Below are 57,671 nucleotides of genomic sequence, written 5' to 3'. Positions count from 1 at the left end.
GTTATTCTGACGCTTTGGTAATGGGCTAATGTTTTCAGGCCGTAAAAAGGCTAAAACGAAGTTGATTACTGAAAGCAGGATGTTTTAGAAATAGAAAATCAAAAATTAATTCAAAAATTTATGATAAGAAAAATTTTAAGTCTGGAACATGCTCAGAAAATCAGTAAAACGGAGCAAAAAACCATAAAAGGAGGTATTCCTGAATGTTGGATTAATGCAATAGAGGCAGGATGTGTTTTAATACCGGCCGGTGGAGTTTGTCCGATGGATACTTTACCAGGAATTTGCCAGACAAGCCGTTTATGTTGCTAAAAATGAAATTTATTAAGTAAACAATATAAAGCCTTATCAAAAATTTAGTCATGTTTTTTTTTGAATTTGTAGGCGCTCGATCGTGGAACATTGAGCAAATATCCCAATATTGATGATTGGTGTTGGGATTCTCAGGAAATTGGCCGCTGCGTTGATTTTATTTGGTTAGGTTAACCAGTGGCAGATCCTAGAGAAATTAAAATTATCGAATAATTGAAATACTTTGAGCAGTAAGAAAAACATTTCTAGCTGCTTTTTTTTTTAAAATTATCTTATCTGAAATACGATTTAAAAGAAAAGACAGAAGCTTCAAATGTCTTAAAAGGATTGAAGCATTAACAAAACCCAAAAAAGCCACATTATGTTAAAGAAAATTTTTGAATTACATGGAGCTACTGAATTAAGTAAAGAAGAGCAACTAGGACTTAAAGGTGGTAACGCACCGGTTTGCGAACCAAACACTACTGCTAAAAGATGTCCGAGAACAGCAACTTCGCCAGCTTATTGGATTTGCGTGACAGATCCTAACGAACCATGTGAATAAGCATTTTAGATAAAGTGAACTTGTTAAAATAAAGATGTCTTTTTGACATTGTTTTAAATTTTGGCAAATTTTTAAAAATCTAAGAAAAAGTAAATACAATTACATTGTTCAAAATGAATTAACCTATTAAAAATCAAACAAAAATCAATTATGAAAAAATTAAAAAGTTTAGCCGGGATTGAAATTTTAAGTATTAATGAAAGAAAAAATATAATTGGAGGAGGAGATCCAGGTATTGTAGTTTGTTATTGTCCAGGATCGCAGATTCCTTTAGCAATTATACATACTAGTGAAGGCCAAAATTGCGCTGATATTATTGATCAAAAATGCCCAGCAGACTCTTAGATTTTATACTAAATAATACTAGAAAGCTTTGCTATTTATTTAGCAAAGCTTTTTTGTTTTTATAATTTAAATCAATAAATAAATCTATTTTGTAAAAGAGTTTTAAGAAAATAAAAACTTTAATTATTTCGAAGCAAATCAATATAATTTAGTCGTTGCTTTTTATTTTTTTTTAAGAATTTTTGTATAATATTGCTATAAACAAACTCAAATACTAGAATTGAAAAAATTCCCCAATTATAAACAGGCCGACGTTAAAGATTGCGGTCCTACATGTTTAAAAATAATAGCTAAACATTACGGAAAAACAATCAATATTCAGGAGTTGCGCGACAGCAGCGAAACAACTCGTGAAGGAAGCAATTTGCTTTTTTTGAGTGATGCCGCCGAGAAAATTGGTTTTCGAACATTGGGCGTAAAATTAAGTGCTGAAAAATTAGATGAAGCGCCGTTGCCTGCTATTTTGCATTGGAATAAAAACCACTATGTTGTACTATATAAAATAAAAAAAGGAATTTATTATATTTCAGATCCTGCTTTTGGCGTGATTGAATACAACAAAGAGGATTTCTTAAAATTCTGGATCGGCAACAATGCTGATGATTCTACCAGTGAAGGAATTGCCTTATTGATGGAAGCAACTCCAAAATTCTTTCAATCTGAATTTGATAAAGAAGACAATAAAGGCTTAGGTTTTAGTTTGCTGTCGCAATATGTTTTGCGTTATAAATCGTATTTGATACAGTTGAGCATCGGATTGCTGGCAAGCAGTATGATAATGGCAATTGTGCCTTTTTTGACACAAAGTATTGTTGATGTCGGGATACAAAATCAAAATCTTCATTTTATTTACCTGATTCTTTTTGCGCAATTGTTTCTTTTTGCCGGAAGAACAGGTCTGGAACTCATTAGAAGCTGGATATTGTTGCATCTTTCCACTAGAATCAATATTTCGCTAATTTCAGATTTTTTCATCAAGTTGATGAATCTTCCAATTTCATTTTTTGACGTAAGAATGACGGGAGATATCATGCAACGCATTAATGATCATCGCCGAATCGAAAAAATTCTTACTACATCTTCTCTGAGTGTTTTATTTTCGGTTATAAATATGTTTGTTTTAGGTGCAGTTTTGGCGTATTTCAATTGGCAGATTTTTTTAGTCTTTTTTGCTGGAAGTATTCTTTATTTTGGCTGGATTACACTTTTCTTGAAAAGAAGAGAAATTTTAGATTACAAACGTTTTGCAGAAGTTTCTCAGGAACAAAGCAAAGTAATGGAACTTATTAATGGGATGCAGGAAATCAAACTTCACAATGCCGAGAAGCAAAAACGCTGGGGTTGGGAGTATGTGCAGGCAAGATTATTTAGGGTTTCGATAAAAGGATTGATTTTAGAGCAAACGCAAACTATTGGTTCATCGGTAATTAATGAATTGAAAAATATTTTTATCATCTTTCTTTCGGCTAAATTGGTGATCGACGGCTCAATAACATTAGGAATGATGCTAGCAATCAGTTCAATTGTTGGTAGTTTGAATGGACCAATTACACAGCTTATTGAATTTGTGAGAGAACTTCAGGATGCTAAAATATCTTTAGCAAGATTGTCTGAAATTCATGAAAAAGAAGATGAAACCCAACAGGAACATCATCAATCAAACGATGTTCCGTATGATGGTGATATTAACATCAAGGATCTCAATTATCGCTATTTAGGATCAGATGTTCCTGTTTTGAAAGATTTGAACCTGACAATTCCGGCCAATAAAGTAACGGCGATTGTGGGAACCAGTGGTAGTGGAAAGACAACTTTAATGAAGCTTCTTTTGAAATTTTATGAACCTGAAAAAGGAGAAATTACAATTGGTAATGCTCAATTGAGGAATATTTCTCAAAAAGCGTGGCGCTCAAATATAGGAGCAGTCATGCAAGAAGGCTTTATTTTTAGTGATACAATTGCCAATAATATTGCTATCGGTGTTGATAAAATTGATAAACAACGCTTGCTTTATGCTGCAGATGTAGCTAATATTAAAGAATATGTGAGCGAACTTCCTCTTGGATACAACACAAAAATTGGTGCAGAAGGGACAGGAATGAGCACGGGACAAAAACAGCGTTTGCTCATTGCGAGGGCGGTTTATAAAAATCCAGAAATACTGTTTTTCGATGAAGCAACTTCAGCTCTGGATGCTAATAATGAAAAAGAGATTATGGAAAAATTAGATATTTTCTTTAAAAATAAAACCGTTATTGTCATCGCACACCGATTAAGTACAGTGATGAACGCAGATCAGATTGTAGTTTTAGATAAAGGAAAAATCATTGAAATAGGAAATCACTCTGCGCTTGTCGAGCAAAAAGGAAATTATTTTGAATTAGTTAAAAACCAACTGCAATTAGGGAATTAAATTATGGCAGAAGATTATAATGCAATAGAATTAAGGAGCGAGGAAGTTCAGGACATTCTCACTAAAGTACCACACTGGATGATCAGATGGGGGACGGTTCTCATTTTTGCAATCATACTGATGTTGTTTTTTGTTTCCTGGTTTGTAAAATACCCAGATGTAGTAAATACCGAAATCATAATTACGACTAATATTCCGCCAGAGAAAATTGTTTCGAAGTCATCTGGTCGTATTGAAGCTATTTTGGTCAAAAATAAGGCCTTAGTTGCTAAAAACACAACTCTTGCCATTATTGAGAACACGGCAAATTACAAAGATGTTTTTTTACTAAAAGGCATTGTCGATAATTATAATATTAATGATTCAAATAAGGAATTTCCATTTGCTTTATTGAAAAATGTTCAGCTTGGCGAAATTGAAAGCGCTTTTGGTGTTTTTCAAAAGGATTACGAAGCAGAGAAGCTGAATGAAAACCTTAAGCCTTTTGAAGTCGAAAACAGAGCACAGGTTTCTGAAAAAATCCAAATCAAGGAAAGACTTGAGATTCTTCAACAGCAAAAAATAATTAATGAAAGCGAATTGCAGCTTCAAAAGAATGAAATAGCCCGTTTTGAAACCTTATTCAATAAAGGAATCATTTCGGCGCAGGAAATGGAAGCAAAAAAATTAGGTTACTTACAAGCCCAGAAAAGTTACAAGGGACTTTTATCTTCGATTTCGCAGTTGAAATCGGCTTTGATTGATAATACAAAATTGAGTCAGACGTCTCAGATAAGCGGAACTAAGGAAGAAGTGAACTTAGGACGTAATGTGGCACAATCTTTTTATCAGCTAAAAAAAGTCATCAAAGATTGGGAGCTGGCTTATACACTGAAATCATCTATAAGCGGTGTGGTTACTTTTTTGCAGGTTTGGAATGAAAGCCAAACAATTAATGTGGGCGATAATGTGTTTTCGATTATTCCTGATGCAAAAAATGGTTTTATCGGAAAAGTAAAAGCACCAGCCTTGAATTCGGGAAAAATAAAAGTTGGACAGCGCGTAAATATTCGTCTGGCAAATTATCCTGATCGCGAATTTGGAGTTTTAAAAGGAGAAATTAAAAATATTTCGCTTGTGCCGGACAAAGATGGAAATTTACTGCTTGATGTTGCTTTGCCAAACGGACTCGAAACTTCATATAAAAAGCAGATTATATTTCAGCAAGAAATGAAAGGAGGAGCTGAAATCGTAACAGAAGATTTAAGATTAATCGAAAGAATATTATATCAGTTCAAAAATATATTTGAGCAGGTTTAAAATTTTAAATAAAAATCTTTAGTCAACTCAATATATTCAGGTGTATAAACATGTCTGTCGATTTCGATAACTAATTCATCGATTTCAATTTCAGAAATTTCATTTCGGCTAAAAGCCAATAAACTGCGTTTGATTTCTGATTTTGGAGTTCCTTTTACGCGAGTAATTTTTATTGGAAACAATTCTGATTCTTTAGCTAGAGCGATAAATTTTTCTTCTTCTTTAAAAGGAATAATGATTGCTAAAATTCCATTTTCTGAAAGTAATAAATCAGCAGCTTCAACAATTTCTTCAAAAGGCATTGCGTCTTGAAATCTTGCTAAATCACGTTGTTCATTTTCTGTCTTATAATCTTCAGCATAAAATGGCGGATTGGAAACAATCAGGTCATATTCGTCTTCCGGTTCTTCAATAAATTCATCTAAACCAGCATGAAAACAAAATAAGCGATCACCCCAAGGAGAATTTTCGAAATTTTCAACGGCTTGTTCGTAAGCGTCTTCATCAATTTCAAGAGCATCAATTTGTTCAGCATTGCATCTTTGTGCAAGCATCAAAGCAATAATTCCAGTTCCTGAACCAATATCTAAAACACTAAACGGATTATGATGAATTGGAGACCAAGAACCTAATAAAACGCCATCAGTGCCAACTTTCATTGCACAACGATCTTGGTTAATAGAGAATTGTTTGAACTGAAACATTTGATTTATAATTTATAAAGAAAGATTTTAATAAGAAAGTTCATTTTTCGATTAAACAATTAACCGATTAAACAAATAAACTTTTTATAGGTACATTTCCACAAGACCTTCAGGAAGGTTCATGATTACTTTTTTGTTTTCTCGGTCAATTTTCACCAAGAAATGGTCAATCATTGGAACTAAAATTTCTACGTCACCGTTTAAAACTTCAAAAAGTGGTTGCGCAGATGAGTCATTTATAGAAGTTATTTTTCCAAAAACACCTAGGCGTTGGTCTTCGATTTCAAAACCAATAACTTCGTGGAAATAAAATTTGTTACCTGTAAGTTTTGGTAACATTGTTAAAGGAAGATAAACGGAGTTGCCAACTAAGGCGTCTGCATCTTCTTCAGAATTTACATCTTCAAAACGAACTCTTAAAAAGTCGCCTTTGTGTAAAGAGCTTGTTTCAATAAAAAAAGGAACCAAGTGTTTGTTGTGTTCAACAAACACTGATTCCAGATTTTCGTATAACTCAGGTTCGTCTGTGTCTAAATAGATCAGAACTTCACCTTTGAAACTAAATTTTTTAGCGATTTTACCTAAATAAAAACATTCTTCTTTACGCATTATCGCTAAGTAAAATTATGCTTCAGTTGTTTCGTTATTCTCTTCAGCAGCCGGAGCTTCTTCAGTTGCAGCTTCAACTTCAGCAACTTCTTCAGTAGCCTCAGCAGCAGATGCAGCAGCGATAGCATCAGCTTCAGCCTGAGCTGCAGCAGCTAAACGCTTAGCGTTAACTTCTTTTTCTGCTTTTAAAGCTTTTGCTTTAGCATCAGCTTGCGCTTTTGATAAACCATCTTTTTTAGCATCAACTTTTCCTGCTTTAGCCTCTAACCAAGCTGCTAATTTAGCATCTGCTTGCTCTTGAGTTAAAGCTCCTTTGCGGATACCTCCATCAAGGTGGTGTTTCAATAAAGCACCTTTGTAAGAAAGGATAGCTCTTGCAGTATCAGTTGGTTGAGCACCATTGTGTAACCATTTAACTGCGCTGTCAAGGTTTAACTCAACAGTTGCTGGGTTAGTGTTTGGATTGTAAGTACCGATTTTCTCTAAGTATTTACCATCTCTTTTTGAGCGTGCATCTGCAGCTACAACCCAGTAAAAAGGTTTTCCTTTTTTACCGTGTCTTTGTAATCTAATTTTTACTGACATAATCTTATGATTAAATTTTGAGGTACTCGACCTCTGTTAATTAAGGGCGCAAAGATATAATTTTTTTATGAATTAAACGTTTTAAAAGGCATTAATTCTTTTTAAGAAGAAATTCAGTCCTTTTTTTATTGTTTTTGAGTTGAAATTTTAGATATTTATTTCAAATGCAATACTTTTGCATCAAATCCACGAAATATGAAAAAATACTTTTATTTTTTATTGCTTCTTTTTGTTGTTACTTCTTGTACTGAAGATATAAAATTTAATAATCCCGCATTTCAAGGCTTAAAAGACAATGTTTTTTGGAGAGCTGTCGCTCATAAAGCTTATTTTTCTACAAATGGTAATTTAATTATTGAAGGTTCCTTAGGTTATGAAAAAGTTACATTACAAGTGCCTTCTAATTTAGAAAAAACGTATATTTTAGGTGTAAATGATGTTTCAAAAGCATCTTATGCAAATACTTTTCCAGAACGTGTAAGTGATTTTTCGACTGGAACAAAAAAAGGAAGCGGCCAAATTGTAATTACGGATTATGATGCTGAAAATAATACTGTTTCGGGTACATTTAAATTTACTGCCATAAATTCGAACACTACGGATGTTGATAATCCGAAAGTTAATTTTACAGAAGGTGTTTTTTATAAAGTTCCAATTGGCCCAAGTGTATTATTTTAAGTTTTCTGTTTAAAGTTTATTTGCTTTTGTTGTTATAGGTTTTGAAATCTAAATAAAAACATAAATAAACTAATATATAGTAGATTACAGAAAAATAAGACTACATTTGCTACATATTATAAATAAGTACATATGAACATTTTTGTTGGAAGCCTTCCATTCAGTATTGAGGAAGCAGATTTAAGAGAGTCTTTCGAGGCTTATGGAGCAGTAGATTCAGTTAAAATTATCACTGATAAATTTACTGGAAGAAGCAAAGGTTTTGGTTTCGTAGAGATGCCAAACGATGCGGAAGCTCAAAAAGCAATTGATGAATTGAACGGTGCTACTGTTCAAGGTCGTTCAATTGTTGTTAATAAATCTGAACCGAAACCTGAAGGTGAAAGAAGAAGCTTCAATAACAACCGTGGAGGTGATTCTCGCGGAGGTTACGGAAACAACCGTGGTGGAAATGACCGTGGTGGTAACAGAGGAGGATATTAATATTTTTTTCTAAATATATAAAAGGGATCAATGAAAATTGATCCCTTTTTTTTATGCGGTAATTTTTCTGTAGAGGCGCACAGCAGTGCGTCTAACATACTGAGAAGACGCACTGCTGTGCGCCTCTACGATTTCTTTTATTATTACAAATTAGCAACTAACCAGTCACCAACTTCGCTAGTTTTATACGCTTTTGCTCCTTTTGAAGCTAAATCTTCTGTAACAACACCTTCTGATAAAGATTTGTTTACAACAGCTCTGATAGCATCAGCTTCAGCTTTTAATCCGAAAGCATCTTCGAACATCATGGCTGCAGATAAAATTGTTGCCAATGGATTTGCAATATTTAATCCCGTTGCTTGTGGGTAAGATCCGTGGATTGGTTCGTATAATGATGTATGCTCTCCAACAGAAGCAGAAGGCATTAATCCCATTGAACCTGAAATTACAGAAGCTTCGTCAGTTAAAATATCTCCAAATAAATTCTCTGTAATTAATACATCATAAGAGTTTGGCCATTGAACTAAACGCATGGCAACAGCATCAACAAATTCGTAAGAAACCGTAACTTCTGGATAATCTTTTTCCATAGCCTGAACTGTTTCTCTCCATAAACGTGAAGTTTCCAAAACGTTGGCTTTATCAACGCAACATAATTTTTTAGAACGAGTCATAGCTAATTCAAAACCTTTTTTAGCTAAACGTTGTACTTCTGCACGCGTGTAAACACAATTGTCAAAAGCAGTTTCTCCACCGTCTTTTCTTCCTTTTTCTCCAAAGTAAATTCCGCCTGTTAGTTCTCTTAAGAAAACCAAATCAGTTCCTTCAATTCTTTCTCTTTTTAGTGGAGAATTGTCAATTAAAGAAGGGAAAGTAAATGTTGGGCGAACATTAGCAAACAATCCTAATTTTTTACGCATCAACAATAAACCTTGTTCTGGACGAACTGGCGCACTTGGATCGTTATCATATTTTGGATGTCCGATTGCTCCAAATAAAACCGCATCGGCTTTCATACAAATTTCGTGTGTTTCATCTGGATAAGGAACTCCAACTGCGTCGATTGCACAAGCTCCAGTCAAAGCAGGAGTCCATGTGATTTCGTGATTGAATTTTTTTGCAATAGCATCAGATACTTTTACAGCTTCATTTATTACTTCTGGTCCGATTCCGTCTCCGGCTAAAAGGGCTATGTTTAATTTCATTTTTATTTTTTAAAAAGGTTCTAAGATTCTAAGTTGCTAAGGTTCTAAGTTTTTCTTCTTAGTGGCTTAATTTTATTTTTTTTAAGATTCTGAGTTGCTTCGATTTTAAGTTCAAAGAAAAAAATCTTAGTAACTTAGAATCTTAGCATCTTAGAACCTTAGGCTATTACATTCAACATTTTTTGCGTTGCGATAATCGCTGCAACGGTTTGATCTGAGTCTAATCCGCGGGTTTTGAATTCTTTTCCGTTGTTGACCCATGTAATGATGGTTTCGCACAACGCATCAGAACTACTTCCTGGCGGGATTCTAACTGCGTAATCAATTAATTTTGGAAGTGTAAGCTTTTTGCTTTTGTAAATCTTGGTTAAGGCATTCATAAAAGCATCAAATTGACCATCTCCTTGTGCATTTTCTTCGATGATTTCATCTCCAAATTTTAAACACAAAGTCGTAGACGGACGCATTCCTTTTGAGTGTACTAATATATAGGACTCAATTTTTATTTTTTCTTCGTAAGTATGGCTGTCCAAAACATCAGAAATAATGTATGGAAGGTCTTCCTTTGTAACGGTTTCTTTTTTGTCGCCCAATTCAATAATTCTTTGGGTAACCAATTTCAAGTCTTCGTTGTTTAATTTTAAACCTAATTCCTGAAGATTTTTTTCGATATTGGCTTTTCCCGAAGTTTTTCCAAGGGCATATTTTCTTTTTCTTCCAAAACGTTCCGGAAGTAAATCATTAAAATATAAGTTGTTTTTGTTATCTCCGTCAGCATGAATTCCGGCGGTTTGTGTAAAAACATTATCGCCGACAATTGGTTTATTGGCTGGAATTCTATATCCGGTAAAAGTCTCTACTAATTTACTAACTGTATATAAAGAAGTTTCTTTTATATTGATGCTAACTTCTGGCAAATAATCATTTATAACGGCAACAGTACTTTCAAGTGGTGCATTTCCTGCTCGTTCTCCCATTCCGTTTACCGTCACGTGAAGTCCGTTGATACCGGCTTTTATAGCTTCCATAACATTAGCAACACTTAAATCGTAATCGTTATGTGCGTGGAAATCAAAATGAATGTTTGGATATTTTGCTCTGATTTTAGAAATAAATTCAAAAGCCAATGACGGAATCAAAACGCCTAAAGTATCTGGAAGTAAAATTCTTTTGATTGGCTGCGTTGACAAGAAATCTAGAAATTGAAACACATATTCAGGAGAATTTCGCATTCCGTTACTCCAATCTTCTAAGTAAACATTGGTTTCAATATTGTTTTCTTTTGCTAAAGCGATTATTTGAGCGATTTCAGAAAAATGCTGTTCAGGAGTTTTTTTTAATTGATGCGTTAAGTGATTCATTGAACCTTTAGTCAACAAATTTTGAACTTTTGCACCAGCTTTTTTCATCCAGTCGATTGAAACTCCTCCATCAACAAAAGATAAAACTTCAATTCGGTTAATGTAGCCTCTTTCTTCGGCCCAAGAAGTAATGCCTTTTACGGCCTGAAATTCTCCTTCGCTTACGCGTGCAGAAGCAATTTCGATTCTATCAATATTTAATTCCTCCAACAATAATTGCGCAATGGTTAGTTTTTCTGCAGCAGAAAAAGATACTCCTGAGGTTTGTTCACCATCACGGAGCGTCGTATCCATTATTTCAATTTTTCTTTTTTCCATTATTATATTGTTTGCTTTTTATAATAAGCATGTGTAATCTTAATGTCTTATATTTTTGTTATCAGAATTAAACCTGTTGACCAGCACATTTTTGTCAACTGAATGTCTTTTCTGTTTTCTAATTCCTAAACAAGTTTTTCAACATTTTTATCATGATTTGCCGGCCAGTTTTTTTGTGGCAACATATCATCAATTAAATAAATTCCGCCTGGATTTAATAGTTGTAATGTTTCTTCTAAAACAGCATATTTGCCAGGCCAGGCATCGGCAAAAATTAAATCGAATTTTTTGCCTTTGTAATTTAAAATCCATTTTTCTGCATCTTCACAAACCAATGAAATGTTTGGTTTTTGAAAATACTTTTTTGCAATGTTTTGATATTCTGAAGAATTGTCAATCGAAATTAAATTCGAATTTTCACTCATTCCTTCACTCATCCATGTAAGTGATAATCCGGTTCCGGTTCCTAATTCAAGAAAATGACCGTCTTTTTTTGTTGCTGATAATGTTCTAAGAAAGCTTCCTGTCTGTAAATCGGACGGCATTGAAAACGCAATTTTCTCAGAATCACTTTTGATTTCCGAATAAAATTTTGGTAAAACAATGCTGTTGTCATTCATCTTAGAGATTTTTATCAGAATTAAATTAAAAGCAGTTACGAAGTCCAACTATAAGGTTGAAACTTGCGTAACTGCGTTAGAGTTGGTTGTGTTTAGTAAGGAAGTTTATCAGCAAAAGCTTTAATATCTTCCTTCATATCTTGTAAATAATCAATGTCGTCAAAACCATTGATCATATTGTTCTTTTTGTATCCGTTGATAGCAAAAGATTCTTGCTGTCCAGTTGACAATAAAGTAATTGTTTGGTTTGGAAGATTGATTTCTAATTCTGTTTTTGGATCAGCTTCGATTGCTTTGAAAATAGTTTCAGCAAATTCAGGGCTGATTTGTACTGGCAAAACACCAATATTCAAACAGTTTCCTTTGAAAATATCAGCAAAGAAACTAGAAACTACAGCTCTAAATCCGTAATCGTAAACTGCCCACGCAGCGTGTTCTCTTGAAGATCCAGAACCGAAGTTTTTTCCTCCAACTAAGATTTGTCCAGAGTAAGTAGCATCGTTTAAAACGAAATCAGCTTTTGGAGTATCGTCTCCATTATATCTCCAGTCTCTGAAAAGGTTGTCTCCAAAACCTTCACGTTTTGTAGCTTTCAGGAAACGAGCTGGGATAATTTGATCTGTATCAACGTTTTCAATTGGCAGTGGCACTGCACTGCTGGTAAGTATAGTAAATTTATCGTATGCCATTTTTTTTTGCTTTAGGCTGTAGGCAATAAGCTTTAGGCTTTTCTACAGCATTGTTTTTGTATTGAATTTTTAGCTCAAAGAGAGAATTAAAATAATTCTCTTGGGTCTGTTAGTTTTCCTGTAACAGCGGCAGCAGCAGCCATAATTGGACTTGCTAGAAGCGTTCTTGAACCAGGACCTTGACGACCTTCAAAGTTTCTGTTTGAAGTACTTACTGCATATTTTCCAGCAGGAACTTTATCGTCGTTCATTGCTAAACAAGCAGAACAACCAGGCTGACGTAATACAAAACCAGCTTCAGTTAGAATATCTAAAATCCCTTCTTCTTTAATCTGTGCTTCAACAACGTGAGAACCCGGAACTAACCAAGCCGTAACATTATCTGCTTTTTTTCTTCCTTTTACAATTTCAGCGAAAGCTCTAAAATCTTCAATACGTCCGTTTGTACAACTTCCTAAGAAAACATAATCGATTTGTTTTCCGATCATTACATCATCTTCGTGGAAGCCCATGTAAGCTAAAGATTTTTTGTAAGTTTCCTCACCGCCTTCAACTTGGTTTGCACTTGGGATATGTTTTGTAATACCAATTCCCATTCCTGGGTTTGTACCGTAAGTAATCATTGGTTCGATATCTTCCGCTTTGATGTTTAATTCAGCATCAAACACAGCATCAGCATCTGTTTTTAAGGTTTTCCAGTATTCAACAGCTTTTGTCCAAGCTTCTCCTTTTGGAGCGTAAAGTCTTCCTTCAAGGAAATCGAAAGTAGTTTGGTCAGGAGCAATCATTCCTCCACGAGCACCCATTTCGATACTTAAATTACAAACTGTCATACGGCCTTCCATAGTCATGTTTTCGAAAACATCACCAGCGTATTCAACAAAATATCCTGTTCCTCCAGAAGTAGTCAACTGAGCAATAATATAAAGTGCAACGTCTTTTGGACCAACACCTTTGCTTAATTGACCGTTTACGTTAATACGCATTTTCTTTGGTTTAGGCTGCATAATACATTGTGTAGAAAGCACCATTTCAACCTCAGATGTTCCGATACCAAAAGCAATAGCTCCAAAAGCACCGTGAGTAGACGTATGTGAATCTCCACATACAATAGTAGCACCTGGCAAAGTAATTCCGTTTTCAGGACCAACTACGTGTACAATTCCATTTTTTTGGTGACCTAATCCCCAGTGTGAAATTCCGTATTCGTTTGCATTGTCTTCAAGAGCTTGTAACTGATTAGCAGAAAGTGGATCCTGAACTGGTAAATGTTGGTTTATGGTTGGTGTATTGTGGTCGGCAGTAGCAAAAGTACGTTGTGGGTATAAAACGTTAACGCCTCTTGATTTTAATCCTAAAAAAGCAACAGGACTCGTAACTTCATGAATGAAATGGCGGTCAATAAAAAACACATCTGGTCCATCTTCAATTTTACGCACTACATGTGAATCCCATACTTTGTCAAATAATGTCTTACTCATTTTTTATTTTTTTTAATTGTAATTTCTATAACCACAGCAATTTCCTGTTCATTATAATAGCAAAACAAAAGTAAAAAAAGATACAAAAGCGTCAATTTCGATATTTCATTATATACGATACCCAAACTGAATTACAAATTGCCAACAAGCTTTTGCAAGTTAAATTTTGGCAGAAAAATGATTTAGAAAATGACTTTGTTTTTCTTTTTCGGCTTTAATTTTCTTTGATTGTTTTTTGTTTTAATAGTTTGCAAATTTATCTCAAAATCACTATAAAATATAAGAATTTAATTGAAAAAATCTAACAAATTGAATAAAAATAGTAATAATTATCAGTTTTGATTTCTTTGCAGAAAGTGCGCTTTTTAAGTTTTTTAAAGCTTTTAAAGGAGTTTTTTGGACGTTATTTAGATTCAATAAACTATCTAAATACTACGACATCCAAGAAGTGTATTTTTATGAAATTTTATCTTTTTTTGAGGCAAAAACTGATTTTTTGAAGATAATAGTTTGGAAGATTAATTGAATGAATTTTTAAATTCCAATGGAGTAAGACTCGTTTTCTTTTTAAATAATTTACTGAACGACTGAGGATATTCAAAACCCAATTGATAGGCAATTTCTGCAACAGAAAGATTGGTAGTCATTAGGAAATCTTTTGATTTTTCAATTAGTTTGGAATGAATATGCTGCTGTGCATTTTGTCCCGTTAAATTACGAAGCATATCGCTTAAATAATGACTGGAAACATTAATTTGTGAAGCAAGAAAATCAACAGAAGGCAAACCTCTTTTTAACGTTTCGGCGTTATTGAAATAATCATTTAAAGTATTTTCAACTTTTAATAATAAGTCGTTGCTGATTGTTTTTCGGGTAATAAATTGACGTTTGTAGAAACGATTACTGTAATTAAGCAAAACATCTATATAAGAAACAATTACATCTTGGCTCATTTCGTCAATCGCCGTATGAAGTTCGTTTTCGATACTATTCAATAATCCTAAAATAGTGGTTTTTTCGCTGTCAGAAAGGTGTAGCGCTTCATTGGTATCGTACGAAAAGAAACCATACTTTTTGATGTTTTTCCCTAAAGGATAATTTCGAATAAAGTCTGGATGAAATAGAAGTGTGTAACCACCATATTCGGCACCTTCTTCGTTTTCAGTAAAGATTAACTGATTTGGAGAAGAAAACATCAATCCGCCTTCATTAAAATCATAATAACCTTGCCCATAACCCATTTTTCCATTGGTAGAAAACTTGTAGGATACTTTATAAAAATCAAGCAAAAAAGCATAGTTGGCTAAATCTTCATTTACGACCAATTGCGTATTATCTACCAAACTAACCATTGGATGAAGTGGTTTTGGCAGTCTAAGCAGATCATGAAATTGCGATATAGACGAAATTTTTGCAGGATTGTTTTTCTTGTTTTCCATGATATAAAAGTATGAAATTAAAAGATTTCTACCGTTCAGGTTTTTAAAAACTAAACGGTAGAAATCTAACTCATTATGCTCCTAAAAACTGTTTGCCAAATGCCGCACGAAAAACTTCGTCGCCTTGTTCCAGTCTTTGTTGATAAAGCGCTTTTGCATCTTCTCCGGCCACATATCTTAGTTTGGTTTTTCCATCTGTTGCAGCTTCGTAAACAACATCGGCAATTTGTTCTGGTGTTGATGCCATTTCAAACATAACATCTACATTTTCAAACATTTTATTTGCCATTGCTTCGTATTCTGGTTTGACTCCGGTGTCAAGGGAACCGTGAAGAAATTCTGTTTTAATTCCGCCCGGAGAAACCGTTTTAATGTTTATTCCAAATTGATTTAATTCAAATGCCATACTTTCGCTCCAGCCTTCTAATCCCCATTTTGTAGCATGATAAACAGATCCTAAAGGAAAAGAAATCAATCCGCCGATAGAAGTTGTTGAGATAAATAATCCGTTTCTTTTTTCTCTGAAATAAGGAATAAAAGCATTTGTAACACGGATAGTTCCCAATAAATTAGTGTTTAACTGTTTTGTAATCTGATCATCTGAAAAGCTTTCCAAAGGACCAATTAATCCATAACCAGCATTATTAAAAACGACATCAATATCGCTTAATGCAATCGCTTTTTGAACCGTACTTTGAATTTGGTCATAATTGGTAACATCTAAAGGTAAAAGTGTTACGTTTTTTAATTGAGAAAGTTCAGTTTCTTTTTTCGGAGTTCTCATTGTTGCAATTACATTCCATCCTTTTGCTTGAAATAATTTTGCTGTTGCTTTTCCTAAACCTGATGATGCGCCTGTGATAAAAATTGTTTTCATGATTATTATTTTTTAATTGTTATAATTTGATGAAGCAAAGTTCAGGATACACTGCAGCTTAAAAGTGTTCATTTTGGTCTAATGAGTATCCAAAATGAATAATCGGAGTTTTTTAAGAAAAAAAGAATCAAATTCGGCTGTTTTTGCATTTAGAATGCCGAGATGTTAATTCTGTTTTTGTTGATAACTTCGTTTTTCATTCACTTAAAAAAAAGCGTAAATTTGAATTCCTCCGATTTTTCATTTCACATTTTGTTATGTTTCATGTTGTCAATGTTTTGCAATGTGTAAGATTTGGAATTTGGAGCTTTAAAATTTGACTTTTTTACAACTCTATGTATTTAATATTCGATACCGAAACAACCGGATTACCAAAACGCTGGGATGCCCCGATAACCGATTCTGATAACTGGCCTCGCTGTATACAGATTGCGTGGCAGCTTCATGACGAAATGGGACAGCTTATTGAGCATCAGGATTATTTGGTAAAACCAGAAGGATTTAATATTCCGTATGATGCCGAGCGCATTCACGGAATTTCAACTGAATTGGCTGAAGCCGATGGAATCACTTTGGCCGAAGTTTTAGAGAAATTCAATATAGCTTTAAGCAAAACGAAATTCATTGTAGGTCAGAATTTAGGTTTCGACGTGAATATTATGGGAGCCGAATTCCATAGAATGGGCGTAGAGTCTCAAATGAGTTCAATGCCTGTTTTAGATACTTGTACTGAAGTTACTGCTTCGTTATTACAGCTTCCTGGAGGTCGTGGAGGAAAATTCAAACTTCCAACGCTTACGGAATTACACAGTTATCTTTTCGACCAGCCATTCGCGGAAGCGCACAACGCAACTGCCGATGTTGAGGCAACTACGCGTTGTTTTTTGGAATTGGTTAGAAGAGAGGTTTTTACCAAAGAAGAACTGGATGTTCCAAAAGAGTATTTCAAAGAGTTTCAGGAAAGAAATTTTGAGCCATTTAAGCTTATTGGCTTAAAGCATATTAATTTAAAAGCAGCTTCTGATAAAATCAGAGAACAACTTAAAGCTTTAGCTGGAGAAGGCAAAGAGACAGTTGTTTCTGAAGAAGATAAAGCTGATTTTAAAGCGGCAAAATTTGCACATTTACACAATCACACACAGTTTTCAGTACTTCAATCGACTATCGGAATTGGAAATATTGTGGCAGCTGCAGCCAAAAACGGAATGCCTGCCGTTGCCATGACCGATACTGGAAATATGATGGGAGCTTTCCATTTTGTGAGCGCCGTTATGAACCACAATAAAGCGGCATCTGGAAAAAACAAAGCTTTAGTTGAAGCAGGCGAAGAACCAACTGAAACGGAGGTAAAACCAATCGTTGGCTGTGAGTTTAATATCTGCGAAAATCATTTAGATAAAAGCAAAAAAGACAACGGTTATCAGGTTGTTTTGATGGCTAAAAATAAAGCCGGTTATCACAATTTGGCTAAAATGGCCTCGATTGCCTACACCGAAGGATTTTATTATGTACCGAGAATTGACAAAAATATAGTCGAAAAATACAAAGGCGATATTATGGTTTTGTCTGGAAATTTATACGGAGAGATTCCGAGTAAAATCCTGAATATTGGTGAAAACCAAGCCGAAGACGCTTTGATTTGGTGGAAAGAACAATTTGGCGAAGATTTCTATTTAGAAGTAATGCGCCACAATCAGGAAGATGAAAATCGTGTAAACAAAACCCTGATTGAATTTTCGCAAAAACACAATGTCAAATTAATTGCGACTAACAATACCTATTATTTAAATAAAGAAGATGCCAATGCACACGATATTTTACTTTGTGTAAAAGACGGTGAAAAGCAGGCAACACCTATTGGACGTGGACGTGGTTACCGCTACGGACTTCCAAATCAGGAATATTATTTCAAGTCGGAAGCAGAGATGAAAAAACTCTTTGCCGATTTACCAGAAGCCATTATCAATATTCAGGAAGTTATTGATAAGGTAGAAGGATATTCGCTTTATCGTGATGTATTGCTTCCGAAATTTGATATTCCGGAAGAATTTATAGTTGCTGAGGATGAAGCTGACGGAGGTGTTCGTGGTGAAAATAAATACCTGCGCCATCTTACTATGGAAGGTGCTAAAAGAAGATACGGCGAAATAACTGAATCTATTCAGGAACGTTTGGATTTTGAGTTATTGACGATTTCAAATTCAGGATATCCAGGTTACTTTTTGATTGTACAGGATTTCATTGCTGAGGCTAGAAAAATGGATGTATCCGTAGGTCCAGGCCGTGGATCTGCAGCAGGTTCAGCCGTTGCGTATTGCCTTGGAATTACGAATATTGACCCCATTAAATACGACTTACTTTTTGAGCGTTTCCTAAATCCGGATCGTGTATCGATGCCCGATATTGATATCGACTTTGATGACGAGGGTCGTGGACGTGTAATGGATTATGTAATCAATAAATACGGTCAAAAACAGGTGGCACAGATTATCACGTATGGTAAAATGGCTACCAAATCGGCGATTCGTGATACGGCGCGTGTACTGGATTTACCATTATTTGAAGCTGATAGAATTGCGAAATTGATTCCGGGTATGATGCCGTCAAAATGGAATTTGGCGCGTTTTATTTCGGAGAGCGAAGAGGAAGTCAAAAAAGCCCTTCGTTCGGACGAATTTGATAATGTAAAAGAATTAATCGCGATTGCCAATGAAGATGACTTGGCAGGAGAAACCATTCAGCAAGCAAAAATTCTGGAAGGATCGATGCGTAACACGGGAATTCACGCCTGCGGTGTAATTATTACGCCTTCAGACATTACGAATTATGTTCCCGTAACGACAGCAAAAGATTCCGATTTATATGTAACACAGTTCGACAACTCGGTTGCAGAAAGTGCCGGATTGCTGAAAATGGACTTCTTGGGTCTAAAGACCCTTACGCTGATAAAAGATACCGTAAAACTGGTAAAATACAGAACAGGAATTGATCTGGATCCCGATACTTTCCCGATTGATGACGAAGAAACGTATGCGCTTTTCCAAAGAGGTGAAACCGTTGGAATCTTCCAATACGAGTCGCCTGGGATGCAGAAATACATGAAAGACCTGAAGCCAACGGTTTTTGGAGATTTAATTGCTATGAATGCACTTTATCGTCCGGGACCTTTGGAGTATATTCCGTCTTTCGTTCGAAGAAAAAACGGTGACGAGGAAATCAAATACGATTTAGATGCCTGTGCGGAGTATTTATCTGAAACCTATGGAATTACCGTTTACCAAGAGCAGGTAATGCTTTTGTCTCAGTCTTTGGCAGGATTTACAAAGGGTGAGGCCGACGTCTTGCGTAAAGCGATGGGTAAGAAACAAAAAGACGTACTAGATAAAATGAAGCCGAAGTTCGTTGAACAAGCGGCGGCAAAAGGTCATGATGCCAAAGTTCTAGAGAAAATCTGGAAAGACTGGGAAGCTTTTGCGAGTTACGCCTTCAACAAATCGCACTCGACTTGCTATGCTTGGATTGCCTATCAAACGGCTTATTTGAAAGCGCATTATCCTGCCGAATATATGGCAGCGGTACTTTCGAATAACATGAACGATATCAAACAGGTTTCGTTTTTCATGGAAGAATGTAAACGTATGGGATTGCAAGTTTTGGGTCCAGATGTAAACGAATCATACTATAAATTTACGGTAAACGATGATTATGCCGTTCGTTTCGGAATGGGAGCAATTAAAGGAGTTGGTTCCGGAGCTGTAGAGACAATTGTAGAAAACAGAAAAGACGGAAGATATAAATCGATTTTTGATTTGGCGCAGCGAATTGATTTGCGTGCAGCCAATAAAAAAGCGATTGAAAATTTAGTACTTGCTGGTGGTTTCGACTCTTTTGAAGGAACAACCCGAGCACAATATTTTCATGATGATGGTGACGGAATTACATTTTATGAAAAAGCAATTCGGTATGGATCAAAGTTTCAGGAAAATGAAAATTCATCACAAGTAAGTTTGTTTGGAGAAACCAGCGAAGTACAAATTGCAGAGCCAATTATTCCTGCATGTGAAGATTGGAGTACAATGGAAAAACTAGCAAAAGAAAAAGAAGTTGTCGGAATTTATATTTCCGGACATCCATTGGACGATTTTAGGTTTGAGATGAAATACTTCTGCAATGCTCGTTTAGAAGCCTTGAAAAGTATGAACGAATATGTGGGTAAAAATCTAAATTTTGCCGGCATAATCAATAACGTACAACATAGAGTTGCTAAAAACGGAAAAGGCTGGGCGGTATTTAATTTAGAAGGATATGACGAAAGTTATGAGTTTAAGATTTTTGGAGAAGAATATTTAAAGTTCCGCCATTTCTTGATTCAGAATAATTTTGCGTACCTCAAAATTTTGATAAAAGATGGTTGGGTAAATCATGATACAGGAAAAAAATCAGATCCGAGAATGCAGTTTGTTGAGATTCGTCAATTGCAGGATATTTTGGAAGCTTTTGCTAAAAAACTGATTGTATTATTGAATATTAAAGATCTCCAATCAGAATTCATTCATAAATTAAGTCATTTATTTAATGAAAATAAAGGCGATAATACGGTGAGTTTTGAGATTATGGAAATTGAAAACATAAAACGTCTCGTTGAAGTTGAAACGACAAGTGAATTCGAAGATGACGAAAATGCTGTTTTTGAAGATGACAATGATGATAATGAAATAAGCGCAGGAGAAGCTAAAATGCAGGAAGTAAAAGAGGTCGAAGAAGTCAAAGTTGTGACTAAATTAAGCATGCCAAGCCGACGATTAAAAATCAAAATTTCTGCTGAGTTATTACAGGAATTGGAGAAAATGCAAATCAATTTTAAACTGAACTAAAAATTAACAGTTAAAATTTAATAGAATGTAAAATTTTAATGTTAAAAATATGCACGCATACTACTTTTTTAGTAATATTGCCCGAAATTACAACGATTTCGTTCCAAGTCTAACAATGCAGACCAAAAGAATATGTTAAAATATTCTAAGTTTGTATAAATTAATTAAATCAGAATTATGAAAAAGAACCTATTTTTATTAGGATTATTAGTTTGCTCTATGGCTACAATGGCGCAGACAGAAAAAGCAGACAAACCAGAAAGCTGGTATTTTAAATTAGGTGGATCTTATTTTATCCAGACTGCTGCTGCTGAATTCCCAACTGTATCTGGGGCATTGCCTAATACAGATGTTTATGGTGCAGATGGTACAACTTTAATTTCTAGAGAAACTAATCATGGTTCTTTCGGACAAGGATTCCGTACAGGTTTAACGGCTGGATATCGTTTTACACCACGTTTAGGTGTCGAGTTAGGATTTAATTATTTTAACAGTGCAGATAAAACGATGGTTGAAACAACTCACAGATTAGTAGCTGCGGGACCAACTTTTGTAAATGGTAAAGCAGTAGGAAAACTTGAAGCTTATGATATTGCGCCTGCGATCGTTTTGTTTTTAGGACAAACTCATGGTTTTGAACCTTATACTAAAGTTGGAGTTATCGTTCCTGTTCATGGAACATTGGATATCGAAACTACTAGAACGTATACAAATCCAGCAGGAACAACAGAAACTTATTCAAAAGATGTTATTAAACCAAACCCAACTGTTGGTTTTACAGCAGCATTAGGTACATCTTATAAATTAGGTACACATATCTCTCTTTTTGCTGAAGTAGAATACCGTAACTTTACAGTGCACGGAAAAACAAAAGAAACAGAAATATATACTGAAAATGGTGTAGATAAATTAAATACTCCTACAAGTTTCCGTCCAGATGCATCATATTCTGCAAGCCATACTAAATATGTAGAACAAATTAATACTACTTCAAATAGTAAAGTAACTAATGCAGCAAGTTTTGACAATACAAAAGCAACTGATGATATTAGCTCTTATGTTGGAATTTCTGGTTTAGGATTTACTTTTGGTCTTAAATACAGCCTATAATTTTCCAAAGTTTTTATAGTTTATAAAAGAGGATATTCGAAAGAATATCCTCTTTTTATTTGCTCATCTTTATGATAGTTTCGGTATTTATTAGCAATAACTATTTGGAAGAATTCCTAAATTCCTTCAAAACTTCATCAATAACCCAGGTTGTTCTAGCTCCGGAAATTCCTTTTGATGGTGAGGCATTTTCTTCTCCTAAAAGTTCAGCAATCACAGTTTCAATAAATGGCTGCTGAATATGAAGCGGATTTTCAATCAAAATACTTTCTTTTTCTCCATTTGTATATTGAATATGAATCGGGTCATTTCCAAAAGTCGAAAACGAGATTTTTCCTTTATCTCCGACAATTTCGGTATTATCATAACGCTCAAAACTCGCAAAATTCCATATTCCAGATCCGTGAATCCCGTTTTCGAATAAAAACGACATTGAAACTGAATCTTCGGCTGGATAAGCCAATAATTGTGAAGTCGCATGTCCGCGAACAGATTTTATCGGACCTAAAACAAAATCCAGAAAATCCAAAGTATGACAGGCTAAATCGACGAAAATTCCGCCTCCTGAAATATGAGGTAAAACAGTCCACGGAAGGTTGATTTCATCATCATAACGTTCTTCAAAAGGATGATATAAAACGCAATTTACGTGTCTAATGTTTCCTAATTTTCCTTGGTCAATTATTTCTTTTATTTTTAAAAAACGTGGTAAAGCTCTTCTATAATAAGCAACAAATAAAGGAACATTATGCTCTTTGCACGCAGAAATCATTTCATTACATTCTTCGAAAGTCAATGCCATAGGTTTCTCGACATAAACCGGTTTTCCTGCTTTGGCACACAAAATCGTGTATTCTTTATGAGAAGATGGAGGTGTAGCAATGTAAACCGCATCAACTTCCGGATCATTGATTAAATCTTCAGCATTTGAATACCATTTAGGAACATTATGGCGTTTAGCGTAATCTTCGGCAAGCGCAGCATCTCTACGCATGACAGCAATTAAAGCTGAATTTGAAGCCTTCTGAAAAGCGGGGCCGCTTTTTACTTCGGTTACATTACCGCAGCCAATGATTCCCCATTTTATAATTTTCATCGTTTGGTTTTTTAGTTATTCAAATTTAAAAGAAAAAAAGTTAGCCACGAATTCACGAATTTATTTTAATCTGTATGTTTAAAAATTCTGTATCGATTGCACGAATTCATTTCACGTTCCCGATAGCTATCGGGATAAAAAGATTTAAGCATATTAACATAGATTTTTATTTTAATCTGCTCAATCTGCAAAATCTGCGGGAGAAAAGAAAAGAAAATTTGTGTAATTTAAAACAAAGAAAAAGCCACGATATTCAGAAAATAATTCGTGAATTCGTGGCTATAAATTTTTAGTTTAAAAGTCTTATTTCGAAGGTAAAGCTTTAAAACCCATATTGTAAAGTGTGAAAGCCTGAATGTCTACATTTTCTTGAATTGTAGCAGCAACAGATTTTCCTGCACCGTGACCAGCTTTAACATCAATTCTAATCAAAACCGGATTTTCTCCAACTTGTTTTTCTTGTAATTCAGAAGCAAATTTAAAACTGTGCGCCGGAACAACACGATCATCATGATCTCCAGTTGTTACCATTGTCGCTGGATAATGAGTTCCTTGTTTTACATTATGAACAGGAGAATATCCTTTTAAATATTCGAACATTTCTTTGTTGTCCTGAGAAGTTCCGTAATCAAAAGCCCATCCTGCACCTGCAGTAAAAGCATTGTAACGAAGCATATCCATAACTCCAACTGCTGGCAAAGCTACTTTCATTAAATCAGGACGTTGTGTCATAGTTGCGCCAACTAATAAACCTCCGTTAGAACCTCCACGGATTGCCAAATAATCAGATGAGGTATATTTTTGAGCAATTAAATATTCTGCAGCAGCAATGAAATCGTCAAATACATTTTGTTTTTGTTGTTTTGTTCCTGCATCGTGCCATTTTTTTCCATATTCGCCACCACCTCTTAAATTGGCAACTGCGTAAACACCTCCGTTTTCCATCCAAACCGCATTTGCAATACTGAAACTTGGTGTCAAACTAATGTTGAATCCGCCGTAACCGTAAAGGATTGTTGGATTTTTACCGTCTAATTTTGTTCCTTTTTTATAAGTAATAATCATCGGAACTTTTGTGCCGTCTTTTGAAGTGTAAAAAACTTGTTTTGATTCATAATCTTCACTTTTGAAATCTACTTTTGGTTTCTGATAAATTTCAGATTTTCCAGATTTTGGTTCAAATGAGTAAATGCTGATTGGCGTTGTATAATTGGTAAAACTGTAATACAAGATTTTTTCGTTCTTTTTTCCGCCAAATCCGCTAGCAGTTCCAATTGCAGGAAGTTTGATTTCACGAACTAATTTTCCGTTGTAATCATATTGTTGTACAAAAGAGACTGCGTCTTTAGTATAATTAGCGAAAAAGTAACCTGCACCAGTTGAAGGCGATAGAATATCTTTGGTTTCTTTGATAAAATCTTTCCAGTTTTCCGGTTTCGGATTTGTGGCATCAACTGTTACAACACGTTTGTTTGGAGCGTTAAAATCGGTTTCGATGAACAGTTTACTTCCTTCGTTTTCAATAATACTGTTGTCGCTGTTGAAATTGTCAACAATAGTAACAATCGGGCTATTTGGTTTAGTTAAATCTTTGATGTACAATTCATTTCCGTAAGTAGAATTCGCAGCCGAGATTACTAAATAATGGTTGTCTTCGGTAACATAACCGCCCACATATCTTCTTTTTTGATCGGCACCAAAAATCACTTTGTCCTCTTTTTGAGAAGTTCCCAATTTGTGGAAATACAATTTGTGCTGATCTGTTTTTGCTGAAAGTTCGCTTCCTTTCGGTTTGTCATAACTAGAGTAGTAGAAACCTTCATTTCCGTGCCATGAAATACCGCTGAATTTTACATCAACCAAAGTATCTTCCAAAACTTTTTTAGAAACTGCGTCAATGATAATTACTTTTCTCCAGTCGCTTCCGCCTTCAGAAATTGCATAAGCAGCTTTTGAACCATCTTCAGAAAAATCTAGCCCGCCAAGTGAAGTTGTTCCGTCTTTAGAAAAAGTATTCGGATCTAAGAAAACTTCTTCCTTGCCATTTTGATCTTTTCTGTAAACAACAGATTGGTTTTGAAGTCCGTTGTTTTTTGAATAATATGTAAATTTTCCTTCTTTATAAGGAGCTTCTATTTTTTCATAATTCCAAAGCTTTTCCATGCGAGTTTTTAACTCATTTCTAAACGGAATTTTGTCTAAATAACCATAAGTAACTTCATTCTGAGCTTTTACCCAAGCTCCAGTTTCAGCCGATTTGTCGTCTTCAAGCCAGCGGTAAGGATCGCTTACTTTTGTATCAAAATAAACATCAACAGTTTCGCCTTTTTTGGTTTCAGGATATTGAATTTTATTTTGTCCAAATGAGATTCCTGCGGTTGTAATTGCCATTAGTAAAAATGTTTTTTTCATATTTAAGTTTGTGGTGTTAACAAAAATAGCACTTTTTGTGAGAGTAGTAAAAAATTAACCGCAAAGCACGCAAGGAGTTTTACGCAAGGCACGCAAAGTTTTTCATATGCTTTGCGAACTTTGCGTTTATCTTTGCGTCTTTGCGGTTAAAATAAAAATTATAAATTGAAATTAACTCCCAAAACGATGTTTCTTCCAATATTTGGAATACCGTCTGTTTTTAATCTTGAAAGGTGCGCAATGTATTTTTTGTCGAATAAATTGTTTCCGTTTAAGTTTATATCAAAAGCCGTTTTCCCAAGTTTAACAGTTCCTCCAAAACCTAAATTCACCAAAGTATAACCTTTAGAAGCTGTTTCAAAACCACTCACATTGTCCTGATTAAAAGTTGAAGAAACATTCAAAGAAGCAAAACCTTCACTTAACCAATTTTTGATATTGAATTCTGTTCTAAGCGTATTATTCCAGTTGTTTGCAGGAATCAAAGGCAAGTAATCATCATTGTCTTTTTTGCCGGTTACGGTTTCAAAACTCGTTTCAAAATGAAGCCAGTCTAAAGGGTGCGGGTGAATATGCAAACCTGCTTCACCACCAAATAATTTTGCATTATCCTGAACATAAGCAAATACATCATTATTATCTAAAATTTCTCCAGTTGGCGAAGTATAAATATAATTGTTCACGTGATTGTAGAAACCGTTGATGAAAAACTCAAAATGCGAATTTTTGTATTCCAGGTTTAAATCGGTTTGAACGTTTTGTTCTGTTTTCAAATCAGCATTTCCAATTTCGTAACGGTTTGTTCCTTCGTGAACACCGTTTGAAGTCAATTCAGCTAAGTTTGGCGCTCTAAATCCTGAAGCAACATTCAAACGAAGCGTCAATGGCTCAGCTAATTTTGTTTTGTATCCTAATGAAGCATTAAAACTGTCAAAAGAACGATCTAAAGCCTGAAAATAACCTTCTTCACCTTCTGTTCCGTGTGCAATTGAAGTAACATTTCTGTTGTCAAAACGCAATCCAGCTTGTAAAACGCTGTTATTCCATTCGTAATTTGCAGTTCCAAAAACACCAAAATCATTTGTTGTAGCATCCGGAATCAAATATTCTTCTCCTGAATTTGTATTTGTCTGATGCATTCCCTGAACGCCTAAAATAGTTTCAATTTTTCCGAATTTCGGGAAATGGTATTTCGCATTATAATTGAAAGTATTCAATTTCATGTGAAGAGAAGCTTCGTTACTGTCTTCAAATTCGCTTCTGTCATTGGCGATATAACCTAAATCAACATCCAGTTTTGAGTTTTCAAAAAACACGGTATTGTTCAAACTCAATAAATGATTAAAAATACCTTGTCTTGGAAATTCAGTGTCTTTGCTTGACGATTGTTCTGCAATTCCTTCTTCTGGAATTCCAATATCAAGTTTGTTGTAATTGTATCTTAAAACACTTGAAAAAGTTGAATTGTTGTAACCAATTCCGGTTTTAAAATCGGTTTCATTATAACGTGAATTCGTTACGCGATCGCCTCCTGAAATTTTATAATCGGAATGCGTGTTGTAACTTCCGCGTGCTAAAAATTTCCAGTTATCTGTTGAAGTTTTTAATCCGATAGAAGAATTGCTTCCCTGTGTATTAGTGAAATATTTCTGACTGAAATTAGCTTTGAAATCGCCAGCATCAGCAAATTTTTCTGGGTTGAAATATAAAACCCCACCTAAAGCATCTGAACCATATAATAAAGAAGCTGGCCCTTTTATAACTTCCACACTTTCGATTCCAGCATCATTTAAGCCCAAACCATGTTCGTCTCCAAACTGTTGGTTTTCGATACGAACGCCTTGCGAATACACTAAAACACGATTTCCGCTAAGTCCGCGAATTACAGGTTTTCCGATAGAAGTTCCAGTTGAAATCTGAGAAACTCCGGGAATTGTAGCTAAACCTTCGATCAAAGTAGATGTTCCTTTTTGCTGTAATGTTTTAATGCTTTCGTGCTCAATTTTCATTACGTTTTGCGATTGCAATTTGTTAAATGGAGTAGAAACGACTACTTCATCCATCTCCATAATTGATTGTAAAAGTGTAATGTTTAAAGTGTTTTCTTTTGCAAGTTTTGCAATAGTTTGATTTTGATTGGCATAACCAACGAAATTGAAAGCAAGGCGCAAACTTCCGTTAGGAAGATTGTTCATTTCATATTTTCCGTTTGCGTCTGTTGTTGTTCCTTTATGTAATTCGGGCGCATATACTGAAACGCCAGGCATTGGCTGATTTTGATTGTCGGTTACAATTCCTGAAACCGAATTTTGAGCAGAAAGCATGCTCGAAAAACCCAAGATTAGGGCTAATAGTATTTTTTTCATTTGGAAATGATGCTATAGTTAATTGATTTTTCTTTTTTAATAGAAAAAACAAAACAAACAGTAAAAGCATTCTAATCCTGATTATTTAAATAGGATTAGGAAACTCAATGTAATTTGAATTTTAAATTAAAAGAAATGTGATTTTTCGAATAATCGAAACTTAAGAAACTATAACAGCAGGAGGTCCCCGAAGTAAATAAGCCGTTTCTGAAAACGAGCTGATATTTTCTGAAAACGAAAAGAAATAAGGAATTTCTTTATGAAAGACACGAAATTGAAAAGAAAAAGTTTCAGCAATAGTATAACTTCCAAATGCAAAATTACAAACATAACATAAGTCGTAATTGTGATGCTGATGCGTTATTTCGCCACTTGGATCATTATAATCGTGGTGACATTGCTTTTCTGAAAGTTGTTTTACAATATGCTCAAAACTGTGTATGGACTGAAACAATATTGAGAACAATATTGTCAGCGTCATGGAAACACTTATTATGAGCTGTTTTCTTTTCATACAGGACAAAGGTATAAAAGCGGATTGAAAAAATGAGACCTTTTTTAGTTTCTGTTGCAGATTTATTGAAAAAAGTGCAACAAATGCTTTTGTTCAGCCTGAAAAAGAGAATAATTGTTTTCAAATCATATCTTCAGCTGGCATTATATTATATTTGTATGTGAAATAAATTTACAGCAAAAAACGTTTGAACTTGAAAACCTCCTTAAAACCAAAATTCGATATGCGATTATTCTTTACTTGTTTGTTTTTTGTTTCGTTTTTGAATGTTTTTTCACAAACTGAAGTAAAGCCGGAAATCAAACCCGTGATTAAAATCGATTCGTTATATCGTGAAGATCAGTTTTATTTTTCTATTGCATATAATCTTTTGGTAAATACACCGGAGCGATTGAAGCAAGATAAATTTTCTGCCGGACTTTCTGCCGGATTCTTGCGTGATATGCCAATAAATAAAAGCAGAACTATTGCCATTGCAGCCGGATTAGGATTAAGTTATCAGAACTTTTACCAGAATTTCACGGTTTCTGAAGACGCACAAGGGGCTCCAATTTACGGTGTAAATGATTATGGTGAATTTGTTTCAAACCGATACAGACAATATTCTGTCGATCTTCCTATTGAATTCAGATGGCGAAATTCAACTTATGAAAGCACTAAATTCTGGCGAATTTACGGAGGTGTAAAAATGAGTTATATTTTCTCCAGCAAATCGATTTTAGACGATGGAGAAAACACTTATAAAATATCTAATAATCCGGATGTCAATACATTTCAATATGGAATTTACCTCGCAACAGGTTATAATACATGGAATATTTACGCGTATTACGGCTTAAATCCTTTGTTTAATTCGGTTTCTACAGTTTCTGGTGAAAAGGTAAATATGAAAGCAATGAATGTTGGCTTGATTTTCTACATTTTATAGCCATAAAAATAGAAAGAGAATCTGCGGCGCAACGCCAACCAATAATCCAATCAAAATTTCTTTAGGAGTATGTGCCTGCATTTCCAGTCGGGAAGAAGCAACAACGCCAGTAAGTAAAATTAAAAGCGCCGACCAATACGGATTTTGCATCTGTAAATGCATATTAAGACCAATTACAAAAATCGCAACACCGCTGATTGCCGCTACATGAAGACTTGCTTTTATATTAAATAAAGAGCAAACCAAGGCTAAAATTGTGCTAAACAACGCACCAAGAAAGAAGAAATGTAATTCTGGATAACGAGTAATTATAATGCTTCGTTTTACTAATAAAATGTACAAAAAACACTGCAATATCAATGGGATTTTTCGCTGTGAAGTTTCATGAACCATAACAGAAGTCACATGTCCTGTTGATTTTAATAGTAAGTAAAATAAAATCGGAACCAAAACCGTAATAATCAGAATTTGAAATAAAACAAAATATTTTTCCTGATTGGTAAAAGCATCTTCTTTGCAAAAAAGATAAAATAAAGTGGCATACATCGAGATAAAAATCGGATGTAATATATAAGAGAATAAAGGCAGTATTTTTTTCAAAACGTGGTTAATTTGTGGTCTAAAAACAAATATAATCAAATATAAATACAGATTGTAAAGAGCCAGTTTTTTTAAGAAAATAACAACTTTTTTCTACCATTAATGTTTTAAATTTGACAAAAAGAATTTCAAAATGAGCATAAATTTAAAAAGTCTTATTCCGGTTTTTGATGCTGAATGGATTGGGTCAAATACAGATGTTTTTATCGATCATATTTCAATTGACAGCCGTTCACTGCAAAACGGATCTAAAACTTTGTTCATTGCTTTGTCTGGTGTAAACAATGATGCTCATTTGTATATCGAAGAACTTATCGAGAAAGGAGTTCAAAATTTTGCTGTTCAATACATTCCTGAAAATGTAAAAGGTAAAGCTAATTTTTTGGTGGTAAAAAACACTTTAAACGCTTTGCAGCAATTTGCCAGTTACTACAGAGATTTATTTGATTTTCCTGTCATTGGTTTAACCGGAAGCAACGGAAAAACAATCGTAAAAGAATGGCTTAATTTCCTGTTAAGTCCCGATTATAATATCATCCGAAGCCCTAAAAGTTACAATTCTCAGGTTGGTGTTCCTTTATCTGTAATTGCGATAAATGAAAAACACAATCTAGGCATTTTTGAAGCCGGAATTTCAACGGTGAATGAAATGGAAAAGCTTGAAAAAATCATCAAACCTAATATTGGTGTTTTAACAAGCATTGGTTCCGCGCACGATGAAGGTTTTGAGAATTTGGAGCAAAAAATAAAGGAGAAACTTTTGCTTTTCAAGAATACCAATGTCATTATATATCAAAAAAACGAACTTGTTGATAAATGCCTTGCCGATTTTTCTGCGGAAAATCCAATTCCCGACAGAACATTTTTTTCATGGAGTTTTAAAGATAATTCTGCCGATGTTTTTATTCTGAAAAAAGAAACTAAAAACGAATCAACAATTATTCAATATCAATATGAAAATAAAGTTTCCGATTTAGAAATTCCGTTTAATGATTCGGCTTCAATAGAAAATACGATTTCATGTTTATTGGTTTTGCTTTATTTTAAATATGATTCCAAAACCATTCAAAATCGCGTGCAAATGTTGTATCCGGTTCAAATGCGTCTTGAAGTCAAAAACGGAATCAATAATTGCAGTATAATTGATGATAGTTACAGTTCCGATTTTCAGTCGCTTAAAATTGCTTTGGATTTCCTGGAAAGCCAACAAAAAAAGAACGCTACAAAAACAGTAATTCTTTCAGATATTTTTCAAAGCGGATTTTCAAATGAAGAATTGTATTCGAAAGTTTCTCAATTGGTTTCAGCTAATAAAATCAATCGCGTAATTGGCATTGGCCCAACAATTTCTTCTTTTAAAGACAAGTTTTCAAATTGTATTGCCTTTCAGGATACGGCATCATTTATTGAAGCATTTGAAAGTTTGAATTTCAGCAATGAAACGATTTTGATTAAAGGCGCAAGATCTTTTCAGTTTGAAGAAATTGTTTCACTTCTTGAAGAAAAAACGCATGAAACGGTTTTGGAAATCAACTTAGATTCCATCAGTCATAACTTGAATTATTACAAATCTAAACTCGCCGATGATGTAAAAATCATGGTGATGGTAAAAGCTTTCGGTTATGGAAATGGAGGTTTGGAAATTGCCAAATTACTCGAACATCATAAAGTGGATTATTTAGGTGTGGCTTTCGCCGATGAAGGAATTTCGCTGAAAAACGGTGGAATTAAATTGCCAATTATGGTTCTGAATCCTGAATCTACAAGCTTTCCGTCGATAATTCAGTACAAATTAGAACCAGAAATTTATAGTTTAAAAGGTTTAAATGCCTTTTTGAAAATTGCCAAAGAAAAGAATTTAAAAGATTTCCCGATTCATATTAAAATGGACACAGGAATGCATCGTTTAGGTTTTGAAGAAAATACAATCGACGAATTGATTGAGACTTTGAAAAATAATTCAACCGTTCGGGTTCAAAGTATTTTGTCGCATTTGGCAACAAGCGATGATCCAAAACATTTTGGTTTTGTCGAAAAGCAAATTGGTTTATTTGAGAAGTTATCTTCCAAATTAATGTCGGAATTAAATATAAACCCGATTCGTCATATTCTGAATACTTCGGGAATCAGTAATTTTCCGAATGCACAATATAATATGGTGCGTTTGGGAATTGGTTTGTACGGAGTTTCCAACGATTCATCGGAACAAAAATATCTGGAAAATGTTGGAACATTAAAATCAATTATTTCTCAAATCCGAACAATTCCAAGTGGCGACAGCGTTGGTTACGGACGCCGTTTTATGGCCGAAAAAGAAACTAAAATTGCCACAATTCCAATAGGTTATGCCGACGGAATTTCGAGATTATGGGGAAATGAAGTTGGTTTTGTAACGATCAAAAATCAAAAAGCCAATATTGTCGGAAGTGTGTGTATGGATATGCTCATGGTCGATGTGAGTCATATCGATTGTAAAGAAGGTGATTCGGTGATTATTTTTGGCGAAAGCCCAACGGTTATTGAAATGGCAGAAGCTTTAAAAACAATTCCGTATGAGATTATGACCAGTATTTCGCAACGTGTGAAACGGGTATTTTTCAGATAATTTTAAGAACTTTCAAGAAAATTCCGTATTTTCGATATTCACTTATTATAAATGTAAATAGATACGATATGGGATTTTTTTCAGAATTTAAGGCATTTGCAATAAAAGGCAACGTGGTTGATCTTGCTGTTGCAGTAATTATTGGAGCGGCATTTGGTAAAATTGTAAGTTCATTTATTGAAGATGTAATTACGCCACTAGTATTAAAACCGGCTTTAGAAGCTGCGCATTTAGAAAAAATTCAAGATCTTACCGCTTTTGGTGGTGTAAAATACGGTCTCTTTCTTTCGGCAGTAATTAACTTTGTTATTGTTGCTTTTGTTTTATTCTTAGTTATTAAAGGAGTAAACAAACTTAAAAAAGAAGAAGCTCCAGCGCCACCTGCAGGCCCAACTCAAGAAGAATTGCTTACTCAGATTAGAGATTTATTGAAAAATAAATAAAAATATAATACCGCTACACTAAGTCTAACTTAACCGCCTTCTAAAGAGGCGGTTTTTTTACAAAATGTTTATTTTATAACATTTTGTTATTTTTTGTGAATAGCCTTGCCGAGACTTTTATTATACTTATTTTTGCATTACAAATTTGATTATAGAATTATTTAAAAATATAAAAATGAGAATTGCAGTTGTAGGTGCTACCGGAATGGTTGGCGAAGTAATGCTTAAAGTTTTAGCAGAAAGAAATTTTCCTGTTACAGAATTAATTCCTGTTGCATCAGAAAGATCAGTAGGAAAAGAAATTGAATATAAAGGAACAAAATATAAAGTTGTTGGTTTACAGACTGCTGTAGATATGAAGGCTGACATCGCAGTTTTTTCTGCTGGAGGAGATACTTCATTAGAATGGGCTCCAAAATTTGCTGCTGCCGGAACAACTGTTATCGACAACTCATCTGCATGGAGAATGGATCCGACTAAGAAATTAGTTGTTCCTGAAATCAACGCTTCTGTTTTAACTAAAGAAGATAAAATTATTGCAAACCCAAATTGCTCTACTATTCAAATGGTATTAGCTTTGGCGCCTTTGCATAAAAAATACAACGTTAAAAGAATTATTGTTTCTACTTACCAATCAATCACAGGAACTGGTGTAAAAGCGGTAAAACAATTAGAAAATGAATACGCAGGAATTCAAGGTGATATGGCTTACAAATATCCAATTCACAGAAACGCGATTCCACATTGCGACAGTTTTGAAGATAACGGATACACTAAAGAGGAAATGAAATTAGTTCGTGAAACTCAAAAAATTCTTGGTGACAACACAATTAGAGTTACGGCTACTGCAGTTCGTGTACCAGTTGTTGGCGGACACAGTGAGGCTGTAAACGTTGAGTTTACAAATGATTTCGATGTGAACGAAGTTCGTGAAATTTTGCACCATACAGATGGAGTAGTAGTACAGGATAATTTAGATACATTCACCTACCCAATGCCATTATATGCTGAAGGTAAAAATGATGTTTTTGTTGGAAGAATCCGTCGTGACGAAAGCCAGCCAAACACATTAAACATGTGGATCGTTGCTGATAACTTAAGAAAAGGTGCAGCAACAAATACAATCCAAATTGCTGAATATTTAATTCAGGCTGGATTGGTATAAATCTGAGAGATTAAAGAAAATTGTTATAAAGAAAAAGCCGTAATTGCAGCAATGCAGTTACGGCTTTTTTGATTGAATTTATAATTAAAAGAAAAAGGCGAAAATCAGTGATTTTCGCCTTTCTAATATTAATATTCCGGAGCAAGTTCTAATTCTAGTCCTTCTAAATCTGTAGTAATTGGTATCTGACAGCCTAAACGACTATTAGATTTAACGTAAAATGCTTCCGAAAGCATAGCTTCTTCTTCATCTCCCATTTCAGGTAATGCAATATCATTTAGAACATAACACTGGCAAGAAGCGCACATGGCCATTCCGCCACAGGTTCCTTCAACAGGAAGTTCGTATGCTTTGCATAACTCCATTATATTCATTGCCATATCAGTAGGAGCCTGTAATTCATGAATAACTCCTTCTCGATCTTTAATCTTTATTAATACATCCATTTTTATTATGGGAATTTTAATGTAGGATTTTATAACGTGAAAAAATCCTGGTTTGTTTTAACTTGTTGGTTTTATGCTAAATGCGTATTCTTTTTGTGCATTATCTTTAAGATGCATTTTTACCCCCAGCATAGTACCACCTTTTTCAAGCAGTGTTACTACTGCAATGACAGAATAATAATCTCTGTCACTTTGAAAGATCAATGTTCCTTCGTATGTAGAATTTACAACCCCTTGTTTGTCTGTTGTTACAGAGACCTTTCTTGGATGTGAAAATTCAGCTGTGCTGTAAGTTGCTTTATTAGCAAATTTCGCTTTTCCTTCGGCAAAATCGTATAAAAAATCATAGTTTCCAATTCTTAAACTGCCTTCTTCATTAGTCGCGCTAGTGTTGAAAACGATTTGTCCTGAAAATTTAAAATCCGACCATTCTTCTGCTTCATTTACCCAAGCCTTGTCAACAATTAAAGTTTGTGCTTGCTGAGCATAATTTACCGATACAAAAAACAACAATAAAAATAAAGTGTAATAATGTTTCATAAATTTAAGATTTAGGGTTATTTTACAAATTTAAGTTAAATAAGTAAAAACAAAGCAACTAAAACTCTTAAATCTTTATGTTGTTTTTTGTTAAATATGCAATATTCGATTTAGTTTTGAATGTTTTTATTAAGAAAACCAAGAAAAACACGCAAAAGAAATACTATTCTTGTTAATAATCAAAAATCGCAAATGCTAAGAAAAAAGGATTCACTACATGATATTCACCACAGTTTCAATTTGTGGTGCATATTTTTTAATTGTAGTTTCAACTCCTGCTTTCAAAGTCATTTGATTCACGCTGCAGCTAATGCATGCGCCTTCAAGACGAACTTTTACATGTTTATCTTCGTCAATCGAAACTAGCGTAATATCTCCGCCATCAGATTTTAAAAATGGCCTTATTTCGTCTAAAGCCAATAAAACATTATTTGTTAACTCTTCTGTTGTCATAATATTAATGTGTCAATTAGAGAATGTGTCAATTAGAAAATTTAATTCATTATCTAATTGGCACATTATCTCATTATCTAATTATTTTTTCACTGCTGAACATCCTGCCATAGTTGTAATTTTAATGGCTTCTGTTGCTGGTAAGCTTTCGTTTCTGTTTACTGTTTCCTGTACAACATTTCGTGTGATTTCTTCAAAAACAGTTTCAATTACTGAAGCTGTTTGCAAAGCCGCCGGACGACCGTAATCTCCTGCTTCACGAATAGATTGTACAATTGGAACTTCACCTAAAAATGGTACATCTAAGTCAGCAGCAAGATTTTTTGCTCCTTCTTGTCCAAAGATATAATATTTATTATTTGGTAATTCTTCTGGAGTAAAGTAGGCCATATTTTCAACAATTCCTAAAACCGGAACATTGATATTGTCCTGCATGAACATTGCAACTCCTTTTTTAGCATCAGCAAGTGCAACAGCTTGTGGTGTACTTACCACAACCGCACCTGTGATAGGAAGTGACTGCATGATAGAAAGGTGAATGTCTCCTGTTCCTGGAGGTAAATCAAGAAGCATGAAATCAAGTTCTCCCCAATCAGCATCAAAAAGCATTTGGTTTAAAGCTTTTGCTGCCATTGGTCCTCTCCAAATTACAGCCTGGCTTGGTGCAGTAAAAAATCCAATAGAAAGTATTTTGATTTCATAACTTTCAACTGGTTTCATTTTTGATTTTCCGTCAACTGTAACCGAAATTGGTTTTTCGTTTTCAACGTCAAACATAATTGGCATCGAAGGTCCGTAGATATCAGCATCTAAAATTCCAACCTTGAATCCCATTTTTGCAAGTGTTACAGCAAGATTTGCAGTAACAGTTGATTTTCCAACTCCTCCTTTTCCAGAAGCAACGGCAATAATATTTTTGATTCCAGGAATAGCACGACCTTTGATTTCGACTTTTTCAGGAACTTCAACTTTAATATTTACTTTGATTTTTGCATCGGCAGAGATCAATTCGTGAATTGTTTTTTTAACATCGTCTTCTGCTCTTTTTTTGATGTGCATTGCAGGTGTATGAAGTACTAAATCAACTACAACTTCATCGCCAAATGTAATAACGTTGGCAACAGCACCGCTTTCAACCATATTTTTTCCTTCTCCAGCTATAGTGATAGTTTCTAGAGCTTTAAGAATTTCTTTTCTATCTAATTTCATTTTTAATGTAGGTGTTTTCTAATGATGAAACTTATTTAAGCACTATGTTTATTTAAACTTGTTTCAGAGTGCAAAGATAACAGATTAAGTTCGGATTCTTACTTTTTTTGAATCGTATTTATTGATATTGAAATTATTCAAAATGATGGAGTTGTGATTTTTTGAAAGAGAGGGAGGAAAGGAGAAAATAATTAGAAACAATTTTTAGATTGGAGAAGCAAAGAATTTCATTTAAAAATAGAAAAAAGAAACCCACCAAGATTTGATTTGGTGGGTTTCTTAAAAAAAATGGTCTACAAGTTATTCGTATTTTAGGTATTTCAAAACATCGATTTTAGTTACTTGATATGCTTTTGTTAAAACAATCAGCAAAGTTAAAAACAGTAATGAAACTAATGCGATTGAAAATGGCAAAGTCGAAATATTGATTCTGAATGCGTAATCTTCAAGCCATTTTTGTAATAAAATATAAGCAGGACCGATTCCGATTCCAAATCCAAGCAAACAGAATAAGACATATTGTTTAGATAATTCTTTAAGCAAAATGTCAGTTTCTGCGCCTAGCGTTTTTCTAATTGCAATTTCTTTCAGTCTTCTCTCCATCGAAAATGATGCCAAAGCGAATAATCCGAACACGGCAATTATAATTACGACCAAATTTAGAATGAAAAACAGGTTTTTTTGCTTGATTTGTTCCTGATATGTTCTTGCAAATCCTTTGTTAACAAATTCATATTCAAAAGGATAATCAGGATTTACATTTTTAGCCCAGTATGATTTCAATTTTTCTAACGTTTCTGTTAAATTATTTGGCGATACTTTTACAAAAATATTATTGAAGTTGTTCCATCCCAAGGTTTTGATGTTTATAAAAACCATTGGAGGCACTTTATTTTGTAAACCTGTAATATGAAAATCTTTAACAACACCTACGATTTTAAATTTCAAATTCCCACTATCGTTTTTAGACCAGCCTGAAGTAATTATGGTGTTTATTGGGTTTTTTAAATTCAAAGTTTTGGCAAGTGTTTCATTAATCAACATACTGCTCACCGTGTCAGAAGCAAATTTTGGAGATAAATCACGCCCTTCAACAATTTTGATTTTCATCATTTCCAGAAACCCAAAATCTATTTCTGCATTTCGTGGCTGAACAAAAATTCCGTTATGCGTAAATCCAGAACTTGAATTTGTGCTTCCACCAAAACTTCCTGCAAATGTAGTAACGTCTAAAACTCCTGGTATTTTTTTGATTTCTGGTTTGTCAACGCCATATTGCTGCGTTCTTTTTTGTCTGTCTGGTTTGTTGTAAGGAATCGAAATTACTTGATCTCCGCTAAAACCAAGATCTTTGTTCATCATATAATTTACCTGTGAATTGACAATTAAAGCACCAATGATAAAAAACGCTGCGATTCCGAATTGAAAAATAAGCATTGAATTTCGAATCCAGATACCGCTTTTACTTCTAGAAAAATTCCCTTTAAGTACTTTTAAAGTCTCAAAATTTGAAATATAAATGGCTGGGAAAATACCTGCAAGAATGATTACTAATCCAAAAATCATAATAAGTTGCAGGTAAAATTCGCTCCCATTCATGGTTAAAGTCTTCTTCAAAAATGTATTATAATACGGCAACGAAAGCTCTACGATGGCAAGTGCAAACACTATGGCAAGTACGACAATTATTGCAGTTTCAAATATAAATTGAGTAATAATTTGGTTTTTGGTAGCGCCCACAATTTTGCGAACACCAACTTCTTTAGCACGTTTGATTGCCGATGCAGTCGCTAAATTGATGTAGTTTACCAATGATAAAACCAAAATCAAAATAGACAAACCGGCCATGATATAAAGCAATTTTAAATTCCCTACACCTTCAGGAAAATTTTGTCCTGCCGAACTTTTTGTTCCGTGCAAACGAGACATTTGTATTTGGTCTAAAATAACTGTGATTTCGCCATTTTCTTTTACATATTGTTCTGGAGTTTGGCCATTTTCTTTGGCATCTTTTAAAGTTCGGTTTACATAATTAACGTTTTGCATTTTCTTCAAAACAGCAACCGGATCAGCACCTTTTTTGATCTTTACTAATAAACCGTAATTGAAATTTCCCCAACTGTTAATATCATTTTCACGTTTTACACCGCTAAAAACATAATTTGGTTCTATAGATGAAGGTGAAATAATTCGATAAACCGCTTTTACAGTATATGTTCCGGTATTGTATGTGATCGCTTTTCCAATAGGATCTTCGTCTTTAAAAATCAATTTTGCTTGTTCTTCAGAGAGTGCAACGCTGTTTTTTTCTTTTAAAATATTGGTTTTAGCGCCTTTCAGGATTTCGAAAGGGAAAAAATCAAAGAAATTTTCGTCGCTTACGGTAATTTTTTTCGCCATCAATTTTTGACCTTGATATTTGATGATATCCTCGTCATACCAAGTATTAAAGAAGCAGATTTTTTCGATCTCAGGAATTGTCGCTTTACAGGTTTCCCCAAACGGAATCGAGTTTGAACCCCAAGTATCACCTGTTGCGCCAATTTTGTTCAAGACCATATAAGCGTTTTCTTTGTTCGGATTCCATTGATCATAAGCATGTTCATTGTTCCAATACAAAATCGCAAAGATTACGCTGGCAACGCCAATGCTTAATCCTAAAACATTCAAAAACGAAAACATTTTGTTTTGCTTCAAATGATAAATAAATATTTTAAACCAGTTAGAAATCATGGTAGTGTTTTTTGTAGTTATTTAGGTTTTGCAACCCAATTAGTTTTTTAAATCAAAGCCCATATTTTGCAGACGAATTCTACCAGAATTACAATTGCTGCTACGATAAATTTTACCATTTTTCTTTTATTTAGCGTCCATAAAAACATCTACATTTCTCTGGTTTAATTTTTCAGAGAATATCACACCATCTTTCATATGAATGGTTCTTTGCGAGAACGAAGCATCATAATCAGAGTGGGTTACCATCAAAATTGTTGCGCCTTTTGCGTGCAAATCGGTTAAAAGTTCCATTACTTCATTACCGTTTTTACTGTCTAAGTTTCCTGTTGGCTCATCGGCAAGAATTATTTTTGGATCGTTAACCAAAGCTCTTGCAACGGCAACTCTTTGTTGTTGACCTCCAGAAAGCTGTTGTGGAAAATGTTTCAAACGATGTGAAATATTCAATTTCTCAGCAATAGCTTCAATTTTTTGTTTTCTTTCCGAAGCTTTTACGTTGTTGTAAAGCAAAGGCAATTCGATATTGTCGTAAACAGAAAGTTCGTCGATCAAGTTGAAATTCTGAAAAATGAATCCGATATTTTCTTTGCGAACCTGCGCTCTTCCTTTTTCTTTAAGACCAATCATTTCTTGATCTAATAATTTATAACTTCCATCAGTAGCGCTGTCTAAAAGTCCGATGATATTTAATAAAGTCGATTTTCCACAACCTGAAGGCCCCATGATAGTTAAAAAATCACCTTTTTTAATTTCTAAAGAAATACCGCTCAATGCTGATGTTTCTACTTCTTCTGTTCTAAAAACTTTGGTTAAATTTTGAATTGTTATCATTTTTTGTAAAGGTGTTAAATGTTGTTAATTACGTTTTTTGATTGATGATTGAAATGATGATTTTTTTGTTTGTTTCAGGTTTCAAGTTTCAGGTTGTTTCGTTGCGCAAAACCTGAAACTTGAAACCTGAAACTTGAAACAAATTATTGACTACTAATAGAAAGCTCCTCAATATCTTTATAATCTGTATATGATGAAGTGATTACAGATTCGTCTTCTTTTAATCCTTCCAGAACTTCATAATAAGAAGGATTTTCTCTGCCTAATTTTATATTTCTTCTTTCGGCTTTATTTCCTTTTGTTACAAAAATCCATTTCCCTGCAGTTTCTTGATTGAAGCTTCCTTTTGGCAGCACTAATATTTTATTTCTTTCTGATAAAATTAGTTTTACACCAAAACTAAGTCCGTCTTGTAAAGTGATATTTTCTTTAGATGTAAAAGCTAATTCTACTGTAAAATGTCCGCCTTTTACTTCCGGAATTACTTTGGTCACAATAACTTCAAGATTTTTCCCTTTAAATTCTACCTGACCTTTCAAACCTTCGCGAACTTTCTCCAAATAAAATTCATCAACATCGGCAGCCAGTTTATAACCACGTTTTGAGTCGATTTTCCCGATGCTTTGACCTGCCTGAAAATTTTGTCCTAAGACAACTTCAAATGAAGTTAATCGGCCAGATTCTGGAGCGGTGATTAAGAAGTTTTTCTTGTTGTTTCTCAAAATATCCAAACTTTTTTCCATAGTCTGAATCGAGCGGTTAATTTGTGAAATCTGAACTTGATTCGATTGTTTTTCTTTTTGAATGCTTTGCTGAATAGTTCTTTTTCGTTCTTCCTGAAAACGAAGACTTTCTTTAAAAGTATTCCAGTCGTTTTTCGAAATCACATCTTTATCGTACAATTTCGAATTCATATCGTATAATCTTTTGGCGTCGTTATAATCGTGTTCGATCAAAACCAAATCTTTATTTAAATTCAATTCCTGATTTCTGATGTTTAATTTTCCTGTATTTAAATTATTGATTTGCTCAATAATTGCAGTTTCCTGAGTCAAGTAATTCAATTCAGTGTTTGGATTGTACAAACGTGCCAATGATTGTCCTTTAGTTACCATTGCGCCGTTTTCAACGAAAATCTCTTTTACAGATCCTCCTTCTGTAACGTTCACAAGCATTACGTTGAGCGGTTCAACTTTGGCCTGAAAAACCACAAAATCTTCAAAAAAAGCTTTTTCAACTTTTTGGATCGAAAGTTCTTCGGCTTTTACATTTAAACTTCTTTTTGTGTTAAACGAGAAAAACACGATTGCTACCAAAACTAAAAAAACTCCAATTGCTATTGTGAGATATCTAAATTTTCTATTTTTACGAGGAATTACCTTATCCATTTTTTAAATAATTTACTGATTACCAATAGGTAAATACTGTGCCACAAAATTTATTATTTGTAAAGCATTGATTTTAAAGAAGGTTCTGAAAACAGTCCAAAAAAAGAGTGTTCGATAATGAACAGTTGACCGTTCAAAATCGAACAAAAAAAGAAAGCATGAGAAAAAAACAAGCCCAAATATTAGTTGTTGACGATCAGGAAGAAATTCTTTTTTCGGCAAAAATGATTCTCAAAAAACATTTTGAAACGATTTTTACCGAAAATAGTCCCAAAAAAATCATTACGGCTTTAAGTGAAAATGATATAAATGTGGTTTTGTTAGACATGAATTACCGAATTGGGTTTGAAGATGGACGCGAAGGAATTCATTGGTTGAAAGAAATCAAAATCCTTTCTCCAAATACAATCGTGATTTTAATGACTGCTTTTGGGAAAATTGATACTGCTGTTGAAGGAATCAAAATGGGCGCTTTTGATTATGTTTTAAAACCTTGGAACAACGAAAAATTACTCGAAACAATTGATAAGGCTGTCGCCGAAAGCCGAAAAAACAATAAAAAACCAATTGTTGAAAAAGCCGAAAAAAGATATTTTACCGGAACTTCTCAAAAAATAAAACAAGCCTATTCAATTGCTGAAAAAGTAGCAAGAACCGACGCAAATGTGTTGATTTTAGGTGAAAACGGAACCGGAAAATATGTTTTTGCAGAGTTTATTCATCAGAATTCAGATCGAAAAAATGAGCCTTTTGTACATGTTGACTTGGGTTCTTTGAGTGATAATTTATTCGAAAGCGAACTTTTCGGATATGCAAAAGGCGCTTTTACTGATGCAAAAACAGATACAGCAGGACGATTTGAAAATGCTCAAAACGGAACTATTTTTCTGGACGAAATTGGGAATATTCCGCTTCATTTACAATCTAAATTATTGCACGTTTTGCAGACTAAAACTGTGACGCGTTTGGGCGAAAGTAAAGCAAGACCTTTGAATGTTCGAATAATTTCGGCAACCAATAATGATATTAAAGCCGAGGTAAAAAACAAGATTTTCAGAGAAGATTTGCTGTACCGAATCAATACAATGGAAATCAATTTGCCGCCTTTGCGCGAGCGAAAAGAAGATATTGTTCCGATGGCAAATTTTGTTCTCGACCAGATTGCTGAAAAGTACAATCAGGATAATTGGAGTTTTGCAGATAATGTTGCGCCTTATTTAGAAAAATATCCTTGGAAAGGAAATGTTCGTGAAATGCAAAATAAGATTGAACGCGCGCTGATTTTGGCCGACAATAATATAATTTCAGTTCAGGATCTTGATATCTTGGATTTTGAAGAAATTCAGGAAAATGACGAAAATCCGTTATCTGAATTAGAGAAAACGGCGATTGAAAAAGCACTTTTCAAACATCACGGAAATATCTCAAAAACAGCTGAAGAATTAGGATTGTCGAGAGCTGCTTTGTACAGAAGAATTGAAAAATACGATCTAAAGAATACTTAAAGAAAAGCGTTGATATAACCGCAAAGTACGCAAAGTAATTTTTTGTAACGTATGTAAATACTTTATTAAGTTCGCAAAGCTGTATGGCGTTCTTTGCGTAAAATCTTTGCGACCTTTGCGGTTAGATTTTCATCAGCATAAAAAAATAAAAACAATGAAAAACTGGAAATTTTATAACGCTTTATTCGTAAGAGTCTTGTTTGTAATGATACTCTTTTTTTTCTGCGTTTTTCTGATTTATAAAATGTTTTATTATAACGCAATTTTGGTTGGTGTTTTTGTTTTCATAATGCTTGCCGAAATGTATTTTTATGTCAAAAATCAATTGCAGTTTTACGACAGAACGTTGCTTTCGATTTTGCAAAATGATTTCACAACCAATTTCCCCGAAGAAAATAGAAAAGATAATTTTGAAAGTCTCTATCTTTTGTATGAAACTTTAAAAGTACAACAACAAGAACAAATTTCGAAAGAATTGATTTATCGTTCACTTTTGAACAATATTGAAAGCGCCGCTTTGATTTTGGAAAAAGAAAACGACGATTGGAATATTTTTTTGATGAACGACTGTTTTTCAGATTTGTTTAAAGTGCCAAAAGTGAGTCATTGGAAATACCTTAAAAATTATCTTCCGTCGCTTTGTTTCGAAATTGAGAAAACAGATTTCAGCGAATTAAAATCGGCTATTTCTATTAAAATTGAAGAACAGGATTTGCAGACTTTTATGCTTCAGACTTCGCGAACGCAAAGTTATAATCGAGAATATTTTATCATTTTATTGGACAGTATCCAGCGCGTTATTGAGAAAAAAGAAAAAGAAGCCTGGATCAATTTGATGAAAATTATTTCGCATGAATTAATGAATTCTTTGACGCCAATTCGTGCGCTTTCGCAGAATTTACTCCACATTGTCGATCAGGAAAAATTGGAAGAAGATGATTTTGAAGACATCAAAAGCAGTATTTCGACTATAATAAATCGAAGCGATCATTTGCAGGTTTTTGTTGAAAACTACCGAAAATTGGCCATGTTGCCAACGCCAACAAAACAAATGACGTCAATAAATGCGCTTTTTGAGGATTGCCTTCGCATCATGAGTCCGATTTTAAAAGCTGAAAATATTGAATTGATTAATGAAAGTCATAGTTCGCGCTCGATTATGATTGATAAAAATCAAATGGAACAAGTAATTATTAATTTGATTACCAACAGTATTCATGCATTAAAGGAAAAATCTGAAAAGAAAATGTATGTTTCGAGTTATACGGAAAACAATCGCTTTTTCATTTCGATTTCAGATAACGGAAAAGGAATTGCTCCAGAAATTCAGGATAAAGTTTTTCTTCCGTTTTTTACCACCAGAAAAGACGGCGCCGGAATTGGTTTAACACTTTCAAAAAATATTATTGAAGCGCATGGCGGCTATTTAAGCTACCAAACCGATGAAGATAGAACAAGTTTTGTGATTTGTTTGATTTAAAAAAATGAATCATATAAGTTCATTTTATGCGTTGCACATAAATCTCTCGCAAAGTCGCGAAGTCGCAAAGCTTATTTTTAAATTTTCTTTGCGACTTCGCGACTTTGCGAGATTAAATGGCAAGGTAAATCAAAACTTTAAATGGACTTATATCACTTATATGGTAGAGATTTCAGGTTGCCAAAAATGTTTTTCGAAATCTATAATTTGGTTATCAACAACTTCAATGCCTTCATTTTCTAAAAGTTGCTGCATTAAATTCGTTCCGTCAAAATGATGTTTTCCTGTCAAAAGTCCTTTTCGGTTTACGACTCTGTGTGCGGGAACATCATCCATATTATGACAAGCATTCATTGCCCAGCCAACCATTCGTGCAGATCGCGCTGTTCCTAAAGCTTTTGCAATTGCACCATAAGAAGTTACTTTTCCGTACGGAATTTGTCTTGCAACGGCATAAACTCTTTCGAAAAAATTTTCTTCGGCCATATTTTTTGGAACTAATTAAAAAGATTTTAAGGATTTTAAAATTAGTATTTATCTACTTAATTCAATAAAATCAGTGTAGAATTTTTATCTGAAATAATAATTCAGAATATTAAAAAGCGTTGCAATAGCCACTAAACCGGTAATACTTCCGATAATGGTATTCATATTGCGCATAAAGTAGTCGGTTTTCTTTTCTATTCTTCCAAAGAAAGCAATATAACTGTATAAAATTCCAAAAGCGCCAAGGACAGAACCTAATACAAAGGTGACAATTATGGTGTTTTCGAATACAAAAAGATTGTATGAAGCCAAAGTTACACTTACTACAACATAATATGGAATTGGAAAGAAATTCAGTCCGGAAAGTAACATTCCGAGAAAGAAACGGCTTTTTTTGCTGCTCTTTTTAATCTTCGTTTTTTTCTTTGTTATTGGCTCTTTGGCAATAAACAAAAAGTAAATGGTTAAGATCGCAAAAATGACAAAACCAACTTCACGCAATAACGTTATAACATCTGGCCGATTGTCTATGACACGAGCAAATAATACTGCGACATAAGCCTGAAAAAAAATGACGAAAACGGCACCGATTACAAACGATAAAGCATTCTTTTTCCCTTCTTTCATTTTTATTTTAGCAGCGGTCATGTTGAGTAATCCCGGCGGAATTGTCCCAATAGCAGCGGCGATAAAACCTGAAAGTAATGGAGTAAGGTAGGTCATTCAGTTATTAAATCGGTTAGATAAAGGTTTCAAAATTAAAGTTAGTCTTTAATTTTGAAACGAATATACGTAATTGCCTTGTTAATTTCTAAATATTGTTTTTCGTAAAATGTCTGAATTGAAGTCACAACTTCCGGGCTTCCTTCATTTTTGTACACGTTATGGTTGGCATACAAAACTTCGTGGCCTTCTCCGTGAAGCAGCCCAAGTGTATAGCCGTGCATGAATTCACTGTCGGTTTTTAAGTTTACGACACCGTCTTTTTTCAGGATTTTTTTATACAATTGAAGAAATTCAGAATTCGTCATTCTGTGTTTTGTTCTTTTGTATTTGATTTGCGGATCCGGAAAAGTAATCCAGATTTCATCCACTTCATTTTCAGCAAAAATATGATTGATTAATTCGATTTGAGTTCGAACAAAAGCCACATTATGAAGACCGTTTTCAACAGCCGTTTTAGCGCCTCTCCAGAAACGAGCTCCTTTAATATCAATTCCGATAAAATTTTTGTTAGGATATTTTTCAGCTAATCCAACAGAGTATTCTCCTTTTCCACATCCTAATTCTAAAACTAATGGATTATCATTTTTAAAGAAATCAGAATTCCATTTTCCTTTCAAAGGCATTAAATCGCCTACAACTTCTTCTCTGGTTGGTTGAAAAACGTTTTGAAATGTTTCGTTTTCTCTGAATCTTTTAAGTTTATTTTTACTTCCCACTTTTACAAAAATTTTCCGCAAAATTAAGGAATATAAACGAATGAAATGGCGTAAGTAAGTTTAAAAGTTTTTTGCCACAGATTTTACAGATTTTGAAGATTTTTTTAATCTGTTTAATCCGTAAAATCTGTGGCCTATTTTTTAACCGTAATGTGGTTCTGTAATTGGTTTTGATTTTGGATCTAAAGTTTCATCATGTTGTGATAAATCCAGACCAATATGTTCTGATTCTTCAGAAACTCTCAGTGGAATAATAAAGTTGGTTACTTTGAACAAGAAATAAGCTCCGAAGAAAGTAAAAATTGAAACTAAAACTAATGCCATCATATGGTGTCCGAAAACATTCCATCCGCCGTGAAGCAAACTTGCGTCTTCGCCATGAGCAAAAATAGCCGTTAAAATCATTCCCATAATTCCGCCAACACCGTGACAAGCAAAAACGTCAAGCGTATCGTCGAATTTTTTTGAGTATTTACAATTTACTGCTGTGTTAGAAACCAAAGCCGTTACAAATCCGAAGAACATACTTTCTGGGACAGAAACATATCCTGCGGCAGGCGTAATGGCAACCAAACCTACAACAGCACCAATACAGGCACCTAGAGCAGAGACTTTTCTTCCGTTCACTCGGTCAAAGAAAATCCAGGTTAACATGGCTGCGGCAGATGAAGTTGTTGTAGTTGCAAAAGCCATAGCAGCAGTTCCGTTGGCAGCAAGAGCAGATCCAGCGTTAAAACCAAACCATCCAAACCAAAGCATTCCGGTTCCTAATAATACAAAAGGAATATTAGTTGGAATATGCTGACTGTTTTTTCTTTTTCCTAAAACAATAACTCCGGCCAAAGCTGCGAAGCCAGAACTCATATGAACCACAGTTCCTCCGGCAAAATCTTTAACGCCAAAATAGCTTCCTAAAATTCCAGTTGGATACCAAACGGCGTGACATAAAGGAGCATATATAAAAAGCGTAAATAAACTGATGAAAATTAAATAAGATATAAAACGAACGCGCTCAGCAAATGAACCTGTGATAATAGCAGGAGCAATAATGGCAAATTTCATTTGGAACAAAGCAAAAAGCATAAACGGAATTGTACTCGCCAATTTTTTGTGAGGCAAAACGCCCACATAATCCATAAATGCAAAAGTGGTTGGATTTCCGAAGAAACTATAAAAATGATCGCCAGAACCAAAACCAACCGGCTCTCCAAAAGCAAGACTAAAAGCCACAACTACCCATAAAAGTGTCACGACTCCAAGACAGATAAAACTTTGAAGCATAGTCGAGATTACGTTTTTCTTGCCTACCATTCCGCCATAAAAGAAAGATAATCCAGGCGTCATGATCAAAACCAAACAAGAAGAAGTCAGCATCCAGGCAACATCGGCAGGAACAATATGATCAGTAGTGCCAAATTCAGACAACACATAACTATTTTCGGTCATTGTAGGCCAAAACGCACCCGTGATGCAAACAATGCTTATCATGATAAAGGAAATAATCCAGCGTTTTTCTATTTTCATTTTTAAAATACTTTGTTTAACCCTATTTTTTTTGGGGTCAAAGTTAAAAAAAAATAAAGATTCTTGTTTTGAAGGCTGTTAAAATAGAGGTTGTTGTTTTATTTTGGCTAATTTTTTAAAATTCGTTCTGTTTTTTTAAGAGTATTCCATTTTTTGCTTTCTAAAAGAGGCCGTTTTTGTCAAATATGTTATAATTAAATTGACATCGATTGTTGTAAACTGCTCTAAAAGTTAGGATTATAATAATAAAGCTGAAAAAAGTTTATTTTTTTTGGAGCTTAGCAATCAAGGCATCTTCAATTGGCGCTTTTATTTTTGTAACCGAATCAACATCTTCATTCGGGATCGTCATCGATAATACATAATGCTGGATTTTCCATTCTTTCCCAATTTTGACCAAAACACCAGAACCACGGCAAATTTTCATTTGAGTATTCAGTAATTCATCAAACCAGGCAATTTTTCCTGTTTTATCAAAAAATATGTGACGTTCTAAAGCAGTAAAATTCCAGGTTTTTCCTTTATCGAAATGCGGTTTTGCCCAAATTTTGAAATCCTTTTTAGTCCAATTTTCGGTAGCGTCTGTTCCAATGAAAATAGCATCATCAGACATTAAAGCAAAATAGGGTTCAAATTTAACATCGGCGGCAGCTTTGTGCCAAGTATCTAAAGTTTGATTGATTTTGTCTTTGTCAGTTTGAGCATTTGCAAAAGAAACAACGAATAAAAGGAGTAGAATAGTTTTTTTCATGAGATAGATTATTTAAGTTTAAAGGTAAGAATCATTTTGGACAAGTAAAATTTGCCTGAAAAAAACTTTTAGATTGTTGTCTTTGTGAGGTAAAATGTCTGTAAAACTTAAATTATCTTAGATTACTTATATGGTTTAAAATTTTTATATTTGAGAGCTTTAAAATACCACAATTATGAATCCGAAAATCATTATAAGTTCGCTGGCTTTTTCGTCTTTGCTTTTTATTTCTTGTAAAAAGGAATTAGAGCCACAACAAAATACAGCAACATCAGAATTGGTTCGACTAGGACTTGCAAAAGATACTACAAAACCTGCCGCAGCTGCGCCAGTTGTACAAACGCAAACGGCAAATCCAAATACAGTTTTAGGAGAAACAAAAGGATTAAATCCTGCTCACGGTCAGCCCGGACATCGTTGTGATATTGCTGTTGGAGCGCCACTGAATTCGGCTCCACCACAGCAAGGTCAGGTTGTAGCGCAAGCGCCTCAAGCGGTACAGGTAAATCCGAATCAGAAGAATGTGGTAACGACAACAACAACTACTCCTGTAAAAGTAGCAAAAGGCATGAATCCGCCACACGGACAGCCAAATCACAGATGTGATATTCCAGTCGGAGCTCCTTTAAATTCTCAAGTTGCAAAACCTGCTGCAACAAATACAGCACAAAGCGGAACCGCTTCAAAATCGTTTACTGTAACGCCGCCAGCAAATAATCCAACTCCGGCTTTGTTAAGCACAGAAACAACACCAACAGTAGCAGAAGGAATGAATCCGCCACATGGGCAGGCAGGACACAGATGCGATATCGCCGTTGGAGCGCCTTTACCGAAATCGTAAAGAAAGAGGGACAAAGGTGCAAAGGTTCAAAGCGACAAAGCTTAAAACCTTTGTCGCTTTGTGCCTTTGTCACTTTGAACCTTTTCAGAATAAATAAAAAAAAGACGCTTCAATTCGAAGCGTCTTTTTTTTATTTATTCTGAAACCTAATATTCTTTTATTTTTTCGAAGGTTGTAGTTAGTGATTTTTTGATTTTGCTTAAAGCACCGCTAAAAGCTTTTTCTAATGTGTCGGCGTGTTCTGTTACAGTGATTGGCTGTAATTTTTGAGGACGAACTTCGATTACGCATTTTTTGTCCTGCAAACTAAATTTCTCTCCATTTTCATCCCCAAAGTGAACTTCAATGCGGGTAATTTTGTCTTCAAAACGTGCTAAACCTTTTTCTAATTCTGCTGAAAAGTAGCTTTCTAATCTTGCGTGTCCATCGATGTTTTTGTCGGTGTTGATTTGAATCTTCATAATGGTTTAAATTTTATGATTGTCTCTCAAAGCTATCTTTTTTGACGGAAATAGGCAAGGGAGTTAAGGAAAGATTATGAAAAGTTTAGAGTGATTTTAAGGTTCATAAATGAAACAATTAATCTATAGACATTTTAGCAGATTCTTTCCAAAGATAATTGGGCATAGGCTCATTTAATTCCCATTTTATATTCATCGGTTTTGAACCATCGGTTTCTTTAAATTTACCTTCTCCAATAAAAACATATCCTAATGTATTTCCATTTTCATCTGAACTTTTTTTCTCTTACAAAAAGCAATATTTTTTTATTGATTTCAAGATGCTTTATGTATGAAATTCCTTTTATTGTTTCTGGACCATAAGCATTATGTGATTGCCAATGAAATAATGTTTCGCTTATTGCATAATCATCATACATAGTTGTAGGCGAAAAATTTTCTTCGGATTTAATTAGATTAATAAAGAGGATTTCGGTATTTAAATTTTTATTTTCTGCTGCGCCTTCTCGATTAGATGACTTTTTCTCAAATGTACTTAAACGGAAAGCTACTAGTATTTGATCTCTTGTATATCGTGCATGTAATTTTAGAGGTTGTTCATATGGTAATTGAATGTCAATTTCTTTAAAACCAATTTTGTCAAGTAATATTTCTAAAACTTCTATAATCTCATTTACAAGAGTTTTACTTTTTCCTATTTCAATTATACTTTTTTCTAGAGAATCAAATCCTCCTGCACTTTGCCAAACATCATAATGAAGCATTAAAAGCATGGTTTTTTGATTTTCGTCAAAATCAGTGATTTTAATATTAAAACCTTTTTTTGCGATCATTAAAATGAAATTGAAATAACTAGTAGAATTGGTTGACAACCATTTATTTTTAATAGCCGAATATATTTGCTTCTCATTTATTTTTTCATAGTCAATAATTACTCCAGCTTTTTGACACAAACTTGACCAAGTTTCTTTTTTGGAATAAATTGTTTCAATTGAAATATGAGTTAATTCTATAAAATTGGCAATTGTTAATGGTAAATTAGTTTGATGTTGAAAATTTAGAATTTTATTAATCAATTGATTTACATTTAATGATGTAGCTTTTTTAATGTTTTCAAGAATCGTTTGTTTTGCTTTTTTTTCCAAAACAATGGAACAACCTAAAGGCAAATGCGGAAAATCATCTTCAATCTCTTTTTGAACTGATGTTGTTGTTTTGCCAATTAAGGCTCTAAATTTATTCTCGAAGTCATATTCTGGTCTTGAATTTCCAACAAAATCAAGTACTGTCAAACAATCTTTCCCTTCAGCTAGACGTAATCCACGACCGAGTTGTTGAAGAAAAACCGTTAAGCTTTCGGTCGGTCTTAAAAACAAAACGGTATCAATTTCAGGAATATCTACACCTTCATTGAAAATATCAACAACAAACAAATAATTAAATTCTTTTTTCTTGAATTGATCTCTAATTCGATCACGATTGCTAGAATTTTGAGCAGTTAAATATTCTGCCTTTAAACCTGCTAAATTGAATTTTTCAGCCATAAATATTGCGTGGTCAATTGTTACACAAAAACCAATCGCACGGACATCATTTATATCACTTGTATATTTATTAAGGTTGGAGATTATCTCTCCAACTCGAACATTGTTTTTTGTATACAAACTTGTTAATTCGCTTGCTGAATATTTGCCTTTTTCCCATTTTACATTGGTTAAATCAATGCTATCGGTAATTCCAAAATATTGAAAAGGGCATAATAATTTTTTATTTAATGCCTCTGGTAATCTAATTTCAGCAGCAATACGATTACAAAAATCTGCCAGAATATCTGCATTATCCATTCTTTCAGGCGTTGCTGTCAGTCCCAAAAGTACTTTTGGTTTAAAATAATTTATTATTGGTCTATATGTTGCAGCAGAAATATGATGTACTTCATCAACAATAATAAAATCATAATATTCAGGAGAAAGTTTAATTTCTTTAAGTCTATTGTTTAAAGTTTGAACTGAAGCAAAAACATATTCATTTGAATTTGGTTCTATACCATCAACCCATAAATCTCCAAAATTATTATCTTTTAAAATGCCTTGAAAAGTGGCTCTTGCTTGTTGTAAAATCTCTTTTCTATGAGCAACAAAAAGCAGTTTTGATGATTCATTATTGCTTTTGAAATTTTTATAATCAAATGCAGAAATAACTGTTTTTCCTGTTCCTGTTGCAGCAACTAATAGGTTTTTATTTCTATCATGAACAGATCTTTCGACTTCTAATTTTTCAAGAATTTCACTTTGATAATGAAAAGGTTTAATGTCGAAATATGCTGTTGAAAAAGTATATTCTTTTGATAGCTTACCTTGTTTAAGAGCTTCAACTAATTTTTCAGAATGAATATTTATGTCGTATAATTCAAAGTCTGCATTTTGCCAATATGCTTCAAATGTTTTTTTAAATTTATCAATGATGTGCCCAACTTCTTTAGTTGTTATTTTTAAATTCCATTCTAAGCCATCGGTTAAAGCTGAGCGAGAAAAATTTGACGAGCCTATATAACCAGTATGAAATCCTGTATTTCGTTGAAATAAATAAGCTTTTGCATGCAAACGTTCATTTCCTGTATTATAGGAAACTTTTACTTCTGTATTTTTTAATGACGCTAAGAATTCAATTGCTTTTGAATCTGTTGCTCCAATATAAGTAGTAGTAATTACTCTAAGTTTTCCTCCTCTTTCTGTAAATTCTCGTAATTCACGTTCAAGAATTCTTATTCCTTTCCACTTTATAAAAGAAACTAATAAATCAATTTTATCTGAAGATAATATCTCTTTTCGTAATTCACTCTCTAAAGTTGTTCCAGAATTTCCTCCCGTAAAAAGTTCGCTGTGAATAAGTCTTGTGTACGGAGTAATTTCTTTTAGATGTAGGTTTAAATCAGTAAAATGAGCATCGATTTTGGTAAAAACGGCATTTAATATTTTACCTTCTGTTTCAATCAAATCATCTTCAAATTCCTCTTTTTTTAATTCGTCTCGTAAAAATAGAATTATTTTATTTGCAACTTCAATTTGAGTTTCTAAAGCATCTTCCCCTTTTATTAATGTAAAAGCATACTTTATAGTTTTACCAATATGTTGTGATAGTATTTGAGCTGCTTCGGCTTTATCAATTGTCGTTTTTTTTACCTGAAATTGGTCTTTATCAAGTTCGTTTATTTTATAATTGATTAGTTTAGTTACTAATTCTTCATACAATCCTTGATTCATAATTCAAGTTTTAAAAATTCTTCAACAATTGGCAAATCAGCTTCTGCCCAATCTAAATTTAATAGTTGTGATTTGTCTAAGAACTTATAATCTTTATGTTCAGCCAATAGAATTTTACCTGATATATAATTTGCCATAAAAGGAATTAGATTTATTTTAAAAGTTCCATAATCATAAATGCTATTTGAAAGTTTTTTCAAAACATCAATTTCAATATTTATTTCTTCTTTAATTTCTCTTTTAATGCAATCAATTTCATTTTCACCTTTTTCAACTTTGCCTCCTGGGAATTCCCATTTTAAGGGTAATTTCATTTTTTCACTGCGTTGAGTTACTAAGATTTTTTTATCTTTTAAGATAATGGCACAAGTAACGTTTAGAGGAATAGGCATTTTTTATAGATATGGTTAGCTTGATAAATTAGAATTAGAAATAATTTTTAATATTAAGAAAATTTAATGAGATCTGTTCTCTAAAATGAGTAGTTTTTTAAACGAAATAATCTTATTAAAACGAATTACTCTAGCCCTGATGGAAACGGCATCCTTTTGTGCCGGGGTTCGGCACAAAAGATATAGTGGACAGCAGGAATTAGCTCCAAATAATACTTCTACTTCTCCTTTTCCTTTTTCCCCTTTTTAATCTTCATCTTCCCATTATCATCATAAGCCACTAAACGAAGAATAATCCCTTTTTCTCTAACCGCATCACGTTCCGCCTTGGTAGCAAGTTGAGCATCGTTCTTAGAATTTCGAAGCGGAATAGTAAGCGCTAAATTCGTGCCTCGGCCAAAGGAATAAACACCTTTTGCATCAAGATTTAAAACACTCGAACTGATCGTTAGTTTATTGACATCAACCATTTCGCCGCGCAGTTTAAAATCGCCAGATAAATCGCTGAACGTAATATTCTTAACATCGCGAAACGGAAAAGCATATTTTCCCACTTTCATAATAGGCTCAAAGTTGACCAAAGCGCCCTGAGTAACATTAAACACTAAACTTCCGTGTGTAGAATTTGTTATGAGTTCGCCATTGCTGTTCATTAAACCTGTAACATTAGCATTGCTGGTTAATCTTCCGTGAATATTATTTGGTGAAAAAGATTTGATTCCGAAGTTGTTGAAAGACCTTAAAAAACTCGCAATATCAACTCGGCTTACCTGAGCATTTGAACCGAATATGAAATTTTTTCCGCTTGGTGAAACTTCCGCATTAAAAGCAATGCTGCCTCCTGAAGTTTGAAGCGAACCATTTTTTATGACCAATTTAGAGTTCAGCATTTGGATTCTTGCTGTGGTATTTGTGGCCGTCAGTTTATTGTAGGTTATTTGATCAGCTTTGATGTCAATTACTACCGAACATTTTTCGATTACGGTTCGCAAATGAGTCGAAATAGTTGGTTTTTTATTTGTTTTTGCAACAGTTTGTTTTTTGGAAGAAGCCAAAACACCCAAAAATTGTTTGACATCGATATTCGGGCAATAAATTTTCCAATTTACCACCATTTGTTCCGGCGCATCGTAATAAAGATTGAGGAAATTATCAATTTTACCTTCAATATAAATCGTGTTTTTCTTGTGTTTGTAGGCGATTTTTTTAATCAGCAAAGCTTGTTGTGTAAACTCAAGCTGTATATTTACTTTTTCGGCATGAACATTCTTCGGAATAAAATCAAATGAAGTATTGGTTACGTTTACATTTCCAATAAATTTTGGCTTATTGATATACAAATCCACAATATCAAACTGAAATTGCAAGTTGGCTGTAGCGTGTCCTTCAGTAAATTGAATCCATTTGTCATTGCTGATTTCGTTGAGTTTGCTGACATCAAAATCAGAACTTACAGTTCCTGTCGCAAGCGGTTTTTCGAGATTATTGATCGACAATTGCGGAATCTTCAACGGAATATTTTGATAAGTTGCTGAAAATCGGGTCAAAATTACAGCCGAATTGGCATCGGTGAAACCTTCTTTCGGTTTGAAATTATTGGTAAAAATCCCTTTAAAATTGCAATCATTCAGCTGTCCGTCGGGAATGCTCAATTCGTTGTCTTTAATAATCGCCTGAACGACAATTTTCGGATCACCTTCGGCATTCAAATCGCCTTTTATGTCACAATTTACGTCAATTGGCTTTTTTAGATTAAAGCGATTGAGTTTTGAACTGATGTTTCCCGACAATAAATTAGAGGCATTTTGCCATAAAATGGTTGTTCCAATATTAATTCCGAACAAAGAATTGTTTTTTCCCAAATTGAAGAAAGCCACAATATCAAAAGAATCAGTTCCAATTTTCAAGCCATCTGTTTTAACATCGATTTTTTCTTTTTCAGCATTAAAAGAAACAGCCAATGTTCCTTTGAGGCGTTTTTGTTTGGCAAAACTTCCGTGAACGGTATTAAAAGCGAGACTGTTGATTTGCGTGTCCAGAAAAAGATCGGTTTGCCAATTATCACCATCATAATCTACTTTTGATTTTAAGCTGGCAACTTCAAAATCAAATAATTTGTGTCCAACGTGATTGTCGATCGTAAACCGAACATTGTTGAGGTCAATTTGTCCGATTGTGGTTTCGGGTTTCTCTTTGTTTTCGGGTGTTTTTTTCTTTTTTGGTTTAAAAATATTGGAATTTGAATAACCATCTGGCGCTTTGTAAATATAAATTTGAGCGTCGTTAATAAGAACTTTATGAATGTTGATTTCTTTCTGAAGCAAACTCACAACGTTTAAGCGCACTTCGATTTCCTGCGCTTTCAGCAGAGTATGTTTATGCATATCCCATTTATTGTCTTTTAGCTCGACATCTTTTAAAGCCAAAGTAAAATTCGGAAAACCAGTTAAAAATTTATACTGAAAATCACCAATATGAAACTTTCCATTTATGTTTTCGTTGATTTTGGTGTTGATTTTAGCAATGATTTCGGTTTTGTTTCTGTTGAAATAAATCGACAAACCTCCGCACGCAATCAGCAAAAGCGCAATTACTCCTAAAATAAAAAATCCAAAACGCTTGGCATATTTTTTAAAACCAGCCGATTGCAAAAAGACTTTTATGCGATGTAAAGTTTCTTTCATCTGGAAAATTTTAATGGTTGATTAAAGATACTACAAAAAACAATCATATTTAAATTTCTGATTTTCAAATTACTGCAATGTTGAATCTACGATATCAAACTTAAATTTATGATATAATTATTTACAATACTTTTATAATCAAAACTAATTTATGAATGGTGTTTGATTAGTTTTTAATTTTTAACTTTGTACCTCAGTTTAGGAAATAACAAAAAACGGGTCTCTAGGGACTAAAGCTGAAATAACATTTAAAGACAAATTATTATGGCATTAGCAATAACAGATGCTACTTTTGACGAAGTAGTTTTAAAGTCAGATAAACCAGTAATGGTAGATTTTTGGGCAGCATGGTGCGGTCCTTGTAGAATGGTTGGTCCAATCATTGACCAATTAAGCGACGAGTACGCTGGTAAAGTAGTTGTTGGTAAAGTAGATGTAGATGCTAACCAAGAATTCGCTGCAAAATATGGTGTGCGTAACATACCAACCGTTTTGGTTTTTCATAACGGTGAAGTAGTAGGAAAACAAGTTGGAGTTGCTCCAAAACAAACCTACGCAGATAGTTTAGACGCTTTGTTGTAATCGTAAGATTATGATTTATATAAAGAAGGTTTGACGAAAGTCAAGCCTTTTTTATTTCTTTCCGCCACGAATTCACGAATTATTTAATGCAAAAATTCGTGAATTCGTGGCGGAATCTTTATTTTTAACGAATCTTATATTCCTTGAAAATGAAAATTCTTCACCGCTTTTTTGCCTTTTTTATAATCACGACAATTGGTTTTTCTCAATCGAAACCCAAAGAAAGTTTTAGTATAGAAAATGGCGTTTCAGAGCAATTGGCTCAATTTCGCAAAAAACAAATTTCAGATGTTCAATACGAATTGTCTTTTGAAATTCCGAATAAGAAAATCGAAGAGATCAATTCAGCTTTAACGGTAAATCTGAATTTATCAGACGTGCGCCAACCTCTTGTTTTTGATTTTAAAGAGAAATCTCAAAATATAAAATCAGTTTCGGCAAACGGGAAAAATATTGCAATCATTCATGAAAACGGGCATATTGTAATTCCTGCTGAAAATTTAATTTTAGGAAAAAATGCCATTACAATTTCCTTTATCGCGGGAAATTTGTCTTTAAACCGAAATGATGATTTTCTGTACA

The 57,671-nt window shown here is 33.9% G+C and carries 50 protein-coding genes (2 of these 50 running past the window's edge); 19 read left to right on the top strand and 31 right to left on the bottom strand.

Annotated features, from left to right (window positions below):
• The 6 genes from GQ47_RS05785 to GQ47_RS05760 all read left to right on the top strand — a co-directional run.
• Positions 1 to 29, top strand: partial view of a hypothetical protein gene (locus tag GQ47_RS05785; RefSeq protein WP_035646115.1) — the 3' end only. It extends 169 nt beyond the left edge of the window; the window shows 29 of its 198 coding nt (coding positions 170–198); its start codon lies beyond the left edge, outside the window; its stop codon occupies positions 27 to 29.
• 91 nt (positions 30 to 120) lie between these two features.
• Positions 121 to 312 carry a hypothetical protein gene (locus tag GQ47_RS05780; protein ID WP_035646111.1) on the top strand — a complete coding sequence of 64 codons (192 nt, stop codon included), beginning with the start codon at positions 121 to 123 and terminating at the stop codon, positions 310 to 312.
• 361 nt (positions 313 to 673) lie between these two features.
• The gene (locus tag GQ47_RS05775; protein ID WP_035646109.1) at positions 674 to 856 is read left to right on the top strand and encodes a hypothetical protein; all 183 of its coding nucleotides are present in this window, start codon (positions 674 to 676) and stop codon (positions 854 to 856) included.
• A 150-nt stretch (positions 857 to 1,006) separates the two neighbouring features.
• Positions 1,007 to 1,201: a hypothetical protein gene (locus GQ47_RS05770; protein WP_035646108.1), complete on the top strand. Its 195-nt coding sequence runs from the start codon at positions 1,007 to 1,009 to the stop codon at positions 1,199 to 1,201.
• A 220-nt stretch (positions 1,202 to 1,421) separates the two neighbouring features.
• Positions 1,422 to 3,614, top strand: a complete 2,193-nt coding sequence (locus tag GQ47_RS05765; protein WP_035646105.1) for a peptidase domain-containing ABC transporter — start codon at positions 1,422 to 1,424, stop codon at positions 3,612 to 3,614.
• A gap of 3 nt (positions 3,615 to 3,617) precedes the next feature.
• Entirely contained in the window at positions 3,618 to 4,913 is a 1,296-nt protein-coding gene (locus GQ47_RS05760) for an HlyD family secretion protein (protein ID WP_035646104.1), read from the top strand.
• On the opposite strand, the gene GQ47_RS05755 is transcribed toward GQ47_RS05760, so the two are convergent.
• From GQ47_RS05755 to GQ47_RS05745, 3 genes are all read right to left on the bottom strand, one after another.
• Positions 4,910 to 5,617, bottom strand: coding sequence for a tRNA1(Val) (adenine(37)-N6)-methyltransferase (locus tag GQ47_RS05755; RefSeq protein WP_035646102.1), 708 nt, complete (start codon positions 5,615 to 5,617; stop codon positions 4,910 to 4,912). The genes GQ47_RS05760 and GQ47_RS05755 overlap by 4 nt on opposite strands.
• 84 nt (positions 5,618 to 5,701) lie before the next feature.
• Positions 5,702 to 6,226, bottom strand: a complete 525-nt coding sequence (gene rimM / locus GQ47_RS05750; protein ID WP_035646098.1) for a ribosome maturation factor RimM — start codon at positions 6,224 to 6,226, stop codon at positions 5,702 to 5,704.
• A gap of 15 nt (positions 6,227 to 6,241) precedes the next feature.
• Positions 6,242 to 6,811, bottom strand: a complete 570-nt coding sequence (locus GQ47_RS05745; protein WP_035646095.1) for a 30S ribosomal protein S16 — start codon at positions 6,809 to 6,811, stop codon at positions 6,242 to 6,244.
• Between the two features lie 195 nt (positions 6,812 to 7,006).
• On the opposite strand from GQ47_RS05745, the gene GQ47_RS05740 reads away from it, so the two are divergent.
• Complete coding sequence (locus GQ47_RS05740) at positions 7,007 to 7,489, top strand: DUF6252 domain-containing protein (protein WP_035646093.1); 483 nt, start codon at positions 7,007 to 7,009, stop codon at positions 7,487 to 7,489.
• 132 nt (positions 7,490 to 7,621) lie between these two features.
• On the top strand, positions 7,622 to 7,972 hold the full coding sequence (locus GQ47_RS05735) for an RNA recognition motif domain-containing protein (protein WP_035646091.1): 351 nt from the start codon (positions 7,622 to 7,624) through the stop codon (positions 7,970 to 7,972).
• A 143-nt stretch (positions 7,973 to 8,115) separates the two neighbouring features.
• On the opposite strand, the gene leuB is transcribed toward GQ47_RS05735, so the two are convergent.
• The 7 genes from leuB to GQ47_RS05700 all read right to left on the bottom strand — a co-directional run bounded on the left by leuB (position 8,116) and on the right by GQ47_RS05700 (position 15,962).
• The gene (gene leuB, locus GQ47_RS05730) at positions 8,116 to 9,177 is read right to left on the bottom strand and encodes a 3-isopropylmalate dehydrogenase (protein WP_035646087.1); all 1,062 of its coding nucleotides are present in this window, start codon (positions 9,175 to 9,177) and stop codon (positions 8,116 to 8,118) included.
• A gap of 158 nt (positions 9,178 to 9,335) precedes the next feature.
• Positions 9,336 to 10,856 carry an alpha-isopropylmalate synthase regulatory domain-containing protein gene (locus GQ47_RS05725; RefSeq protein ID WP_035646085.1) on the bottom strand — a complete coding sequence of 507 codons (1,521 nt, stop codon included), beginning with the start codon at positions 10,854 to 10,856 and terminating at the stop codon, positions 9,336 to 9,338.
• 125 nt (positions 10,857 to 10,981) lie between these two features.
• Positions 10,982 to 11,476, bottom strand: coding sequence for an O-methyltransferase (locus GQ47_RS05720; protein ID WP_238567950.1), 495 nt, complete (start codon positions 11,474 to 11,476; stop codon positions 10,982 to 10,984).
• Between the two features lie 92 nt (positions 11,477 to 11,568).
• A complete protein-coding gene (gene leuD, locus GQ47_RS05715; protein ID WP_035646083.1) occupies positions 11,569 to 12,165 on the bottom strand; it encodes a 3-isopropylmalate dehydratase small subunit in 597 nt (198 codons plus the stop codon).
• 86 nt (positions 12,166 to 12,251) lie between these two features.
• Positions 12,252 to 13,646: a 3-isopropylmalate dehydratase large subunit gene (leuC, locus tag GQ47_RS05710; protein WP_035646080.1), complete on the bottom strand. Its 1,395-nt coding sequence runs from the start codon at positions 13,644 to 13,646 to the stop codon at positions 12,252 to 12,254.
• 518 nt (positions 13,647 to 14,164) lie between these two features.
• Positions 14,165 to 15,085, bottom strand: a complete 921-nt coding sequence (locus GQ47_RS05705; RefSeq protein ID WP_035646078.1) for a helix-turn-helix domain-containing protein — start codon at positions 15,083 to 15,085, stop codon at positions 14,165 to 14,167.
• A gap of 73 nt (positions 15,086 to 15,158) precedes the next feature.
• Positions 15,159 to 15,962 carry an SDR family oxidoreductase gene (locus GQ47_RS05700; protein WP_035646076.1) on the bottom strand — a complete coding sequence of 268 codons (804 nt, stop codon included), beginning with the start codon at positions 15,960 to 15,962 and terminating at the stop codon, positions 15,159 to 15,161.
• 335 nt (positions 15,963 to 16,297) lie between these two features.
• Between GQ47_RS05700 and dnaE the strand changes: the two genes are divergently transcribed.
• Both dnaE and GQ47_RS05690 read left to right on the top strand, forming a co-directional pair.
• Positions 16,298 to 20,836, top strand: a complete 4,539-nt coding sequence (dnaE, locus tag GQ47_RS05695) for a DNA polymerase III subunit alpha (protein ID WP_035646074.1) — start codon at positions 16,298 to 16,300, stop codon at positions 20,834 to 20,836.
• A 177-nt stretch (positions 20,837 to 21,013) separates the two neighbouring features.
• Positions 21,014 to 21,946, top strand: coding sequence for an outer membrane beta-barrel protein (locus tag GQ47_RS05690; protein WP_035646071.1), 933 nt, complete (start codon positions 21,014 to 21,016; stop codon positions 21,944 to 21,946).
• A 100-nt stretch (positions 21,947 to 22,046) separates the two neighbouring features.
• Here the strand turns inward: GQ47_RS05690 and GQ47_RS05685 are convergent, their stop codons facing one another.
• The 4 genes from GQ47_RS05685 to GQ47_RS05670 form a co-directional block, all read right to left on the bottom strand.
• Positions 22,047 to 23,042, bottom strand: coding sequence for a Gfo/Idh/MocA family protein (locus GQ47_RS05685; RefSeq protein ID WP_035646068.1), 996 nt, complete (start codon positions 23,040 to 23,042; stop codon positions 22,047 to 22,049).
• Positions 23,043 to 23,345: 303 nt separating this feature from the next.
• Positions 23,346 to 25,454, bottom strand: coding sequence for a prolyl oligopeptidase family serine peptidase (locus tag GQ47_RS05680; protein ID WP_035646065.1), 2,109 nt, complete (start codon positions 25,452 to 25,454; stop codon positions 23,346 to 23,348).
• Positions 25,455 to 25,612: 158 nt separating this feature from the next.
• A complete protein-coding gene (locus GQ47_RS05675) occupies positions 25,613 to 27,820 on the bottom strand; it encodes a TonB-dependent receptor (protein ID WP_035646062.1) in 2,208 nt (735 codons plus the stop codon).
• Positions 27,821 to 27,980: 160 nt separating this feature from the next.
• Entirely contained in the window at positions 27,981 to 28,301 is a 321-nt protein-coding gene (locus GQ47_RS05670) for a hypothetical protein (RefSeq protein ID WP_238567949.1), read from the bottom strand.
• 226 nt (positions 28,302 to 28,527) lie between these two features.
• On the opposite strand from GQ47_RS05670, the gene GQ47_RS05665 reads away from it, so the two are divergent.
• Positions 28,528 to 29,262: a porin family protein gene (locus GQ47_RS05665; protein ID WP_238567948.1), complete on the top strand. Its 735-nt coding sequence runs from the start codon at positions 28,528 to 28,530 to the stop codon at positions 29,260 to 29,262.
• On the opposite strand, the gene GQ47_RS05660 is transcribed toward GQ47_RS05665, so the two are convergent.
• Positions 29,257 to 29,862, bottom strand: coding sequence for a hypothetical protein (locus tag GQ47_RS05660; protein WP_035646053.1), 606 nt, complete (start codon positions 29,860 to 29,862; stop codon positions 29,257 to 29,259). The two genes, GQ47_RS05665 and GQ47_RS05660, sit on opposite strands and share 6 nt — an antisense overlap.
• Before the next feature lie 133 nt (positions 29,863 to 29,995).
• Between GQ47_RS05660 and GQ47_RS05655 the strand changes: the two genes are divergently transcribed.
• The 3 genes from GQ47_RS05655 to GQ47_RS05645 all read left to right on the top strand — a co-directional run bounded on the left by GQ47_RS05655 (position 29,996) and on the right by GQ47_RS05645 (position 34,075).
• Positions 29,996 to 32,467: a bifunctional UDP-N-acetylmuramoyl-tripeptide:D-alanyl-D-alanine ligase/alanine racemase gene (locus tag GQ47_RS05655; RefSeq protein ID WP_035646050.1), complete on the top strand. Its 2,472-nt coding sequence runs from the start codon at positions 29,996 to 29,998 to the stop codon at positions 32,465 to 32,467.
• 68 nt (positions 32,468 to 32,535) lie between these two features.
• Entirely contained in the window at positions 32,536 to 32,910 is a 375-nt protein-coding gene (gene mscL / locus GQ47_RS05650; RefSeq protein WP_035646047.1) for a large conductance mechanosensitive channel protein MscL, read from the top strand.
• Between the two features lie 175 nt (positions 32,911 to 33,085).
• Positions 33,086 to 34,075, top strand: a complete 990-nt coding sequence (locus GQ47_RS05645; RefSeq protein WP_035646044.1) for an aspartate-semialdehyde dehydrogenase — start codon at positions 33,086 to 33,088, stop codon at positions 34,073 to 34,075.
• Positions 34,076 to 34,203: 128 nt separating this feature from the next.
• Here GQ47_RS05645 and GQ47_RS05640 read toward each other — a convergent pair whose 3' ends face one another.
• The 7 genes from GQ47_RS05640 to GQ47_RS05610 all read right to left on the bottom strand — a co-directional run bounded on the left by GQ47_RS05640 (position 34,204) and on the right by GQ47_RS05610 (position 41,678).
• A complete protein-coding gene (locus GQ47_RS05640) occupies positions 34,204 to 34,521 on the bottom strand; it encodes a 2Fe-2S iron-sulfur cluster-binding family protein (RefSeq protein ID WP_035646041.1) in 318 nt (105 codons plus the stop codon).
• 57 nt (positions 34,522 to 34,578) lie between these two features.
• Positions 34,579 to 35,061: a hypothetical protein gene (locus GQ47_RS05635; protein ID WP_035646039.1), complete on the bottom strand. Its 483-nt coding sequence runs from the start codon at positions 35,059 to 35,061 to the stop codon at positions 34,579 to 34,581.
• A 213-nt stretch (positions 35,062 to 35,274) separates the two neighbouring features.
• The gene (locus GQ47_RS05630; RefSeq protein ID WP_035646036.1) at positions 35,275 to 35,514 is read right to left on the bottom strand and encodes a NifU family protein; all 240 of its coding nucleotides are present in this window, start codon (positions 35,512 to 35,514) and stop codon (positions 35,275 to 35,277) included.
• Between the two features lie 81 nt (positions 35,515 to 35,595).
• Positions 35,596 to 36,723 (bottom strand): Mrp/NBP35 family ATP-binding protein, encoded by a 1,128-nt coding sequence (locus GQ47_RS05625; protein ID WP_035646034.1) that lies wholly within the window; start codon positions 36,721 to 36,723, stop codon positions 35,596 to 35,598.
• 300 nt (positions 36,724 to 37,023) lie between these two features.
• Positions 37,024 to 39,456: an ABC transporter permease gene (locus GQ47_RS05620; RefSeq protein ID WP_035646032.1), complete on the bottom strand. Its 2,433-nt coding sequence runs from the start codon at positions 39,454 to 39,456 to the stop codon at positions 37,024 to 37,026.
• Between the two features lie 126 nt (positions 39,457 to 39,582).
• A complete protein-coding gene (locus GQ47_RS05615; RefSeq protein ID WP_026727034.1) occupies positions 39,583 to 40,290 on the bottom strand; it encodes an ABC transporter ATP-binding protein in 708 nt (235 codons plus the stop codon).
• A 143-nt stretch (positions 40,291 to 40,433) separates the two neighbouring features.
• Positions 40,434 to 41,678: an efflux RND transporter periplasmic adaptor subunit gene (locus GQ47_RS05610; RefSeq protein WP_035646030.1), complete on the bottom strand. Its 1,245-nt coding sequence runs from the start codon at positions 41,676 to 41,678 to the stop codon at positions 40,434 to 40,436.
• 158 nt (positions 41,679 to 41,836) lie between these two features.
• Between GQ47_RS05610 and GQ47_RS05605 the strand changes: the two genes are divergently transcribed.
• Both GQ47_RS05605 and GQ47_RS05600 read left to right on the top strand, forming a co-directional pair.
• The gene (locus tag GQ47_RS05605; protein WP_035646846.1) at positions 41,837 to 43,183 is read left to right on the top strand and encodes a sigma-54-dependent transcriptional regulator; all 1,347 of its coding nucleotides are present in this window, start codon (positions 41,837 to 41,839) and stop codon (positions 43,181 to 43,183) included.
• A gap of 154 nt (positions 43,184 to 43,337) precedes the next feature.
• Positions 43,338 to 44,663 (top strand): sensor histidine kinase, encoded by a 1,326-nt coding sequence (locus GQ47_RS05600; protein WP_035646028.1) that lies wholly within the window; start codon positions 43,338 to 43,340, stop codon positions 44,661 to 44,663.
• Positions 44,664 to 44,819: 156 nt separating this feature from the next.
• On the opposite strand, the gene GQ47_RS05595 is transcribed toward GQ47_RS05600, so the two are convergent.
• From GQ47_RS05595 to GQ47_RS05575, 5 genes are all read right to left on the bottom strand, one after another.
• Entirely contained in the window at positions 44,820 to 45,149 is a 330-nt protein-coding gene (locus GQ47_RS05595) for an MGMT family protein (RefSeq protein WP_035646025.1), read from the bottom strand.
• 84 nt (positions 45,150 to 45,233) lie between these two features.
• On the bottom strand, positions 45,234 to 45,872 hold the full coding sequence (locus GQ47_RS05590; RefSeq protein WP_035646023.1) for a LysE family transporter: 639 nt from the start codon (positions 45,870 to 45,872) through the stop codon (positions 45,234 to 45,236).
• A 41-nt stretch (positions 45,873 to 45,913) separates the two neighbouring features.
• Positions 45,914 to 46,591 (bottom strand): tRNA (guanosine(46)-N7)-methyltransferase TrmB, encoded by a 678-nt coding sequence (gene trmB / locus GQ47_RS05585; RefSeq protein WP_035646021.1) that lies wholly within the window; start codon positions 46,589 to 46,591, stop codon positions 45,914 to 45,916.
• A gap of 141 nt (positions 46,592 to 46,732) precedes the next feature.
• Positions 46,733 to 48,115, bottom strand: coding sequence for an ammonium transporter (locus tag GQ47_RS05580; RefSeq protein ID WP_035646018.1), 1,383 nt, complete (start codon positions 48,113 to 48,115; stop codon positions 46,733 to 46,735).
• Positions 48,116 to 48,377: 262 nt separating this feature from the next.
• Complete coding sequence (locus GQ47_RS05575; protein ID WP_035646016.1) at positions 48,378 to 48,866, bottom strand: nuclear transport factor 2 family protein; 489 nt, start codon at positions 48,864 to 48,866, stop codon at positions 48,378 to 48,380.
• A 175-nt stretch (positions 48,867 to 49,041) separates the two neighbouring features.
• On the opposite strand from GQ47_RS05575, the gene GQ47_RS05570 reads away from it, so the two are divergent.
• Positions 49,042 to 49,707, top strand: coding sequence for a hypothetical protein (locus GQ47_RS05570; RefSeq protein WP_035646013.1), 666 nt, complete (start codon positions 49,042 to 49,044; stop codon positions 49,705 to 49,707).
• A gap of 146 nt (positions 49,708 to 49,853) precedes the next feature.
• On the opposite strand, the gene GQ47_RS05565 is transcribed toward GQ47_RS05570, so the two are convergent.
• The 4 genes from GQ47_RS05565 to GQ47_RS05550 form a co-directional block, all read right to left on the bottom strand.
• The gene (locus GQ47_RS05565; protein ID WP_035646011.1) at positions 49,854 to 50,168 is read right to left on the bottom strand and encodes an HPF/RaiA family ribosome-associated protein; all 315 of its coding nucleotides are present in this window, start codon (positions 50,166 to 50,168) and stop codon (positions 49,854 to 49,856) included.
• Positions 50,169 to 50,434: 266 nt separating this feature from the next.
• Complete coding sequence (locus GQ47_RS05560; protein WP_238567947.1) at positions 50,435 to 53,431, bottom strand: DEAD/DEAH box helicase; 2,997 nt, start codon at positions 53,429 to 53,431, stop codon at positions 50,435 to 50,437.
• Positions 53,428 to 53,823 carry a (deoxy)nucleoside triphosphate pyrophosphohydrolase gene (locus tag GQ47_RS05555; protein WP_035646010.1) on the bottom strand — a complete coding sequence of 132 codons (396 nt, stop codon included), beginning with the start codon at positions 53,821 to 53,823 and terminating at the stop codon, positions 53,428 to 53,430. The genes GQ47_RS05560 and GQ47_RS05555 overlap by 4 nt, the downstream gene beginning before the upstream one ends.
• A gap of 218 nt (positions 53,824 to 54,041) precedes the next feature.
• Positions 54,042 to 56,507 (bottom strand): AsmA family protein, encoded by a 2,466-nt coding sequence (locus GQ47_RS05550; RefSeq protein ID WP_035646008.1) that lies wholly within the window; start codon positions 56,505 to 56,507, stop codon positions 54,042 to 54,044.
• A 264-nt stretch (positions 56,508 to 56,771) separates the two neighbouring features.
• Here GQ47_RS05550 and trxA point away from each other — a divergent pair, with 264 nt between their 5' ends.
• Positions 56,772 to 57,089: a thioredoxin gene (gene trxA, locus GQ47_RS05545; RefSeq protein ID WP_012023423.1), complete on the top strand. Its 318-nt coding sequence runs from the start codon at positions 56,772 to 56,774 to the stop codon at positions 57,087 to 57,089.
• A gap of 149 nt (positions 57,090 to 57,238) precedes the next feature.
• Positions 57,239 to 57,671 carry the 5' end (the start) of a M1 family aminopeptidase gene (locus GQ47_RS05540; protein ID WP_035646005.1) on the top strand. It continues 2,141 nt past the right edge of the window, so the window shows 433 of its 2,574 coding nt (coding positions 1–433); its start codon is at positions 57,239 to 57,241; its stop codon lies beyond the right edge, outside the window.

This window comes from Flavobacterium sp. ASV13 (genome assembly GCF_000745775.1).
Classification (GTDB): Bacteria; Bacteroidota; Bacteroidia; order Flavobacteriales; family Flavobacteriaceae; genus Flavobacterium.
Note: the sequence above shows the minus strand (reverse complement) of the source record. Positions and strands in the feature narration are given on the sequence as shown.

Coding starts and splice junctions, on each gene's coding strand:
- GQ47_RS05595 (WP_035646025.1), bottom strand. CDS start 45,149: ATGGCCGAAGAAAATTTTTTCGAAAGAGTTTATGCCGTTGCAAGACAA.
- GQ47_RS05700 (WP_035646076.1), bottom strand. CDS start 15,962: ATGAAAACAATTTTTATCACAGGCGCATCATCAGGTTTAGGAAAAGCA.
- GQ47_RS05590 (WP_035646023.1), bottom strand. CDS start 45,872: ATGACCTACCTTACTCCATTACTTTCAGGTTTTATCGCCGCTGCTATT.
- GQ47_RS05780 (WP_035646111.1), top strand. CDS start 121: ATGATAAGAAAAATTTTAAGTCTGGAACATGCTCAGAAAATCAGTAAA.
- GQ47_RS05775 (WP_035646109.1), top strand. CDS start 674: ATGTTAAAGAAAATTTTTGAATTACATGGAGCTACTGAATTAAGTAAA.
- trxA (WP_012023423.1), top strand. CDS start 56,772: ATGGCATTAGCAATAACAGATGCTACTTTTGACGAAGTAGTTTTAAAG.
- leuB (WP_035646087.1), bottom strand. CDS start 9,177: ATGAAATTAAACATAGCCCTTTTAGCCGGAGACGGAATCGGACCAGAA.
- GQ47_RS05570 (WP_035646013.1), top strand. CDS start 49,042: ATGAATCCGAAAATCATTATAAGTTCGCTGGCTTTTTCGTCTTTGCTT.
- GQ47_RS05640 (WP_035646041.1), bottom strand. CDS start 34,521: ATGGATGTATTAATAAAGATTAAAGATCGAGAAGGAGTTATTCATGAA.
- GQ47_RS05620 (WP_035646032.1), bottom strand. CDS start 39,456: ATGATTTCTAACTGGTTTAAAATATTTATTTATCATTTGAAGCAAAAC.
- leuD (WP_035646083.1), bottom strand. CDS start 12,165: ATGGCATACGATAAATTTACTATACTTACCAGCAGTGCAGTGCCACTG.
- GQ47_RS05625 (WP_035646034.1), bottom strand. CDS start 36,723: ATGAAATTAGATAGAAAAGAAATTCTTAAAGCTCTAGAAACTATCACT.
- leuC (WP_035646080.1), bottom strand. CDS start 13,646: ATGAGTAAGACATTATTTGACAAAGTATGGGATTCACATGTAGTGCGT.
- GQ47_RS05580 (WP_035646018.1), bottom strand. CDS start 48,115: ATGAAAATAGAAAAACGCTGGATTATTTCCTTTATCATGATAAGCATT.
- GQ47_RS05745 (WP_035646095.1), bottom strand. CDS start 6,811: ATGTCAGTAAAAATTAGATTACAAAGACACGGTAAAAAAGGAAAACCT.
- GQ47_RS05635 (WP_035646039.1), bottom strand. CDS start 35,061: ATGAAACATTATTACACTTTATTTTTATTGTTGTTTTTTGTATCGGTA.
- GQ47_RS05725 (WP_035646085.1), bottom strand. CDS start 10,856: ATGGAAAAAAGAAAAATTGAAATAATGGATACGACGCTCCGTGATGGT.
- GQ47_RS05615 (WP_026727034.1), bottom strand. CDS start 40,290: ATGATAACAATTCAAAATTTAACCAAAGTTTTTAGAACAGAAGAAGTA.
- GQ47_RS05735 (WP_035646091.1), top strand. CDS start 7,622: ATGAACATTTTTGTTGGAAGCCTTCCATTCAGTATTGAGGAAGCAGAT.
- mscL (WP_035646047.1), top strand. CDS start 32,536: ATGGGATTTTTTTCAGAATTTAAGGCATTTGCAATAAAAGGCAACGTG.
- GQ47_RS05685 (WP_035646068.1), bottom strand. CDS start 23,042: ATGAAAATTATAAAATGGGGAATCATTGGCTGCGGTAATGTAACCGAA.
- GQ47_RS05755 (WP_035646102.1), bottom strand. CDS start 5,617: ATGTTTCAGTTCAAACAATTCTCTATTAACCAAGATCGTTGTGCAATG.
- GQ47_RS05630 (WP_035646036.1), bottom strand. CDS start 35,514: ATGACAACAGAAGAGTTAACAAATAATGTTTTATTGGCTTTAGACGAA.
- GQ47_RS05705 (WP_035646078.1), bottom strand. CDS start 15,085: ATGGAAAACAAGAAAAACAATCCTGCAAAAATTTCGTCTATATCGCAA.
- dnaE (WP_035646074.1), top strand. CDS start 16,298: ATGTATTTAATATTCGATACCGAAACAACCGGATTACCAAAACGCTGG.
- GQ47_RS05645 (WP_035646044.1), top strand. CDS start 33,086: ATGAGAATTGCAGTTGTAGGTGCTACCGGAATGGTTGGCGAAGTAATG.
- GQ47_RS05560 (WP_238567947.1), bottom strand. CDS start 53,431: ATGAATCAAGGATTGTATGAAGAATTAGTAACTAAACTAATCAATTAT.
- GQ47_RS05610 (WP_035646030.1), bottom strand. CDS start 41,678: ATGGATAAGGTAATTCCTCGTAAAAATAGAAAATTTAGATATCTCACA.
- GQ47_RS05760 (WP_035646104.1), top strand. CDS start 3,618: ATGGCAGAAGATTATAATGCAATAGAATTAAGGAGCGAGGAAGTTCAG.
- GQ47_RS05565 (WP_035646011.1), bottom strand. CDS start 50,168: ATGAAGATTCAAATCAACACCGACAAAAACATCGATGGACACGCAAGA.
- GQ47_RS05600 (WP_035646028.1), top strand. CDS start 43,338: ATGAAAAACTGGAAATTTTATAACGCTTTATTCGTAAGAGTCTTGTTT.
- GQ47_RS05670 (WP_238567949.1), bottom strand. CDS start 28,301: ATGACGCTGACAATATTGTTCTCAATATTGTTTCAGTCCATACACAGT.
- GQ47_RS05655 (WP_035646050.1), top strand. CDS start 29,996: ATGAGCATAAATTTAAAAAGTCTTATTCCGGTTTTTGATGCTGAATGG.
- GQ47_RS05575 (WP_035646016.1), bottom strand. CDS start 48,866: ATGAAAAAAACTATTCTACTCCTTTTATTCGTTGTTTCTTTTGCAAAT.
- GQ47_RS05675 (WP_035646062.1), bottom strand. CDS start 27,820: ATGAAAAAAATACTATTAGCCCTAATCTTGGGTTTTTCGAGCATGCTT.
- GQ47_RS05680 (WP_035646065.1), bottom strand. CDS start 25,454: ATGAAAAAAACATTTTTACTAATGGCAATTACAACCGCAGGAATCTCA.
- GQ47_RS05550 (WP_035646008.1), bottom strand. CDS start 56,507: ATGAAAGAAACTTTACATCGCATAAAAGTCTTTTTGCAATCGGCTGGT.
- GQ47_RS05770 (WP_035646108.1), top strand. CDS start 1,007: ATGAAAAAATTAAAAAGTTTAGCCGGGATTGAAATTTTAAGTATTAAT.
- GQ47_RS05555 (WP_035646010.1), bottom strand. CDS start 53,823: ATGCCTATTCCTCTAAACGTTACTTGTGCCATTATCTTAAAAGATAAA.
- GQ47_RS05720 (WP_238567950.1), bottom strand. CDS start 11,476: ATGAATGACAACAGCATTGTTTTACCAAAATTTTATTCGGAAATCAAA.
- GQ47_RS05605 (WP_035646846.1), top strand. CDS start 41,837: ATGAGAAAAAAACAAGCCCAAATATTAGTTGTTGACGATCAGGAAGAA.
- rimM (WP_035646098.1), bottom strand. CDS start 6,226: ATGCGTAAAGAAGAATGTTTTTATTTAGGTAAAATCGCTAAAAAATTT.
- GQ47_RS05740 (WP_035646093.1), top strand. CDS start 7,007: ATGAAAAAATACTTTTATTTTTTATTGCTTCTTTTTGTTGTTACTTCT.
- GQ47_RS05690 (WP_035646071.1), top strand. CDS start 21,014: ATGAAAAAGAACCTATTTTTATTAGGATTATTAGTTTGCTCTATGGCT.